The organism is Stenotrophomonas sp. TWI169 (assembly GCF_039674705.1).
Taxonomy (GTDB): Bacteria; Pseudomonadota; Gammaproteobacteria; order Xanthomonadales; family Xanthomonadaceae; genus Stenotrophomonas; species Stenotrophomonas maltophilia_P.
On sequence record NZ_JBDJOB010000006.1, the window covers coordinates 1 to 55,382 of the forward strand.

At 66.9% G+C, this 55,382-nt stretch carries 53 protein-coding genes, 5 tRNA genes and 1 pseudogene (1 of these 59 running past the window's edge); 28 read left to right on the forward strand and 31 right to left on the reverse strand.

The genetic code is table 11. The annotated features are described in order from the left end of the window. Window positions 1-384 precede the first annotated feature (384 nt). On the forward strand, window positions 385-2,277 hold the full coding sequence (gene htpG / locus ABE543_RS06230; protein ID WP_053517309.1) for a molecular chaperone HtpG: 1,893 nt from the start codon (window positions 385-387) through the stop codon (window positions 2,275-2,277). Between the two features lie 70 nt (window positions 2,278-2,347). Here the strand turns inward: htpG and ABE543_RS06235 are convergent, their stop codons facing one another. Next, on the reverse strand, window positions 2,348-2,647 hold the full coding sequence (locus ABE543_RS06235) for a hypothetical protein (protein WP_193395520.1): 300 nt from the start codon (window positions 2,645-2,647) through the stop codon (window positions 2,348-2,350). 129 nt (window positions 2,648-2,776) lie between these two features. On the opposite strand from ABE543_RS06235, the gene ftsY reads away from it, so the two are divergent. Genes ftsY through ABE543_RS06250 form a run of 3 tightly spaced genes read left to right on the forward strand, consistent with a single transcriptional unit; the run spans window position 2,777 to window position 5,458 of the window. Next, window positions 2,777-4,078 carry a signal recognition particle-docking protein FtsY gene (gene ftsY / locus ABE543_RS06240; RefSeq protein WP_065181286.1) on the forward strand — a complete coding sequence of 434 codons (1,302 nt, stop codon included), beginning with the start codon at window positions 2,777-2,779 and terminating at the stop codon, window positions 4,076-4,078. Further along, window positions 4,071-5,183, forward strand: coding sequence for an A/G-specific adenine glycosylase (gene mutY / locus ABE543_RS06245; protein WP_346475446.1), 1,113 nt, complete (start codon window positions 4,071-4,073; stop codon window positions 5,181-5,183). The genes ftsY and mutY overlap by 8 nt, the downstream gene beginning before the upstream one ends. A 5-nt stretch (window positions 5,184-5,188) precedes the next feature. Beyond that, window positions 5,189-5,458 carry an oxidative damage protection protein gene (locus tag ABE543_RS06250; protein WP_065174958.1) on the forward strand — a complete coding sequence of 90 codons (270 nt, stop codon included), beginning with the start codon at window positions 5,189-5,191 and terminating at the stop codon, window positions 5,456-5,458. 18 nt (window positions 5,459-5,476) lie between these two features. Here ABE543_RS06250 and ABE543_RS06255 read toward each other — a convergent pair whose 3' ends face one another. From ABE543_RS06255 to ABE543_RS06300, 10 genes are all read right to left on the reverse strand, one after another. Then, entirely contained in the window at window positions 5,477-5,926 is a 450-nt protein-coding gene (locus ABE543_RS06255) for a DUF6491 family protein (protein WP_053517332.1), read from the reverse strand. Between the two features lie 107 nt (window positions 5,927-6,033). After that, on the reverse strand, window positions 6,034-6,852 hold the full coding sequence (locus ABE543_RS06260; protein ID WP_346475447.1) for an ATP-binding cassette domain-containing protein: 819 nt from the start codon (window positions 6,850-6,852) through the stop codon (window positions 6,034-6,036). Further along, window positions 6,845-8,086: a lipoprotein-releasing ABC transporter permease subunit gene (locus ABE543_RS06265; RefSeq protein ID WP_065174956.1), complete on the reverse strand. Its 1,242-nt coding sequence runs from the start codon at window positions 8,084-8,086 to the stop codon at window positions 6,845-6,847. Before ABE543_RS06265 ends, ABE543_RS06260 begins: the two co-directional genes overlap by 8 nt. Before the next feature lie 23 nt (window positions 8,087-8,109). Further along, on the reverse strand, window positions 8,110-8,559 hold the full coding sequence (locus ABE543_RS06270) for a hypothetical protein (protein WP_081279720.1): 450 nt from the start codon (window positions 8,557-8,559) through the stop codon (window positions 8,110-8,112). Next, a complete protein-coding gene (locus ABE543_RS06275) occupies window positions 8,510-8,758 on the reverse strand; it encodes a succinate dehydrogenase assembly factor 2 (protein WP_053517299.1) in 249 nt (82 codons plus the stop codon). Before ABE543_RS06275 ends, ABE543_RS06270 begins: the two co-directional genes overlap by 50 nt. Window positions 8,759-8,848: 90 nt before the next feature. Next, window positions 8,849-9,634, reverse strand: a complete 786-nt coding sequence (locus ABE543_RS06280; protein WP_053517298.1) for a succinate dehydrogenase iron-sulfur subunit — start codon at window positions 9,632-9,634, stop codon at window positions 8,849-8,851. Between the two features lie 67 nt (window positions 9,635-9,701). Further along, window positions 9,702-11,492 carry a succinate dehydrogenase flavoprotein subunit gene (sdhA, locus tag ABE543_RS06285; protein ID WP_111185438.1) on the reverse strand — a complete coding sequence of 597 codons (1,791 nt, stop codon included), beginning with the start codon at window positions 11,490-11,492 and terminating at the stop codon, window positions 9,702-9,704. Between the two features lie 31 nt (window positions 11,493-11,523). Continuing rightward, window positions 11,524-11,910 (reverse strand): succinate dehydrogenase, hydrophobic membrane anchor protein, encoded by a 387-nt coding sequence (sdhD, locus tag ABE543_RS06290; RefSeq protein WP_053517295.1) that lies wholly within the window; start codon window positions 11,908-11,910, stop codon window positions 11,524-11,526. Continuing rightward, a complete protein-coding gene (gene sdhC / locus ABE543_RS06295) occupies window positions 11,907-12,299 on the reverse strand; it encodes a succinate dehydrogenase, cytochrome b556 subunit (protein ID WP_346475448.1) in 393 nt (130 codons plus the stop codon). The genes sdhD and sdhC overlap by 4 nt, the downstream gene beginning before the upstream one ends. Window positions 12,300-12,355: 56 nt before the next feature. Then, entirely contained in the window at window positions 12,356-12,526 is a 171-nt protein-coding gene (locus ABE543_RS06300; protein WP_074901279.1) for a DUF1674 domain-containing protein, read from the reverse strand. 39 nt (window positions 12,527-12,565) lie between these two features. On the opposite strand from ABE543_RS06300, the gene ABE543_RS06305 reads away from it, so the two are divergent. After that, a complete protein-coding gene (locus ABE543_RS06305; RefSeq protein WP_253118841.1) occupies window positions 12,566-13,438 on the forward strand; it encodes a folate-binding protein in 873 nt (290 codons plus the stop codon). A 69-nt stretch (window positions 13,439-13,507) separates the two neighbouring features. Here the strand turns inward: ABE543_RS06305 and ugpC are convergent, their stop codons facing one another. Then, window positions 13,508-14,590, reverse strand: a complete 1,083-nt coding sequence (gene ugpC, locus ABE543_RS06310; protein WP_065174953.1) for a sn-glycerol-3-phosphate ABC transporter ATP-binding protein UgpC — start codon at window positions 14,588-14,590, stop codon at window positions 13,508-13,510. Window positions 14,591-14,944: 354 nt separating this feature from the next. Here ugpC and zwf point away from each other — a divergent pair, with 354 nt between their 5' ends. From zwf to eda, 5 genes are all read left to right on the forward strand, one after another. Further along, window positions 14,945-16,381: a glucose-6-phosphate dehydrogenase gene (gene zwf, locus ABE543_RS06315; protein ID WP_065174952.1), complete on the forward strand. Its 1,437-nt coding sequence runs from the start codon at window positions 14,945-14,947 to the stop codon at window positions 16,379-16,381. Continuing rightward, entirely contained in the window at window positions 16,378-17,385 is a 1,008-nt protein-coding gene (gene glk / locus ABE543_RS06320; protein ID WP_053517290.1) for a glucokinase, read from the forward strand. Before zwf ends, glk begins: the two co-directional genes overlap by 4 nt. Beyond that, window positions 17,382-18,104 (forward strand): 6-phosphogluconolactonase, encoded by a 723-nt coding sequence (gene pgl, locus ABE543_RS06325; RefSeq protein ID WP_053517289.1) that lies wholly within the window; start codon window positions 17,382-17,384, stop codon window positions 18,102-18,104. The genes glk and pgl overlap by 4 nt, the downstream gene beginning before the upstream one ends. Window positions 18,105-18,162: 58 nt before the next feature. Further along, window positions 18,163-20,079, forward strand: coding sequence for a phosphogluconate dehydratase (gene edd / locus ABE543_RS06330; protein ID WP_346475449.1), 1,917 nt, complete (start codon window positions 18,163-18,165; stop codon window positions 20,077-20,079). A gap of 129 nt (window positions 20,080-20,208) precedes the next feature. After that, window positions 20,209-20,868 carry a bifunctional 4-hydroxy-2-oxoglutarate aldolase/2-dehydro-3-deoxy-phosphogluconate aldolase gene (gene eda / locus ABE543_RS06335; protein WP_065181278.1) on the forward strand — a complete coding sequence of 220 codons (660 nt, stop codon included), beginning with the start codon at window positions 20,209-20,211 and terminating at the stop codon, window positions 20,866-20,868. Between the two features lie 107 nt (window positions 20,869-20,975). On the opposite strand, the gene ABE543_RS06340 is transcribed toward eda, so the two are convergent. The 3 genes from ABE543_RS06340 to ispG form a co-directional block, all read right to left on the reverse strand. After that, entirely contained in the window at window positions 20,976-21,623 is a 648-nt protein-coding gene (locus ABE543_RS06340; RefSeq protein ID WP_065174949.1) for a response regulator, read from the reverse strand. Between the two features lie 201 nt (window positions 21,624-21,824). Further along, entirely contained in the window at window positions 21,825-22,574 is a 750-nt protein-coding gene (locus ABE543_RS06345) for a phosphatase PAP2 family protein (protein ID WP_053517284.1), read from the reverse strand. Then, the gene (gene ispG, locus ABE543_RS06350) at window positions 22,555-23,820 is read right to left on the reverse strand and encodes a flavodoxin-dependent (E)-4-hydroxy-3-methylbut-2-enyl-diphosphate synthase (RefSeq protein ID WP_053517283.1); all 1,266 of its coding nucleotides are present in this window, start codon (window positions 23,818-23,820) and stop codon (window positions 22,555-22,557) included. The genes ABE543_RS06345 and ispG overlap by 20 nt, the downstream gene beginning before the upstream one ends. Window positions 23,821-23,934: 114 nt before the next feature. Here ispG and ABE543_RS06355 point away from each other — a divergent pair, with 114 nt between their 5' ends. Next, window positions 23,935-25,161, forward strand: a complete 1,227-nt coding sequence (locus ABE543_RS06355; RefSeq protein ID WP_065174948.1) for an ATP-binding protein — start codon at window positions 23,935-23,937, stop codon at window positions 25,159-25,161. Next, window positions 25,158-25,727 (forward strand): response regulator transcription factor, encoded by a 570-nt coding sequence (locus ABE543_RS06360; RefSeq protein ID WP_053517280.1) that lies wholly within the window; start codon window positions 25,158-25,160, stop codon window positions 25,725-25,727. Before ABE543_RS06355 ends, ABE543_RS06360 begins: the two co-directional genes overlap by 4 nt. 46 nt (window positions 25,728-25,773) lie before the next feature. On the opposite strand, the gene pgi is transcribed toward ABE543_RS06360, so the two are convergent. From pgi to pcnB, 6 genes are all read right to left on the reverse strand, one after another. Beyond that, window positions 25,774-27,288 (reverse strand): glucose-6-phosphate isomerase, encoded by a 1,515-nt coding sequence (gene pgi, locus ABE543_RS06365; RefSeq protein WP_065181276.1) that lies wholly within the window; start codon window positions 27,286-27,288, stop codon window positions 25,774-25,776. Continuing rightward, on the reverse strand, window positions 27,285-27,665 hold the full coding sequence (panD, locus tag ABE543_RS06370; RefSeq protein WP_053517331.1) for an aspartate 1-decarboxylase: 381 nt from the start codon (window positions 27,663-27,665) through the stop codon (window positions 27,285-27,287). The genes pgi and panD overlap by 4 nt, the downstream gene beginning before the upstream one ends. A 119-nt stretch (window positions 27,666-27,784) precedes the next feature. Continuing rightward, on the reverse strand, window positions 27,785-28,624 hold the full coding sequence (panC, locus tag ABE543_RS06375; protein ID WP_074901264.1) for a pantoate--beta-alanine ligase: 840 nt from the start codon (window positions 28,622-28,624) through the stop codon (window positions 27,785-27,787). After that, window positions 28,621-29,436 carry a 3-methyl-2-oxobutanoate hydroxymethyltransferase gene (gene panB, locus ABE543_RS06380; protein WP_053517276.1) on the reverse strand — a complete coding sequence of 272 codons (816 nt, stop codon included), beginning with the start codon at window positions 29,434-29,436 and terminating at the stop codon, window positions 28,621-28,623. Before panB ends, panC begins: the two co-directional genes overlap by 4 nt. A gap of 34 nt (window positions 29,437-29,470) precedes the next feature. Beyond that, the gene (folK, locus tag ABE543_RS06385; RefSeq protein ID WP_053517275.1) at window positions 29,471-29,956 is read right to left on the reverse strand and encodes a 2-amino-4-hydroxy-6-hydroxymethyldihydropteridine diphosphokinase; all 486 of its coding nucleotides are present in this window, start codon (window positions 29,954-29,956) and stop codon (window positions 29,471-29,473) included. Between the two features lie 3 nt (window positions 29,957-29,959). Continuing rightward, window positions 29,960-31,339, reverse strand: coding sequence for a polynucleotide adenylyltransferase PcnB (gene pcnB, locus ABE543_RS06390; protein WP_065181273.1), 1,380 nt, complete (start codon window positions 31,337-31,339; stop codon window positions 29,960-29,962). Between the two features lie 52 nt (window positions 31,340-31,391). Here pcnB and ABE543_RS06395 point away from each other — a divergent pair. Further along, window positions 31,392-31,466: transfer RNA gene (locus tag ABE543_RS06395), tRNA-Glu, on the forward strand. A 173-nt stretch (window positions 31,467-31,639) separates the two neighbouring features. Here ABE543_RS06395 and ABE543_RS06400 read toward each other — a convergent pair. Next, window positions 31,640-33,061, reverse strand: a complete 1,422-nt coding sequence (locus ABE543_RS06400; RefSeq protein WP_053517272.1) for a sugar porter family MFS transporter — start codon at window positions 33,059-33,061, stop codon at window positions 31,640-31,642. A gap of 192 nt (window positions 33,062-33,253) precedes the next feature. Here ABE543_RS06400 and fdxA point away from each other — a divergent pair, with 192 nt between their 5' ends. Beyond that, entirely contained in the window at window positions 33,254-33,577 is a 324-nt protein-coding gene (gene fdxA, locus ABE543_RS06405) for a ferredoxin FdxA (protein ID WP_049411316.1), read from the forward strand. A gap of 123 nt (window positions 33,578-33,700) precedes the next feature. Here fdxA and ABE543_RS06410 read toward each other — a convergent pair whose 3' ends face one another. Next, entirely contained in the window at window positions 33,701-34,219 is a 519-nt protein-coding gene (locus tag ABE543_RS06410; RefSeq protein WP_065174942.1) for a hypothetical protein, read from the reverse strand. 32 nt (window positions 34,220-34,251) lie between these two features. Further along, entirely contained in the window at window positions 34,252-35,145 is an 894-nt protein-coding gene (gene dapA / locus ABE543_RS06415; protein WP_053517270.1) for a 4-hydroxy-tetrahydrodipicolinate synthase, read from the reverse strand. Window positions 35,146-35,309: 164 nt separating this feature from the next. Here dapA and ABE543_RS06420 point away from each other — a divergent pair, with 164 nt between their 5' ends. The 10 genes and pseudogenes from ABE543_RS06420 (at window position 35,310) to ABE543_RS06465 (ending at window position 41,238) form a co-directional block, all read left to right on the forward strand. Next, window positions 35,310-35,870, forward strand: a complete 561-nt coding sequence (locus ABE543_RS06420; protein ID WP_025879444.1) for a glycine cleavage system protein R — start codon at window positions 35,310-35,312, stop codon at window positions 35,868-35,870. A gap of 81 nt (window positions 35,871-35,951) precedes the next feature. Beyond that, complete coding sequence (locus tag ABE543_RS06425) at window positions 35,952-36,431, forward strand: peroxiredoxin (RefSeq protein WP_065174941.1); 480 nt, start codon at window positions 35,952-35,954, stop codon at window positions 36,429-36,431. Window positions 36,432-36,512: 81 nt separating this feature from the next. Beyond that, entirely contained in the window at window positions 36,513-37,913 is a 1,401-nt protein-coding gene (locus tag ABE543_RS06430) for a PhoH family protein (protein WP_065181271.1), read from the forward strand. Next, on the forward strand, window positions 37,910-38,416 hold the full coding sequence (locus ABE543_RS06435) for a hypothetical protein (RefSeq protein WP_053517266.1): 507 nt from the start codon (window positions 37,910-37,912) through the stop codon (window positions 38,414-38,416). The genes ABE543_RS06430 and ABE543_RS06435 overlap by 4 nt, the downstream gene beginning before the upstream one ends. 11 nt (window positions 38,417-38,427) lie before the next feature. Then, entirely contained in the window at window positions 38,428-39,096 is a 669-nt protein-coding gene (locus tag ABE543_RS06440) for a YoaK family protein (RefSeq protein ID WP_053517265.1), read from the forward strand. Between the two features lie 97 nt (window positions 39,097-39,193). Next, window positions 39,194-40,003, forward strand: coding sequence for a bifunctional hydroxymethylpyrimidine kinase/phosphomethylpyrimidine kinase (gene thiD / locus ABE543_RS06445; protein WP_053517263.1), 810 nt, complete (start codon window positions 39,194-39,196; stop codon window positions 40,001-40,003). Then, window positions 40,000-40,927 (forward strand): annotated as a pseudogene (locus ABE543_RS06450) (alpha/beta fold hydrolase). The gene thiD and the pseudogene ABE543_RS06450 overlap by 4 nt, the downstream one beginning before the upstream one ends. Continuing rightward, window positions 40,918-40,994: transfer RNA gene (locus ABE543_RS06455), tRNA-Arg, on the forward strand. The pseudogene ABE543_RS06450 and the gene ABE543_RS06455 overlap by 10 nt, the downstream one beginning before the upstream one ends. 58 nt (window positions 40,995-41,052) lie before the next feature. Next, window positions 41,053-41,129 (forward strand) — tRNA-Arg (locus ABE543_RS06460). 32 nt (window positions 41,130-41,161) lie between these two features. Next, window positions 41,162-41,238 (forward strand) — tRNA-Arg (locus ABE543_RS06465). A gap of 475 nt (window positions 41,239-41,713) precedes the next feature. Here the strand turns inward: ABE543_RS06465 and ABE543_RS06470 are convergent. Then, the gene (locus ABE543_RS06470; protein ID WP_053520376.1) at window positions 41,714-42,634 is read right to left on the reverse strand and encodes a LysR family transcriptional regulator; all 921 of its coding nucleotides are present in this window, start codon (window positions 42,632-42,634) and stop codon (window positions 41,714-41,716) included. A gap of 139 nt (window positions 42,635-42,773) precedes the next feature. Here ABE543_RS06470 and ABE543_RS06475 point away from each other — a divergent pair, with 139 nt between their 5' ends. After that, a complete protein-coding gene (locus ABE543_RS06475) occupies window positions 42,774-43,475 on the forward strand; it encodes a pirin family protein (protein WP_053520377.1) in 702 nt (233 codons plus the stop codon). A gap of 370 nt (window positions 43,476-43,845) precedes the next feature. Then, window positions 43,846-44,985 carry an MFS transporter gene (locus tag ABE543_RS06480; RefSeq protein WP_065181266.1) on the forward strand — a complete coding sequence of 380 codons (1,140 nt, stop codon included), beginning with the start codon at window positions 43,846-43,848 and terminating at the stop codon, window positions 44,983-44,985. A 7-nt stretch (window positions 44,986-44,992) separates the two neighbouring features. Here ABE543_RS06480 and ABE543_RS06485 read toward each other — a convergent pair whose 3' ends face one another. After that, complete coding sequence (locus tag ABE543_RS06485) at window positions 44,993-46,138, reverse strand: alpha/beta fold hydrolase (RefSeq protein ID WP_346475450.1); 1,146 nt, start codon at window positions 46,136-46,138, stop codon at window positions 44,993-44,995. Window positions 46,139-46,363: 225 nt separating this feature from the next. Between ABE543_RS06485 and ABE543_RS06490 the strand changes: the two genes are divergently transcribed. Further along, window positions 46,364-48,742 (forward strand): TonB-dependent receptor, encoded by a 2,379-nt coding sequence (locus ABE543_RS06490; RefSeq protein WP_346475451.1) that lies wholly within the window; start codon window positions 46,364-46,366, stop codon window positions 48,740-48,742. A gap of 8 nt (window positions 48,743-48,750) precedes the next feature. Continuing rightward, window positions 48,751-50,859 carry a phospholipase C, phosphocholine-specific gene (locus ABE543_RS06495; protein ID WP_346475452.1) on the forward strand — a complete coding sequence of 703 codons (2,109 nt, stop codon included), beginning with the start codon at window positions 48,751-48,753 and terminating at the stop codon, window positions 50,857-50,859. A gap of 66 nt (window positions 50,860-50,925) precedes the next feature. Here ABE543_RS06495 and ABE543_RS06500 read toward each other — a convergent pair whose 3' ends face one another. From ABE543_RS06500 to recX, 5 genes are all read right to left on the reverse strand, one after another. Beyond that, window positions 50,926-51,846 (reverse strand): hypothetical protein, encoded by a 921-nt coding sequence (locus tag ABE543_RS06500; protein WP_346475453.1) that lies wholly within the window; start codon window positions 51,844-51,846, stop codon window positions 50,926-50,928. Window positions 51,847-52,025: 179 nt separating this feature from the next. Further along, window positions 52,026-52,118: transfer RNA gene (locus ABE543_RS06505), tRNA-Ser, on the reverse strand. Between the two features lie 77 nt (window positions 52,119-52,195). Continuing rightward, the gene (gene csrA / locus ABE543_RS06510; protein ID WP_053520007.1) at window positions 52,196-52,399 is read right to left on the reverse strand and encodes a carbon storage regulator CsrA; all 204 of its coding nucleotides are present in this window, start codon (window positions 52,397-52,399) and stop codon (window positions 52,196-52,198) included. Window positions 52,400-52,546: 147 nt separating this feature from the next. Continuing rightward, window positions 52,547-55,195, reverse strand: a complete 2,649-nt coding sequence (gene alaS / locus ABE543_RS06515; RefSeq protein ID WP_197600435.1) for an alanine--tRNA ligase — start codon at window positions 55,193-55,195, stop codon at window positions 52,547-52,549. A 109-nt stretch (window positions 55,196-55,304) separates the two neighbouring features. Further along, window positions 55,305-55,382, reverse strand: partial view of a recombination regulator RecX gene (recX, locus tag ABE543_RS06520; protein WP_111186069.1) — the final stretch only. Its footprint extends 417 nt past the window's final position; the window shows 78 of its 495 coding nt (coding positions 418-495); the start codon falls outside the window, past its right edge — the gene reads right to left on this strand; the stop codon is at window positions 55,305-55,307.

Here is a 55,382-nt window from a genome sequence, read left to right on the forward strand (position 1 = left end):
TCGTAACGGCTCTTGGTTTCAGATCCGTTTTCCTGTGGAAAACGGATCTGACCCTGGCTTGGATCTCGAGATCTGAGAGATTTCATCCACGCACGGCGTGGATCTACTGGCCACCGGCCAACTGTCGAAGGCGGGGCACTGTGGGTTCGCGGGGTGTGAGCCGCATGGATGCGGCGACCAAGCCTCCATGGACGGATTCACGGCGCCCCCGCGAACCCACAGTGCCCCGCCATCCCACGGAGTGCCCGCTCTTGCTTTGGCTCTGGCCTCTGCGGGTGCAGGGCGCCGCCCTGCCCGACCAACCCCCTTGATTTCGGGACAATCACCCCTACCCCTTGGCGAGGCCGCACGCGCTGGCGCGGCATTGCACACGGAGCCCTATCGATGACCGAGACGACCCAGACCGAAACCCTTGGCTTCCAGACCGAAGTCAAGCAGCTGCTGCAGTTGATGATCCACTCGCTGTACTCCAACAAGGAGATCTTCCTGCGCGAGCTGGTGTCCAATGCCGCCGACGCGGCCGACAAGCTGCGCTTCGAGGCGCTGACCCAGCCGTCCCTGCTGGAAGACGACAGCGACCTGCGCGTGCGCGTCAGTTTCGACCCGGCCGCCCACACCATCACCATCGAGGACAACGGCATCGGCATGAGCCGCGCCGAGGCCATCGCCCACCTCGGCACCATTGCCAAGTCCGGCACCGGCGACTTCCTGCGCCAGCTGTCCGGCGACCAGAAGAAGGACTCGCAGCTGATCGGCCAGTTCGGTGTCGGCTTCTACAGCGCGTTCATCGTCGCCGACGAAGTCGAAGTCACCTCGCGGCGGGCCGGCCTGGCCAGCAGCGAAGGCGTGCGCTGGACCTCGCGCGGCGAAGGCGACTTCGATGTCGCGACCCTCGACAAGCCCGAGCGCGGCACCCGCATCGTGCTGCACCTGAAGGACGGCGAACACGACTTTGCCGATGGCTGGCGCCTGCGCAGCATCCTCAAGAAGTACTCCGACCACATCGGCCTGCCGATCCAGATGCCGAAGGAAGGGGGTGAAGAGGGCGCGGCGGTCGAATGGGAAACCGTCAACCGTGCCAGCGCGCTGTGGACCCGTCCGCGCACCGAGATCAGCGACGCCGAGTACAGCGAGTTCTACAAGCACGTGGCACACGACCACAGCGATCCGCTGGCGTGGAGCCACAACAAGGTCGAAGGCAAGCTGGAGTACACCTCGCTGCTGTACGTGCCGGGCCGTGCACCGTTCGATCTGTATCACCGCGATGCGCCCAAGGGCCTGAAGCTGTATGTCCAGCGGGTGTTCGTGATGGACCAGGCCGAGCAGTTCCTGCCGCTGTACCTGCGCTTCATCAAGGGCGTGGTCGATTCCAACGACCTGTCGCTGAACGTCTCGCGCGAGATCCTGCAGTCCGGCCCGGTCATCGATTCGATGAAGGCCGCGCTGACCAAGCGCTCGCTGGACATGCTGGAGAAGCTGGCAACCGACAAGCCCGAGCAGTACGCCACGTTCTGGAAGGAATTCGGCCAGGTGCTGAAGGAAGGACCGGCCGAGGACTACAACAACCGCGAGAAGGTGGCCGGCCTGCTGCGCTTCGCCTCCACCCGTGGCGAGGGCGATGCCCAGACCGTCTCGCTGGCCGACTACATCGGTCGCATGGCCGAAGGCCAGGACAAGATCTACTACCTGACCGGCGAGAGCTACAGCCAGGTCCGCAACAGCCCGCACCTGGAAGTGTTCCGCAAGAAGGGCGTGGAAGTGCTGCTGCTGACCGACCGCATCGACGAATGGCTGATGGGTTACCTGACCGACTTCGACGGCAAGGGCTTTGTCGACATCGCCCGTGGCGACCTCGACCTCGGCGCGCTGGAGACCGAGTCGGACAAGCAGGAACAGGAAGCGGCGGCCAAGGACAAGCAGGCCCTGATCGAGCGGCTGAAGGCGGTGCTTGGCGACGACGTGGCCGAAGTCCGCGTGTCGCACCGGCTGACCGATTCGCCAGCGGTGCTGGCCATCGGCGAACAGGATCTGGGGCTGCAGATGCGCCAGATCCTGGAAGCCAGCGGCCAGAAGGTGCCTGACAGCAAGCCGGTGCTGGAGATCAATCCGGGGCACCCGTTGATCGCCAAGCTCGATGGCGAGGCCGATGGTGATCGTTTCGATGATCTCGGCCGCGTGCTGTTCGACCAGGCCGCGCTCGCGGCCGGCGACAGCCTGAAGGACCCGGGCGCCTACGTTGCGCGCCTGAACAAGCTGCTGCTGGAACTGTCGGCCTGACACGCTGGGTGGTCGCCGGGCATGGCCCGGCGCTGCCAGGCGCTGGCTGTCATCTGCCAGGCCGGGCTGCTCAGGCCCGGCGATCCAGCAGCGACCCCAGCATCTGGTCCTGGCGGCGGACCAGCGAAGCGTTGGCGGCGAAGGCCACCACCTCCGCGTTTGCCGCCAGCAGATCAGCCAGCGGCGCGGCGGGATCGGCGCCGGCAGCGGTCACCCGGGTCTGCACCCCACCCTGCTCCACCGCCGCGCGCTGCACCTGCAGGCGCGGCGCATCGGCTGTCGCCAAGTTGGCCACGTTGTGCGCGGCCACCTGCACGCCTTGTGCTGCGGCCCGCATGCCGCTCCAGGCCGTTGCCATCACGTTGTCCATGGCGGTCTCCGGGCCGCCCGGTGCAGCCCTCCGAAGCCATTAGCGGCTGCCCGGCCGCGACCTTGAGTCCACATCGGGCAGACGGGCCCGGGTGGTAGCATACCCCTCTGATTTCAGCGCCTTTTGCCAATGCTCAGTTTTTTCCGCCGCAAGAAGCCCCAGGACGCCGCCACACCGGACGCGCCCAAGACCCAGCACTACTCGGCTGAAGAGCTGGCGGCGGCATTCCCGTCGGCCGCGCCCGTCGAGGACACCACGGTCGTAGCCGACGCCCCGCCAGCCGTGGCTCCGGCTGAGGCGGTGCCCGTCCCGGCGCCGCCCGCCGCTGCCCCGGCGTCCCCGCCGGCGCCGGCAGCGACCGAACGCGTCCTGGCACCGGAAGACTTCGAGGCCGAGGCACGTGCCGCCGCCGCCGTGCTCGCCCCGCTGGCTCCGGTGATCCCCGCACAGCAGCCCTCCGCACCGGCCGCCGACCTGCCGGTGCTGGTGGATGCCGCACCAGCCCCGGCGGGCAAGTCCGGCTGGCGCGAACGCCTGCGCAACAGCGTCATCGCGCGCAGCTTTGGCGGCCTGTTCTCGCGCAATCCCAAGCTCGACGATGACCTGCTGGACGAACTGGAAACCGCGCTGATCACCGCCGATGTCGGCGTCGGTGCGACCACCGAGCTGGTCGAAGGCCTGCGCAGACGCATGAAGGCACGTGAGTTCGCCGATGCCAACGCACTGCTGGGCGCACTGCGTGCCGACCTGATCGCGATCCTGCAGCCGGTCGCCAGGCCACTGGTGATCGATCGCAACGCCAGGCCCTTCGTGGTGCTGACCGTTGGCGTCAACGGTGTCGGCAAGACCACCACCATCGGCAAGCTGGCCAAGCGCTTCAAGGACGACGGGCACAGCCTGATGCTGGCCGCCGGCGATACCTTCCGTGCCGCTGCCGTGGCGCAGCTGCAGGCCTGGGGCGAGCGCAACGGCGTGGCCGTGGTGGCCCAGGGCCAGAATGCCGACGCCGCCTCGGTGGCCTACGACGCGCTGCAGGCCGGCAAGGCGCGCGGCACGTCGGTGCTGATTGCCGATACCGCCGGCCGCCTGCATACCCAGTCCGGCCTGATGAACGAGCTGGGCAAGATCCGTCGTGTGCTCGGCAAGATCGATCCCGCTGCGCCGCACGAGGTGCTGATGGTGATCGACGGCACCACCGGCCAGAACGCGCTGTCGCAGCTGCGCCAGTTCAACGCCGCGGTGAACGTGACCGGCCTGGTGGTGACCAAGCTGGACGGCACCGCAAAGGGCGGCGTGGTGTTCGCACTGGCCCGCGAGTTCGGCATTCCGATCCGTTTCGCCGGCATCGGTGAACGCCCTGAAGATCTGCGTGAATTCGATCCGGAAGCCTTCGTCGACGCGCTGCTGCCCGAAGCGCTTGGCAGTGCCTGAGGCCACCGTCGTGCCTGCGGGCGACCCGTTCGTCGCTCGCCTGCTGCACTGGTTCGACGACCACGGCCGCCACGACCTGCCCTGGCAGCATCCGCGCAGCCCCTATCGGGTCTGGTTGTCGGAGATCATGCTGCAGCAGACCCAGGTGGCCACGGTCATCCCCTACTTCCAGCGGTTCCTGCAGCATTTCCCGACCCTGCCCGCGCTGGCCGCGGCCAGCAACGATGCAGTGATGGCGCAGTGGGCCGGGCTGGGCTACTACGCCCGTGCGCGCAACCTGCATGCGGCGGCCCAGCGGTGCGTGGAACTGCATGACGGCGAACTGCCGCGTGATTTCGACGCGCTGCATGCGCTGCCCGGCATCGGCCGCAGCACCGCAGGCGCGATCCTCAGCCAGGCCTGGAACGACCGGTTTCCGATCCTCGACGGCAACGTCAAGCGCGTGCTCAGCCGGTATCACGGCATCGAAGGCTTCCCCGGCCTGCCAGCCATCGAAAAGCAGTTGTGGGCCATCGCCGAAGCGCACGCGGCCCAGGTGCCGGATGGCCGGATGGCCGACTACACGCAGGCGCAGATGGACCTCGGTGCCACCGTGTGCAGCCGCGCCAGGCCCGCCTGCGTGATCTGCCCGCAGCAGCAGGACTGCGTGGCGCGCCGCGAAGGCCGGACCGCCGAGCTGCCCACGCCGAAGCCAGGCAAGGCCCTGCCCGAACGCGAAGCCGTGGCCCTGCTGCTGCGCGATGCCCAGCAGCGCGTGCTGCTGCAGAAGCGACCGGAGACCGGCATCTGGGCGCAACTGTGGACCCTGCCGCAGGCCGACGCCGGTGAAGCGCTGCAGGACTGGTTCGATGCACACGTGGACGGCTCGCTGGAAGATGCCGACGAGCTGCCGGTGCTGCAGCACACCTTCAGCCACTACAGGCTGCACCTGCAGATCCTGTCGCGACAGGTACGCGGCCTGCGCGTGGAAGAATCCTCGCTGCGCTGGGTCACCGCCGACGAACTGCCGGCGCTGGGCTTGCCGGCTCCCATCCGCAAGCTGCTCGATGGCACTGCGATCAAACCGCCACGACGCAGATCCAAGAAACCCCGCAACCATGAGTGAGTGCCATGCCCCGAACCGTCTTCTGCCAGTACGAACAACGCGATGCCGAGGGCCTGGACTTCGTGCCCTATCCGGGCGAACTGGGCCAGCGCATCTTCAACCACATCGGCAAACAGGCCTGGGCGGCATGGCTGGCGCACCAGACCATGCTGATCAACGAGAACCGCCTGTCACCGCGCGACCCGAAGCATCGCGCGTTCCTGGAAGGGGAACTGGTCAAGTTCCTGTTCGAGAAGGACGCGGAGAAGCCCGCCGGCTTCATCCCGGAAGCCTGATCCGGAGATGGCGCCGGCCTAGTTCGCCGGCTCCTCGCGCTCCTGCACCTGCGCCTGCCGCAGCTCCTGTTCCGAAGCACGCAGCGCCTTCACGTCAAGCTTGCGGATGCTGCTGATGAAGCACGGCAGGCGCGGGCCTCCGGTCGGGTCCCGGACCAGCACCTTGTCGAAGCGGGCCGACACGCGGTTCATGCGGCTGGTCAGGCCAATGGCGGTCGCAAACGACAGATCCTGGCAGGGGCCGTTCAATTCCAGCAGGTAGGCCTCGCTGGGCCGGGTCCATACCGCCAGTGCACTGTCGCCCAGTTCGGTCCAGCCGTTGAGGCTGCCGAAGAACTGCATGTCATTCTGCGGTGCGCCGGCGTGCGCCCGGTACAGGTCCAGCCGCTCGGCACTGCTCAGGCGGCCGGTGGTCGCACACGCGGCCAGGGCAAGGCAGAGCCCTGCGATCACAAGCGGGGTCTTCATGTCGATCTCCACGGGGAACCGGGGGCCATCATGCGCCTGCCCGGGTATGGGCGGCGAGAATCCCGGCGCCACCGTTCAGGCGCCGGGAGGTGCACGTTGCCGGCCGCTCAGACGTCGGCGTGGGCCAGCTCGTGCAGGCGCCATTCGCGCAGCTCCAGCACCCGGTCCAGGCGCCGCGCCAGACCGCGGTCGTGGGTGACCAGCACCAGGCTGGTATGGCGGGCACGATTGAGTTCGAGCATCAGGTCGAACACGGTGCCGGCCGTGCGATCGTCCAGGTTTCCGGTCGGCTCGTCGCCCAGCACGCAGGCCGGATGATTCACCAGCGCGCGCGCCACCGCCGCACGCTGGCGCTCGCCACCGGAAAGCTCGCCCGGTTTGTGGTCCAGGCGATGGCCCAGCCCGACCGACTCCAGCAGCAAGGTTGCGCGCGCGGCCGCCTCCTCCACTTCAGGACGACCACGGACGAAGGCGGTGGCCCCGTTGACGATGCTGGCCAGCGCCGTCCCCACCACGCCCAGGCCGGCGAACATCGCCCGCTGTGACATCGGCGAATGCGAGCGGGACAGCAGCAGCGGCATCATCACGTTTTCCAGCGCGGTGAATTCCGGCAGCAGGTGATGGAACTGGTAGACAAAGCCCAGCGCCTGGTTGCGCAGCAGGCCACGTGCGGTATCCGACAGAGCCGACATCCGTTGACCGGCCACGTACACCTCGCCGGCACTGGGTACGTCCAGTCCCCCCAGCAGGTGCAGCAGCGTGCTCTTGCCGGCACCGGACGCGCCGATGATGGCCACGGTTTCACCCGCGGTGACGGTCAGGTTCAGGCCGTCGAATACCGGGGTCTGCATGCGCCCTTCGGCATAGATCTTGCCGAGGTGCTCGGCGCGGATCACTTCCTGGCCGCGGTCAAAGGCTTCATTCATAGCGCAGGGCCTCCGCCGGCTGGGTGCGTGCCGCCCGCCAGGCGGGATACAGGGTGGCCAGGAAGCTCATCAGCAGTGCGACCACGGTGATCACCACCACGTCGCCGGTCTGCATGTCCGTCGGCAGGCCGGTGATGTAGTACACGTCTTCCGGCAGCAGCTTGACGTTGAACACGCGCTCGATGGCGCCAAGGATGCGTTCCAGGTTGAAGGTCAGGGTGATGCCGCCGATCAGTCCGGCCAGCGTGCCGAAGATGCCGATCAACGAGCCCTGCACCATGAACACCTGCATCACCCCGGCCGGGGTCAGGCCGAGCGTGCGCAGGATGGCGATGTCCGCCTGCTTGTCGGTGACCAGCATCACCTGCGAGGACACCAGATTGAACGCGCCCATGGCGATGATCAGCGACAGCAGGATGCCCATCACCACTTTCTCCATGCGCAGCGAGTGGTAGAGATTGGCGTTCTGCTGGGTCCAGTCACTTACGCGATAGGCGCCGCCAAGGTTCTGCGCAAGGTCCACGCCGACTTCCAGCGAGCGGTCCATGTCGTGCAGTTTCAGGCGCACGCCGGTCGCGCCATCGGCGCGCAGTACGCGCTCGAGATCCTTCATGTTGGCGAAGCCGACGCCGCGGTCGACCTCGTTGTAGCCGGCCTCGAAAATACCGCTGACGGTGAAGCGCTTCATCCGCGGAACGGCGCCTGCAGGTGTGCCCTGCACTTCGGCGAAGGTCACCAGCACCTGGTCGCCGACATCGACGCCCAGCCAGATCGCCAGTTCCTTGCCCAGCAGCAGATTGAAGCTGCCGGGTTTCAGGCTGTCGTAGCTGCCCTTGACCACCTTCTGGTCGATCACCGACACCTTCGGCTCCAGTGCCGGGTCGATGCCCTGGATGATCGCACCCTGCACGCGCGGGCCGCTGATCATCGACTGGATCTCGATATAGGGTGCGGCGCCCGCCACGCGCGGGTCCTTGTTGGCCACGTCCACCACGCGCATCCAGTCCGGCATGGGCTCGCCGTCGCGACTGATGGTGGTATGCGCCGTCATCTGGAGCAGGCGGCTGCGGATTTCCTTCTGGAAGCCGCTCATCACCGCCAGGGTGGTGATCAGCACCGTAACGCCGAGCGCGATGCCCAGGATCGATGCCATCGAAATGAAGGAGATGAAGCCGTTGCGGCGCTTGGCGCGCAGGTAGCGCAGGCCGATGGCCACGGGAATGGGTTTGAACATGCGGGCACGCCGGACGATTCAGCCTATGGTGCCATCGACCGGGCTCGACGGGAAACGGCGCGTGCGGCGACGGCCAGTCGCAGTTCACGTCGCTGCCGGGCATCGAGTACATCCGGCCAGAACAGCAGCCGCCGTTGCCGCCGCCCCTGGCGCCCATGCAGCAACAGCCACGGGCCGCGGATCACCAGCTGTGGAGCGTCCAGCGCCTGCCCCGCCACCTGCAGCGGAGCGGGCAACGCCGGCAGGCACACCCTCACCTTCGGCCGGCGCAGGCGCCAGAAGAGCTCGGCCAGGCCCAGCGCCCAGACCAGCAGTACCACGGGAACAAGGGCGTCTCGGGGCAGATCCGAAGCGCGCAGCAGCCAGGGGGCGGCGAGCAGTACCGCCAGCTGGGCACCCGCCTGCAGCCGTGAAGGGCGCCACTCAAGGCTTGAGGGCGCGGATCCTGTCCATGAGCGGGATGGCGTGCGCATGCGGGCAGACCTCGTAGCCCATGAACCAGCGCCACAATTTATCGTCCTCACAGTCGAGCAGGAACAGGAAAACCTCGCGCTCTTCGGTCGGCGCAGCGCTCCATTCGCGGTCGAGGTAACGTTCGAACAGCTGGTCCAGCTCGCGCATGCCACGCCGGCAGCGCCAGCGCAGCTTCTTCAGCAGGGTTTCTTCATCCATTGCAGGCCTCCAGATACAGCGAAGCCACGCATGGCGTGGCTCGGCTGGGGTGCGTGCGGCCGCCGACGATGCGGCCGCATGCGGGATGGATCAGGCGCGACGCTCCATCATGAGCTTCTTGATCTCGGCAATCGCCAGCGCCGGGTTCAGGCCCTTCGGGCAGGTGCGGGCGCAGTTCATGATGGTGTGGCAGCGGTACAGCTTGAACGGATCTTCCAGATCGTCCAGGCGCGCACCGGTGTCCTCATCGCGCGAGTCGATGATCCAGCGGTAGGCCTGCAGCAGGATCGCCGGACCCAGGTAACGCTCGCCGTTCCACCAGTAGCTCGGGCAGCTGGTCGAGCAGCAGGCGCACAGGATGCACTCGTACAGGCCATCGAGCTTCTTGCGGTCTTCCGGCGACTGCAGGCGCTCGCGATCCGGCGGCGCCGGGGTCTGCGTGCGGATCCACGGCTTGATCGAGGCGTACTGCGCGTAGAAGTGGGTCAGATCCGGCACCAGATCCTTGACCACGTTCATGTGCGGCAGCGGGTAGATCGGCACTTCCTTCTTGCCGCAGTCCGCGATGGCGCGGGTGCAGGCCAGCGTGTTGGTGCCGTCGATGTTCATCGCGCACGAACCGCAGATGCCTTCGCGGCAGGAGCGACGGAAGGTCAGGGTCGGGTCGATCTCGTTCTTGATCTTGATCAGCGCGTCCAGGACCATCGGGCCGCAGGCGTCCAGATCGACCTCATAGGTATCGGTGCGCGGATTGCTGTCGTCATCCGGACTCCAGCGGTAGATCTTGAAGGTACGCACGTTCTTGCCGCCGTTCTTGACGGGGAAGTGCTGGCCCTTCGTGATCTTGGAATTCTTGGGGAGTGAAAACTCGGCCATGGCTGCTCTCGTTGGCTCAGGCGGCCCGCGCCCTCAAGGCGCGGATTGCATGGTAGGCGGGGTCGGATCAGTACACGCGCGGCTTCGGCGGCACCACGGACACGTCATCGGTCAACGTGTACATGTGCACCGGACGGTAGTCGAAGCTGCACTTGCCCTTCTCGTCGACGCTGACCAGGGTGTGCTTCTGCCAGTTGACGTCGTCGCGGTCCGGGAAGTCCTCGTGCGCATGCGCGCCGCGGCTTTCCTTGCGCTGTTCGGCCGAGTTGATCGTCGCCACCGCGTTGAGCAGCAGGTTGTTCAGCTCGTAGGTCTCGATCAGGTCCGAGTTCCACACCAGCGAACGGTCCGAGACCTTCACGTCCTGGAACGAATCGAAGATCTTGTCCATCTTCTCGCAGCCTTCCTTCAGCGTCTGGCTGGTGCGGAAGACGGCCGCGTCGGCCTGCATGGTGCGCTGCATGCGGTCGCGGATGACCGAGGTCGGGGTGTCGCCGTTGGCGTGGCGCAGCTTGTCCAGCAGGCCCAGCGCCTTGTCGCAGGCATCGGACGGCAGCGGCTTGTGCGCCGCGCCCGGCTTGATGGTCTCGGCACAGCGGTTGGCCACCGCGCGGCCGAACACCACCAGATCCAGCAGCGAGTTGGAGCCCAGGCGGTTGGCGCCGTGCACGGACACGCAGGCGGCTTCGCCGATGGCGTACAGGCCCGGCACCACGGCATCGGGGTTGTCGCCGACCTTGCGCACCACTTCACCGTGGTAGTTGGTCGGGATGCCACCCATGTTGTAGTGCACGGTCGGGATGACCGGGATCGGCTGCTTGTGCACGTCGACGCCGGCGAAGATGCGGGCGCTCTCGGCGATGCCCGGCAGCTTGTCATCGATCACGCCCGGGCCCAGGTGGGTCAGGTCGAGCAGGATGTGATCCTTGTGCTCGCCGACACCGCGGCCTTCGCGGATCTCGATGGTCATCGAACGGCTGACCACGTCGCGCGATGCCAGATCCTTGTAATGCGGTGCATAGCGCTCCATGAAGCGCTCGCCGCTGCTGTTGCGCAGGATGCCACCTTCACCGCGGACACCCTCGGTGATCAGGCAGCCGGCGCCGTAGATGCCGGTCGGGTGGAACTGCACGAACTCCATGTCCTGCATGGCGATGCCGGCACGCATGGCCAGGCCGCCACCGTCGCCGGTGCAGGTATGCGCGGAAGTTGCGCTGAAATAGGCTCGGCCGTAGCCGCCGGTGGCCAGTACCACGCCCTGGGCGCGGAACAGGTGCAGCGTGCCGTCGGACATGTCCAGGGCCAGCACGCCGCGGCAGACGCCTTCGTCGTCGAAGATCAGGTCGAGCGCGAAGTACTCGATCATGAAGCGCGCGTCGTGCTTCAGCGACTGCTGGTACAGCGTATGCAGCATCGCGTGGCCGGTACGGTCGGCCGCCGCGCAGGTGCGCTGCGCCGCCGGGCCTTCGCCGTACTTGGTGGTCATGCCACCGAACGGGCGCTGGTAGATCTTGCCTTCGGCGGTACGCGAGAACGGCACGCCGTAGTGCTCGAGCTCGATGATGGCCGGAATGGCCTCACGGCACATGTATTCGATGGCGTCCTGGTCGCCCAGCCAGTCCGACCCCTTGATGGTGTCGAAGAAGTGGTAACGCCAGTCGTCCTCACCCATGTTGCCGAGCGCGGCGGAGATACCGCCCTGGGCGGCGACGGTGTGCGAACGGGTCGGGAAGACCTTGGTCAGGCACACGGTCTGCAGGCCCTTGGCGGCCAGGCCGAACGTGGCACGCAGGCCGGCGCCGCCGGCGCCCACCACGACCATGTCGTACTTGTGTTCGGTGATCTTGTAAGCGGACATCTAGTCTGGATTCCTGTGTAGGTGCCTGGGCTCAGGCAACGCCGAGGGCGATGCGGCCCACCGCGAACACACTGACGATCATGCCGAGCACGGCGACGAACTTCACCGCGGTCTGCAGCACCAGGGCCAGCAGCGATTCGTGGATGTAATCTTCCAGCACGACCTGCATGCCGAGCTGTGCGTGCCAGAACATGGCGATCAGCAGGCCGATCAGCGGCACCGCGTTCCACGGCTTGGCGATGGCAGCAGTGGCGGTCGCGTAGTCGGAACCCAGCAGGCCCAGCACGAAGACCAGGAACCAGATCCCCAGCACCACCAGGGCGGCGGCGGTCAGGCGCTGGTGCACGAAGTGCTCGGTGCCGGTCTTGGCCGAACCCAGGCCACGCACGTTCTTCAGCGGAGTACGGAACTTGCTCACGCGGCACCTCCAAACATCACGTAGGCCCACACCAGCAGGGTGATCACCAGGCTGCCGATGACCGACAGCCAGCTGCTGCGGATGAAGGCGGGGATGCTGAAGCCGATGGCGAAGTCCTGCACCACATGGCGGAGGCCATTGCACAGGTGATAGGCGAACGACCATGTCCACGCGAACAGGAACACGCGGCCATACCAGGCCCCGGCATGGCCGGTGAAGCAGTTCCACGAATCGGGCCCCATCATCAGGGCCAGCAGGCCCGCAGCGATGATGAGGGCACCAACAGACAGAAAGACGCCAGTGGCTCGATGCAGGATCGAGGTGGCCATCTGAATCTGCCAGCGATACACCTGAAGGTGCGGGGAAAGTGGGCGTTGTCTGGTCGCCATTCGCTGGGCTCGTTGTCTCGGCTGGGCGGCACGCGGCCGCGTTGGCTCAATGCTGATCAGAAATCGATGCAGCGTCCGTTTTTCTCCCAATCGCCATACCGCACCGGATCGAGTCCGCCGCGGCCGCCGAATTCCTCTGCCTTTTCCTGTTCCACGGGCACGGGTGCCGCAGGGACCAGCGGGGCTTCAGTTTCGTCGTCGGGAGTGGGGGTTGTTTGGCCTATCATGGTCGGTCTCGCAACGCACAAATTTTAGACCTCGTTCACGTGCCTGACAACCTGCCCCCTGCTTTCGTCGGATATCCACGCCTTCCGGGCCACCAGCTGGTGAGCCTGCAGGGCGTGGACGCAGCTGCCTTCGCCCATGCCCAGTTCAGCAGCGATGTCCTCGCTCTGCCCCAGCAGCACTGGCAGTGGAGCGCCTGGCTGAGTGCCAAGGGCCGCACCCTGGCGGTGTTCCAGCTGCTCCGGCTGGCTGAGGATCACGTGATGCTGGTGTTCGCCGATGGCGACGCGGATGCGACTGCGTCGCAACTGCAGCGTTTCGTGTTCCGCCGCAAGGTCAAGGTGCAGCTGCGCGACGATCTGGCCGTGGCCGGCGCGTTCACCGCACCGGAAGCGGCTACCGGCGCAGCGATCGCCGCCAATGCAGGCGGTTGGGAGCTGGACCTGGGCAGCGACGCGCTGCCGCGCGCGCTGCGCATCGGTGCCGCTGACACCTTCCCGGCCGGTGGGCCGGACGACGACGTGGCCTTTGCATTGGCCTGGCGCCAGGCTGACCTGCGGTATGGCCTGCCCCGGCTGGAGCAGAGCCAGCGCGAGGTGTGGACCCCGCAGCAGTTGGGGCTGGACCGTCTGAACGGCTACAGCGTGAAGAAAGGCTGCTACCCGGGCCAGGAAATCGTCGCCCGCACCCACTTCCTCGGCAAGGCCAAGCGCGCGGTGCAGCTGCTGCACACCCATGCGCCGGCGCAGGCCGGTGACGGCGTGCAGCAGGACGGCGCGGCACTGGGCACGATCGCCAGCGTGGCCGGCGATCTCGCGCTGGCGGTGCTGCCGCTTGAAACGAGCGACGCTGCGCTGCAGGTCGGCGATGCGCCCGCGCAGCGGATTCCACTGCTGGATGGCCTGGCGCGCTGAGGCTGCGCCCCATCCACGCAGGGCGGGGATCTGCCGATGACGCCGGGCATGGCCCGGCGCCACCAAGTCTTACAGGCGCTCGCCGGTTTCCGCGTTGAAGAAGTGCAGGCCCTGCGGATGGATCGAAACGCGGATGTCCTCGCCCACGGCCGGCAGCGCCTGCGGCGCCACCCGCATGGTCAGTGCATGCTGGCCGCTGCTGAGGTTGACGAAGATCTCGTTGCCGACCGGCTCGATGCCCTCGATGCGCGCAGTGAACGCATGCGCGTCATCTCCCGTCGCCGGCTGCAGGTGCTCCGGGCGCACGCCGACGTTGATCGGCTTCTGCAGCCACGCGGGGTCGATCGTGGCCTGGCCCAGCGGCGCGCGCCACTCACCCTCGACCACCGTCACGCCGCCCGCATCGCCCTGCAACGTCCCGCGCAGCACGTTCATCGCCGGGCTGCCGAGGAAACCGGCCACGAACAGGTTGGCCGGGCGGTCATACAGCGCCATCGGCGTATCGATCTGCTGGATGATGCCGTCCTTGAGCACCACGATGCGCTGGCCCAGCGTCATCGCTTCGACCTGGTCGTGCGTGACATAGATCATGGTCGTACCCAGCTTGCGGTGCAGCTGCGCGATCTCGGTACGCACGCTGTGGCGCAGCTTGGCATCGAGATTGGACAGCGGCTCGTCGAGCAGGAACACCGCAGGTTCGCGCACCAGCGCGCGCCCCAGCGCAACACGCTGGCGCTGGCCACCTGACATCGCCTTGGGCAGCTTGTCCATCATCTCGGTCAAGCCAAGCGTCTGCGCCGCTTCGGCAATCCGCCTGTCGATGGTGGCCTTGTCGTGGCCACGCAGCTTCAGGCCGAACGCCAGGTTCTCGGCCACGGTCATGTGCGGGTAAAGCGCATAACTCTGGAACACCATGGCGATGTCGCGATCCTTCGGTGCCACATCGTTGACCACGCGGTCACCGATGCTCAGCGTGCCACCGCTGATCTCCTCCAGGCCTGCCACCATCCGCAGCAGGGTCGACTTACCACAGCCGGAAGGACCGACCAGCACCATCAGTTCGCCATCGGCGACCTCGAAAGTGGCGTCCTTCACCGCAACCTGGCCGTTGTCGTAGACCTTGCGCACACCCTGCAACTGCACTTTTGCCATATCACCTGATCCGGTCTGCCCGACGCCGGGCTGTCTTTTGGGACTGCCTCGGCCCTCCCGATGGCAGCAATGATTGCGCGACTGCCGCATGACGGCGAGCACTGCAATCGAATACAGTTGCCCATTCTGCCATGTAAACGTTTTCACGTGGCACTATCCGATGGTCGGTGCGCACCGACCTGCGTCGGCGGACAATGGAACGTTCGCCGGTGCGGTGGTTTCGCATGGAACGGCCTGCCGGTATCCCCAGCAGATCGCGTTCCGCGAACCTCGGACAGGCAGTTGCGCGGATGTCCCCCGAACCCAGCCATGAAGCGATTGACAACGATGTCACCCGGATCTGAAACTCGAGCGATGCACGACACCCTCTTCCTGTTCGGTGCCACAGGTGATCTGGCCCAGCGCTACCTGTTCCCTTCGCTGCTGCGCCTGCTTGGCGATGGTCTGCTGCCGGAGGATTTCCGCATCCGTGCGCTGGCCCTGTCCGGCCATGACACCGAGGCCTTCCATGACATCCTGCGTCCGCGCCTGCAGCAGGCCATGCCGATGGCCTCGCAGGACGACATCGCCGCGCTGCTGCGCCGCATCGACTACCGCTCGGTGGACCTGCGCGATGTCGACTCGGTCGCCGCCGCCGTCTCAGACCTGGTGGACCGCCGGTGCGTGAGCTACCTGGCCATTCCGCCGGGCCTGTACATCTCCACCTGCGAAGGCCTGGCCAAGGGGGGCGCCCTCGCCGCACCGGCCCGGCTGATGCTGGAGAAGCCGATCGGCAGCGACAGCGAAAGTGCCGAGGAAATCATCAGCACCATCGGCCAGTGGATCGACGAAGACCGCGTGTTCCGCCTGGATCACTATCTGGGCAAGGCTGCGGTGCAGAACCTGATCGCCCTGCGCTTCGGCAACACCCTGCTGGAGGCGGTGTGGAACCGCAACTACATCGAGTCGGTGCACATCCTGGTCGCAGAGAGCGAAGGCGTGGACGGCCGCGACGCGTACTACGCACGCTCCGGCGCCCTGCGTGACATGGTGCAGAGCCATATCCTGCAGCTGCTGTGCCTGGTGGCGATGGAACCGCCGGCGTCGCTCGAAGCCGACCGCATCCGCGACGAGAAGGTCAAGGTGCTGCGCGCCCTGCGCCCCCTCGACGCCCAGCATGCCGCCCGCGACAGCGTGCGCGGCCGCTATACCGCCGGCACCATCAACGGCCAGCCGGCACAGGCCTATCAGCCGCCGGAAGGCAGCGACGTGGAAACCTTCGCCGGCGTCACCGCGCACATCGACAACTGGCGCTGGTCCGGCGTTCCCTTCCATCTGGTCACCGGCAAGCGCCTGCCCGAGCGCACCACCCGCGTGGTGGTGACCCTCAAGCCGGTCACCCATTGGCTGTTCGAGCGCCCGCAGCGCGCGCAGGCCGCACCCAATCGCCTGGTGTTCCAGCTGCAGCCGCAGGAAAACATCGAGCTGGGCCTGATGAGCAGCCTGGCCGGTCCGGAATGGGGCGCGCTGGAACTGCATCCGCTGGAACTGGAGCTGTCGGTGCCGACGGGACTGCACCGCCGCATCGCTTACGAGCGCCTTTTCCTGGACGCCTTCAACGGCAACCATGCGCTGTTCGTGCGCGACGACGAAGTGCGCGCCGCCTGGGCGTGGATCGACAGCGTCGCCGATGCCTGGAAGGCAGCCGGCCTGCCGCTCCAGCCTTACCCTGCTGGCCAGTGGGGTCCGGCGGATGCCAGCGACTTCCTGCCACAGGGCGTGGATGCGCCGGACACCGGAGCTTCGGCATGAGTGGCAGCTCGCAGCCGGTTCTGGTCGCCGACATCGGCGGCACCAATGCCCGCTTCGCACTGGCCGACACTTCGCTGGATGCGCCCCTGCAGAAGGACAGCATCCGCGAGTTCGCAGTCGCCGAGTTCCCGTCGCTGGGCGATGCCGCCCGCCACTACCTTGAGCAGGCCGGGGCCAGCGCGCGCCGCGGCGTGTTTGCCGTGGCCGGCCGCGTCGATGGCGACGAGGCACGCATCACCAACCATCCGTGGGTGATCTCGCGCAGCCGCACCGCAGCGATGCTCGGCTTCGACGAGCTGCACCTGATCAACGACTTCGCCGCACAGGCGATGGCCGTCGCCCTGCTGCAACCGCAGGATGTGGTGCAGATCGGCGGTGCGCACTGGACGCCGGCCGCGCCGGGCCAGCCACGCAACTACGGAGTGATCGGCCCTGGCACGGGCCTCGGCGTCGGTGGCCTGGTGGTGCGCCACGGCCGCAGCTACCCGCTGGAAACCGAAGGCGGTCACGTCAGCTTCCCGCCGGGCACGCCGGAAGAAGTGCGGATCCTGGAGATCCTGTCCGAGCAGTTCGGCCGCGTGTCCAACGAGCGTCTCATCTGCGGTCCCGGCCTGGTCAACATCCATCGTGCGGTCTGTGAGATGGCCGGTGTCGACCCGGGCCATCTGCAGCCGGCCGACGTCACCGCCCGTGCCGCGCTCGGCGATCCGCAGGCGATGCGCACCGTGGATGTGTTCTGCGCAGTGTTCGGCGCCATCGCCGGCGACCTGGTGCTGATCCAGGGTGCCTGGGATGGCGTGTTCCTGACCGGCGGCCTGGTGCCCAAAATGCTGGATTCGCTGCAGCACTCCGGCTTCCGCCAGCGCTTCGAGCACAAGGGCCGGTTTTCCTCGATCATGGCGCGGGTGCCTTCGCTGGCGATCATGCACCCCTGCCCCGGCCTGCTGGGCGCTGCCGCCTATGCAGCCGATGCCGAACGTGACGCTCCGGGAGTTGCCGCATGAGCCCTGTCTTCCAGGACGACCGCATCGATTTTGTCAGTCACGGCGATGCCGATGGCTGGATCGAAGCGGTGGCCACCGAAATGGCACAGACCATCAACCGTGACATCAACGAAGTCGGCCGCGCACGCATCCTGCTGTCCGGTGGCACCACGCCGGCGCCGGTGTACCAGGCGCTGGCAGAAATGGAAGTGCACTGGGACCGCGTGGAAGTGAGCCTGGCCGATGAGCGCTGGCTGTCGCCGCAGGATCGCGACAGCAATGCCTGGCTGGTACGCGAGCACCTGCTCAAGCGCGCCGAAGGTGCACATTTCGACCCGCTGGTGCGCATCGGCAAGCCGCTTCCGGAATGCGTGTACACCGCCAATCTGCAGGCACAGCACAGCCAGCCGCCCAGCCTGGTCGCGCTCGGCATGGGCAATGATGGCCACACGGCCTCGTTGTTCCCCGGCTCGAAGGACCTGGCCCGCGCGCTGGAAAGCCCCCTGCCCTATGCCGCACTGGATGCGACCGGCTGCCCGGGCGCCAACCAGTGGCCGCTGCGGATCACGCTGACCCCGCACGGCCTGCGCCAGTGCCGCCAGCGCCTGCTGCTGCTGCGCGGCAAGCAGAAGCTGCAGGTGCTGCGGCAGGCGCTGGACAGCAACAATGCCCAGCAGTACCCGATCCTCAACGCAATCCACCTGGAAGGCGCGCGCCTGCGCGTCCACTGGGCAGATTGATGTCGGTGGCGGCATATCGCCGCCGCCCACTTCTCGCCACCTCGAACGCCGGTAGCCAATGAGCCTCCATCCGCAACTGCAAACCATCACCGACCGCGTCATCCGTCGCAGCGCTGCCTCGCGCGCGGCCTACCTGGCCGCTGTCGACGCCGCCCTGCGCGAAGGCCCCTTCCGCAGCCGCCTGAGCTGCGGCAATCTCGCCCATGGTTTCGCTGCCTGCGGCGGCACTGACAAGAGCCGCCTGCGCGGCGGGGTGACGCCGAACCTGGGCATCATCACCGCCTATAACGACATGTTGTCGGCCCACCAGCCGTTCGAGACCTATCCGGAGCAGATCCGCGGGATCGCCCGTGAATTGGGCGCCACCGCGCAGGTGGCCGGCGGTGTGCCGGCGATGTGCGACGGCGTCACCCAGGGCCGCGGCGGCATGGAACTGTCGCTGTTCTCGCGCGATGTGATCGCGCAGGCCACCGCGATCGGCCTCAGCCATGACATGTTCGATACCACGGTCTACCTTGGCGTGTGCGACAAGATCGTGCCCGGCCTGCTGATCGGCGCGCTCGCGTTCGGCCACCTGCCGGCGGTGTTCATTCCGGCCGGCCCGATGACGCCGGGCATTCCGAACAAGCAGAAGGCCGAGGTGCGCGAACGCTATGCGGCCGGCGAAGCCACCCGCGAAGAACTGCTGGAGGCCGAGTCGGCCTCCTACCATGGCGCAGGCACCTGCACCTTCTACGGTACCGCCAACTCCAACCAGGTACTGCTGGAAGCGATGGGCGTGCAGCTGCCAGGCGCATCCTTCGTCAACCCGGGCACTGCGCTGCGCGATGCGCTCACCCGCGAGGCCACCGAGCGTGCGCTGGAGATCACCGCGCTGGGCGAGGATTTCCGTCCGCTCGGCCGGATCATCGACGAGCGCGCGATCATCAACGCCGTCATCGCCCTGATGGCCACCGGCGGCTCGACCAACCACACCATCCACTGGATCGCGGTCGCGCGTGCCGCCGGCATCGTGCTGACCTGGGACGACTTCGACGAGCTGTCGCAGCTGATTCCCCTGCTGGCCCGCGTCTATCCGAACGGCGACGCCGACGTGAACCGCTTCGCGGCGGCCGGCGGCCCGGCTTTCGTGTTCGGAGAATTGATCAGGGCCGGGCTGATGCACGGCGACCTGGTCAGTGTGGCGCGCGGCGGCATGGCCGATTACGCCCGCGAACCGCAGCTGCGTGACGGCACCCTGGTCTATCTGCCCGGGCTGGAGCGCAGTGCCGACGAGGAGGTGGTGCGCGGCGTCGACGCTCCGTTCGAGAGCCAGGGTGGCCTGCGCCTGCTGCGCGGCAACCTGGGCCGGTCGTTGATCAAACTGTCGGCGGTGAAGCCGCAATACCGTTCGATCGAAGCACCGGCCGTTGTCGTTGATGCGCCCCAGGTGCTCAACAAGCTGCATGCTGCCGGGCTGCTTCCCCAGGATTTCGTGGCGGTGGTGCGCTACCAGGGCCCGCGCGCGAACGGCATGCCGGAGCTGCATTCGCTGGCGCCACTGCTGGGCCTTCTGCAGAACCAGGGCCGACGCGTTGCGCTGGTCACCGATGGCCGGTTGTCCGGGGCATCGGGCAAGATCCCGGCAGCGATCCATGTCACGCCGGAAGCCGCGCGTGGGGGTCCGCTGGCGAAAGTCCGCGAAGGCGACATCATCCGCCTGGATGGCGAGGCGGGCACGCTGGACGTCCTGGTGGACGCTGCGGAATGGGCAGCACGCACTCAGGCCCCGAACACCGCGCCCGCGGCGAATGATCTGGGCCGCAACCTGTTCGCGATCAACCGTCGTGTGGTCGGGCCGGCCGATCAGGGCGCCATTTCGATTTCGTGCGGGCCGGCAGCGGCCGATGGCGGGCCGTGGGATTACGACGCCGAGTACGAACTGGGACACGATGCGGCGGCTGCGGCAGCGCCGCATGAGGCGAAGGACGCCTGAGGGTTGAAGAGCGCTGCGGGTGTGTTGCGGCGGCGAGTGTGCTGGTGGCGGCGTCACACTTTCCGGCGCATCAACGCCGCGAAGTGATCACTGAAAATCAAATTCGGAAGCAAAGGCAGAAGCAGAGCTATGGGTATCGAACAACATCAGCTGAAGGCGGCGGAGCTGTTGCATGCGGCGGGCATCCTGCCGGTGGTGACGATTCATACGCTGGACCAGGCCCGTGCGGTGAGTGCGGCGCTGCTGGAAGGCGGTCTGCCGGCGATCGAGCTGACGTTGCGCACGCCGGTGGCGATGGAGGCGCTGGCCATGCTCAAGCGCGAACTGCCGGACGTGGTGGTGGGTGCCGGTACGGTGCTGACCGTTGAGCAGATGCAGCAGTCGATTGATGCCGGCGCGGACTTCCTGGTGACCCCGGGTACGCCGCCCGCGCTGGCCGATGCGCTGGCCGCTGCACCGCTGCCGGTGGTGCCCGGTGCGGCGACGCCGACCGAGCTGCTGTCGCTGCATGCGCGCGGATTCCGGGTGTGCAAGCTGTTCCCGGCCACGGCGGTCGGCGGCCTGGCGATGATCAAGGGCGTGGCCGGTCCAATTGCCGATCTGAAGCTGTGCCCGACCGGCGGCATCACGGAAAACACCGCCGCCGAGTACCTCGAGCAGAAGAACGTCGTCTGCATCGGTGGCTCATGGATGGTGCCCGGCAACTGGATTGCGGACGGCGACTGGGACAAGGTGCGCGCCAGCGCCGCGCAGGCGGCGGCCATCGTCAAGCGCGTGCGCGGCACCTGAGCGCCCGATGGGTGAGCGCGGGGCCGACGCTTGGCCCCGCGACCGCGGGCCGGAATTGGAAGACAGATTCCGGGCGCGCGACGCACCTCAGCCGTTGGCTGAAACCCTCACAGCGGCCGTGCCGGATCCACCAGCCCGTACTGGCTGGCCATGCGCGCCAGCGCGATGTTGTCATGGATACCCATCTTCTCGAACAGGCGTGCCTTGTGCGTGTTGACGGTCTTGGCGCTGAGGCTGAGGCGGCGCGCGATGTCTTCCTGGCGCAATCCCTGGGTCAGCAGCAGCGCCACTTCCAGCTCGCGCGGAGACAGGGTGTCGAACGGCGAACCATTCCCCTCCACCGTCGACAGCGCCAGATTCTGCGCGATGCTGGTGCCCAGGTAGCGGCGCCCGCCTGCCACGTCGCGCACCGCGCGCAGCAGTTCCTGGGCGTCGCAGCCCTTGCCGATGTACCCGGCCGCGCCGGCTTCCAGCAGCCGCTTCGGCAGCGGGCCATCCTCCAGGACGGACACGATCACCACGCGCGTGCTGCGATGGCCGCGCACGATGCGCTCGGTCACTTCCATGCCGCTGACACCCGGCAGGTGCAGGTCGCACAGCACCACGTCCGGCTGCAGCTGGCGGATCTCGCGCAGCGCGTCCTCGCCGGTCTCGGCCTCGCCCACCACCTCGATGTCGGTCTCACCCGACAGGATCATCTTCATCCCGGTGCGGACCAGTGCGTGGTCGTCCACCAGGTAGACTCGAATCGTCATTCACGTACCTCTTCGAATGCGGCCATTGCGGGTCAAGCTAGGCAGGGTGCCGAACCCTCGCAAGCGCGGTCGAAGTGCATACCGGGCAAGAGTGCCGGGTTGATCACAGTCTCACGCATTGTGCTTACCCCCTGTCTTGCAGAACCCACTGCAACGAAACAGCTCATCTATCACGTAGATGCCCGCGAAGAGCCATCCACGTCACTCCCCCTGTGTTGATGCTTCGCTGGCCGTCGATGGCGGCGAATCGCGGCGTCGCCAGGGATGCCGACGACTGAACATGACCAGGTAGCACCCTACCACCCAAACCAGTGCTGCACACCATCCGGCCAGGATATCCGACGGGTAATGGACCCCGAGATAGACCCGGGACACGCTGACCAGCAAGCTGAACGCAGGGGCCAGCACCAGCACCGGCCAGCGCCAGCGGGTATTCCAGGCCAGAAGTACCAGGGTTGCCGCCAGGGTCATCGACCCCATGGCGTGGCCGCTGGGGAAACTGAACGTCGATTCCGGTGCGATGGACTCCCACAGGCTGGGGCGGTCCCGCTGGAAGAACCGCTTGCTGCCCATGTTCAACAGTGCCGATCCGAGGAAACTGACGGCCACGAAGGTGGCCTCGCGCCAGCGGCGGTAGCCCAGCAGTGCCGCGACGATCAGCACATCGGCGGGAATCAGGAACCACTCGTAACCCAGCCGGGACAGCAGCACGAAGAACCGGTCCAGCCACGGCGAATGCAGGCCGTGCATCTGCCACAGCAGCGGCGCGTCGAAATGGAACGATTCAAACTCATGCACCTCGTCGGCCAGCGCGACGAAGCCGGCCAGCGGCAACAGCACGCCGGCGAACAGCAGGACCAGGCGCCACGCATTGCGCGCCATCCAGTGACGGAAGCCGGAGGCCGGCTCCGGCGCGGCAAGGATCGCGGGCTTATCCTGCGCTTCGGACATAGGTTCGTTCGACGTAGTCGTCGATCAGGGCGACGAATTCCTGGGCGATGTTCTCGCCACGCAGGGTCACCTTCTTCTCGCCATCGACGAACACCGGCGCCGACGGCGCCTCCCCGGTTCCCGGCAGCGAGATGCCGATGTTGGCGTGCCGCGATTCTCCCGGGCCGTTGACCACGCAGCCCATCACCGCCAGGGTCATGTTTTCCGCCCCCGGGTGCTGCACTTTCCACAGCGGCATCTTCTCGCGCACGTGGTTCTGCACCACCTTGGCCAGCTCCTGGAAGAACTCGGAGGTGGTGCGGCCGCATCCCGGGCAGGCCGTCACCAGCGGCGTGAACGCGCGCTGGCCGGTGGTCTGCAGCAGCTCCTGGGCGACGATCACTTCCTGCGTCCGCGACTGGCCCGGCTCGGGCGTCAGCGAGATGCGGATGGTGTCGCCGATACCTTCCTGCAGCAGCACGCTCAGCGCCGCTGCCGACGCAACGATGCCCTTGCTGCCGATGCCGGCTTCGGTCAGGCCCAGATGCAGCGCGAACTCCGAACGCTGTGCCAGGTCACGGTAGACCGCGATCAGCTCCTGCACGCCGCTGACCTTGGCCGACAGCACGATGCGGTCGCGCGGCAGGCCCAGCTCCACGGCCTGTTCGGCCGAATCCAGCGCTGACCGGATCAGTGCCTCGCGCAGGACACGTCCGGCGTCCCAGGGCTGCTCGCGCTCGTTGTTCTCATCCATCAGCCTGGCCGCCAGCGCCTGGTCCAGCGAGCCCCAGTTGGCGCCGATGCGCACCGGCTTGTTGTAGCGGATGGCGAACTCGATCAACTGCGCGAACTGCAGGTCCTTCTTCTTGCCGAAGCCCACATTGCCCGGATTGATGCGGTACTTGGCCAGTGCTTCGGCACACGCCGGTTCGGCGGTCAGCAACTGATGGCCGTTGTAGTGGAAATCACCGATCAGCGGCACGTCGATGCCCATCATCGCCAGCTTGTCGACGATGCGCGGGATCGCGGCCGCGGCCTCGACGGTGTTGACGGTCAAGCGCACCATTTCCGAACCGGCGCGCCAGAGCTCGGCGACCTGCTTCACGCTGGAGGCCACGTCGGAGGTGTCGGTATTCGTCATCGACTGCACCACCACCGGCCTGCCGCCGCCGACGGTGACTCCGCCGATCTGGACGGCGTGGGTCTGGCGACGGGACCAGGCGGTGGGCTCGGAAGGCGGGGTCGGGCGGGTAACGGCGTCGTGCATGCGGGCATTCTAGCGCCCGCCTCCGGTTTCCGGGTGACTCGCATTCAGCCGCCGGCACGGCTGCGGCCGATTGTCGCAGGCACACCCGCCCGCGAACGCATACGATGGGCGCGAATGACCGGTCCCGACGCCCCGTTTCTCCGCACCCTGTGCAGCCTGCGATGGCTGGCCGTGGCCGGCCAGGCCGCCACCATCCTGGTCGCCACCTGGGTGCTGGGCCTGCCGCTGCCGCCACTGCCGCTGTGGGCCGGCGTCGCCGTGCTCGCGCTGTTCAATGTCTACACCCAGCTGCGGCCGGAAGGGGCCGATACCGCGCCACTGACAGCCTTCGGCCACATCCTGGTGGACGTGATCATCCTGACCTGGATGATCAGCTGGAGCGGCGGCATGGCCAATCCGTTCAGCTCCCTGTTCCTGATCCTGATTGCGTTGGCCGCCTTCGCCCTGCCCCTGCGCTGGGCGTTGGCGGTGGCCCTGGCCTGCCTGCTCGGCTACGCCGCCAGCGGACTGTTCGGCCAGCCGCTGCCGGACGGCTACTTCCGTGCGCAGGACCTGAACCGCTGGGGCGTGGTCGCCAATTTCCTGATCTCCGCCACCGTCGTGCTGACGTTCTCCACGCGCCTGGCCCTGGCCCTGCGGCAACGGGAACTGGAGCTCTCGGCACTGCGTGAACGCTTCGCCCGCAACGAGGGCATTGTCGCCCTGGCCACCCACGCCGCCTCGGTGGCGCATGAACTGAACACGCCGCTGGCGACCATGACCCTGCTGGCCGACGACGTTGCCGAGCGCAGCGAGGAGCCGGAAGTACGCGAGGACATGGAAACCCTGCGCGAACTGCTCGTGCAGTGCCGCGAACGGGTGCTGGCACTGGCCGCGCCGGCATCGGCCGACATGCCCGGACGCAGCCGCTCCAGCGCCCAGCAGGTGCTGGAACAATGGCGGCTGGTGCGGCCGACCATCGACCTGCACCGCAACGACGATGCGCCGCTGCGGCTGCCGCTGGACCCCGGCGTGGGCCACCTGCTGATGGTCCTGCTCAACAACGCGGCCGATGCCGGAGAGCAGGCCGGGCGCCCGCGCGTGGACCTGAGCCTGCGCATCGACGGCGACGACCTGATCGGCGAAGTCCGCGACTACGGCCACGGCTTCGATGCCCGTGCCGCCGTGCTGCCGGGCACGCTGTTCGGCAGCAGCAAGAGCGAGGGCATGGGCGTCGGCCTGGCCCTGTCCCATGCCACCATCGAACGCCTCGACGGCGAGATGTGGATGCGCCCGGCCCAGGGGGCCGGCAGTCGCGTCGGCTTCCGCCTGCCGCTGGCCCCACGCGAGGACACCCCATGAGCCTGCACCACTCCACCCAGGGCCTGCTGGTCGACGACGACGAGCTGTACCTGCGTACCCTGCAGCGCAGCCTGGCGCGCAAGGGACTGGAAACGCAGACCGCGCAGGACGCGGCCACTGCTCTGATGCTGGCCCGCCAGCATCCACCGGCTTTCGCGCTGATCGACCTCAAGCTCGGCAGTGATTCCGGCCTGGCCCTGATCCAGCCCCTGCGTGCCCTGCGTGCGGACATGCGGATCCTGCTGGTCACCGGTTATGCCAGCATCGCCACAGCCGTGGAAGCCATCAAGCTGGGCGCAGACGATTATCTGCCCAAGCCGGCAACGGTACCGATGATCCTGCGCGCGCTGGGCGAAGAGGACGACGGCCCGGCCGACGACGGCGAGATGGAAGTCCCCGACGCGATGACGCCGATCAGTCGCCTGCAGTGGGAACACATCCAGCAGGCGATGCACGAGACGGGCGGCAACGTGTCCGCTGCCGCCCGCCTGCTCGGCATGCACCGACGGTCGCTGCAGCGCAAACTGGCCAAGCGGCCAAGCCCGGAACGCGATCCGAGCCGTTGAGCCCGGCCCCCCGGGCCAATGCCCGGCGACACATCCCCGACCTGGCTCAGCCCTTCAGCTGCGCCAGGATCTCGCGGGTCATCGGGTCGGCGATCGCCACGCCCTCGCCCTGCAATGCCGGCAGCAACTGGTTGGCCAGCTGCTTGCCCAGCTCGACCCCGAACTGGTCGAAGGCGTTGATGTTCCAGATCACCGACTGCACGTACACCGCGTGCTCGTACATGGCGATCAGCGCACCCAGCGCCTGCGGCGTCAGTGCATCGAGCAGGATCAGCGTACTCGGACGACCGCCCGGGTAGTCGCGGTGCGGATCGTCGCTGCCCTGACCGTTGGCCAGCGCTTCGGTCTGCGCCAGCAGGTTGGCCAGCAGCGCCTGATGATTGACGGTATAGGGATCGTCGTTGTGCACACAGCCGATGAAGTCAGCCGGGACGATGCTGGTGCCCTGGTGCAGCGCCTGGAAGAAGCTGTGCTGCACATCGGTGCCCGCACCGCCCCACCACACCGGCACGGTATCGGTGGTCACCGGCTGGCCATCACGCTGCACGCGCTTGCCCAGGCTTTCCATCACCAGCTGCTGCAGATAGGCCGGCAGCAACGCCAGGCGCTGGTCGTAGGTCATCACCGCATGGGTGGCGCAGCCCAGCAGGTTGCGGTTCCAGATGTCGGTCAGGCCATGCAGCACCGGCAGATTGCGCTCCAGCGGTGCATCCAGTGCGTGCGCGTCCATCTGCGCCGCACCCTCCAGCAGCTGTTCGAAACGCTCGAAGCCGATCGCCAGCGCAATCGGGAAGCCGACCGCCGACCACAGCGAGTAACGGCCACCGACCCAGTCCCACATCGGCAGCACGCGCTCTGCGGCGATGGCGAAGGCCTTCGCTGCGCGCTCGGGATTGGCGCTGACGGCATACAGGCGTTCACTGCCACCCAGCCAGTCGTGCAGGATCTGGCCGTTGAGCAGGGTTTCCTGGGTGCCGAAGGTCTTGGAGATCAGGATGCCGGCGGTGCGCGCCGGGTCAAGCGTGGCCAGCGTGCGCTGCATGGCCGCGCCGTCCACGTTCGATACGAAATGCACGCGCAGGCGCGCGCCGCTGACCGGGCGCAGCGCATCGGCGACCAGCCGCGGGCCAAGATCGGATCCCCCGATGCCGACGCTCACCACGTCGGTCACGCCGCTGTCTTCCAGCGCACGCACGAGGACTCCCATGCGCTGACGGATTTCGCGTGCAGTGGCATGGGCATCGGCGGCCACCGGCGCGTCGACCACGTCACCACGCAGCGCCGTGTGCAGCGCCGCGCGGCCTTCGGTCAGGTTGACCTGCTCGCCGCGCATCAGGCGGTTGATGGCGCCCCCGACATCGCGTTCTGCTGCCAGCGCCAGCAGCGCCTGCAGCGCCGCGGCGTCGTACTTCTGCCGGGCAAAGTTCACGTACAACGGACCGACCCGCAGCGCCAGCTCCTGCACACGGCCAGGTTCGGCGGCGAGCAGGCTGGGGATGCTTGCGCCCTTCAGGCGCTGGGCGTGGGAATGCAGCGAGTCGAATCCGTTGTTCGTTGTCATGCGGCCTGGGTCGGGATCGTGTCGTTGGTGTGGGTGATCTGGTTGCTGCCATCCACGTACACCAGCTTCGGCTTGAAGCTGTCCGCTTCCTGCTCGGTCATGCTGGCGAAGGCGGCGATGATGATGATGTCGCCGACCTGCACGTGGCGCGCGGCGCCACCATTGAGCGAGACGATGCCGCTGCCGGCTTCGGCGCGGATCGCATAGGTCGAGAAGCGCGCACCGTTGGTCACGTCCCAGATGTGGACCTGCTCGAACTCGCGGATACCGGTGGCAGCCAGCAGGTTGTCATCGATGGCGATCGAGCCTTCGTAGTTCAGCTCGGAGTGGGTGACGGTGGCGCGGTGGATCTTGGTCTTGAGCAGGGACAGGTGCATGGCACGGTACAACGCAGAGGAAAGCGTGGATTCTAGCACCCGCGCAACGCGGGGCATCACGACCGGCAAACCGTTCAGGTAGCGCCGGGCCATGCCCGGCGGCGCCATCACAGCGGAACTCAGAACTCCAGGTTGTCGATCAGCCGGGTCGTGCCCAGCCGCGCGGCGATCAGCGCCACCCGGCCGCCACCCTCGAATGCCGGCTCGGCCAGCTCGGGCGTGCGCAGCACGGCGTAGTCGACCTGGAAACCAGCCGCCTGCAGCGCGGCGGTGGCATCGGCCTCGATGCGCTCGCGCGGCTGGCCAGCCACATAGCCTTCGCGCATGGCCAGCAGGGTCCGATGAAGGGTCGTCGCGACGGGGCGCTGTTCCGGGCTCAGATACTGGTTGCGCGAACTCTTGGCCAGCCCATCGTCATCACGGACGATCTCCGCACCGACGATCTGGACCGGGAACGACAGCTCGGCCACCATCTGGCGGATCACCGCCAGTTGCTGGTAGTCCTTGCGGCCGAACACAGCCACGTCCGGCTGCACCTGCAGGAACAGGCGGGCGACCACCGTGCAGACGCCGTCGAAATGGCCCGGACGGCTGGCACCTTCCAGCACCTCGCTGATGCCGGGCGCGTGCATGCGCGTGGTCTTGTCCACGCCCAGCGGATACATCGCCTCGACGCTCGGCAGCCACACCGCATCGCAGCCGACCTGCTCCAGCCCCGCGACATCGGCCTCGGGCGTGCGCGGATACCGGCTGAAATCCTCGTTGGGCCCGAACTGGGTCGGATTGACGAAGATGCTGGCCACCACCCTGTCGGCGTACTGGCGGGCCAGGCTCACCAGCGCGTGATGGCCACCGTGCAGGTTGCCCATGGTCGGCACCAGCGCGACGCGCAGGCCTTCGCGCTTCCACTGGGCGATCTGCCCGCGCAACGCGCCGAGCTCATTGAAGGTCTGGATCATTGGGCGTAAGCGTGCTGTTCGTCGGGGAAGCTGCCGTCACGCACGGCGTCGGCGTAGGCGCGGGTGGCTCCAGCCACCGAGCCCCCTTCGGCAAGGAAATCCTTGACGAATTTCGGTCGGCGATGGCCGCTGTCCAGGCCCAGGAAGTCATGCAGGACCAGCACCTGGCCATCGCACTGCGGACCGGCACCGATGCCGATGGTGGGCACCGGCACTGCAGCGGTGACCTCGGCCGCGACCGGGGTCGGCACGCATTCCAGCACGATGATGCTGGCGCCCGCGTCGGCCACGGCCCTGGCGTCCTCCACCAGCTGCCGGGCCGCATCGCCACGGCCCTGGATCTTGAACCCGCCCAGGCGCAGCACCGACTGCGGGGTCAGGCCCAGATGCGAGCAGACCGGAATCTCGCGTTCGACCAGGTAACGGACGATATCGACCTTGAAGCCGGCCCCCTCGATCTTGACCATCTCCGCGCCTGCCTGCAGCAGCTGCAGCGACGCATCGAGGGCGCGTTCCGGGGTTGCATCGGCACCGAACGGCAGATCGGCAACCAGCAGCGCGCGCTGCAGCACGCGGGCCACGGCGCGGGTGTGATAGACCATGTCGGCCACGGTCACCGGCAGGGTGGAATCGTGCCCCTGCACGACCATGCCCAGCGAATCGCCGATCAGGATCAGGTCGACGCCGTTGGCGTCGAAGGTGCGGGCGAAGCCAGCGTCGTAGGCGGTCAACATGACCAGCTTCTGGCCATTCCGCTTGGCCTCGGCCAAGGCGGGAACGGTCCAGGGCTTGCTGTCTGCGTGGGTGCTCATGTGCTGATAACCGGGGGAGATAACCCGGGCATTATCACCCTATCGGCGCAATCCCGCAGGCATCCACCCGCATCACTGCATCCCGCACGCGACCATGGCCGGGAATGGCCAGATCCGGCGCGATCTCGGCCAGCGGCACCAACACGAAGGCACGCTCGTGCAGGTAGGGATGCGGCACCTGCAGACCCGGTTCATCCAGTACCTGCGCGCCATACAGCAGCAGGTCCAGATCCAGTGCCCGCGGTCCCCAGTGCACGGCTGGATCGCGCACGCGACCGAAATGCCGCTCCAGCTCCAGCATCGCCCGCAGCAATCCGGAGGCCGGCAGGCGCGTTTCCACCGACGCCACCGCGTTGACGAACGGCGGCTGATCCTCGTTGCCCCAGGCCGGCGTGGCATACAGGCGCGACGCCTGGCAGCGCCGCGTGTCAGGAAGCGCGTCCAGTGCGGCAATCGCCGCACGGACGGTCGCGGCCGCGTCGCCAAGATTGGCGCCCAGGCCGATCCAGGCCAGCGTCATGGCTTACTCGCCAGCGCTGCCGGCCGTGGCACCGGAGCGCCGACGGCGGCGCCGGCGCTTGCGCGGTGCGCCCTCTTCCTCGTCGCCCGGTTCGGCATGCATCGCATCCAGCGCGGATTCCAGCTCGCGGCCCGGTTGCACCTGCGCCTCACGCCAGAACGCCACATCTGCCTCGTGTTCGGCCGACGCGACCTGGCGCAGCGTCAGGAAATCGAACGCTGCACGGAAGCGCGGGTGGGTGAGCGTGCGGAACACGCGCTTGCGCTGGCGCGAGCCGAAACGCGACTGCAACAGCCAGATCTCCTGCATCGGCAGCGAGAAACGGCGCGGCAGCGCGATGGTGCTCAGCTGCTGCACCGTCACGCGGTCGGCAGCACGACGCTGCGCTTCTTCCGGCGCCACGCCCTGCTTGAGCAGGGTGGCCTGCGCCCGGCAGAACGCCGGCCACAGCAGCAGCGCGAACAGGAACGCGGGCGAGACAGGCTCATCGTTGGCCACGCGTGCATCGGTATTGGCCAGGCCCTCGACCAGCATGCGGCGCAGTGCACCGGTGCGGTTCGCCTTCAGCGCCCTGCCACTTTCAGGGAACAGGACGTCGAGCAGGCCGTAGCGCTCCAGGCCTTCGAAACTGGCAACACCGTGGCCGGACAGGAACAGCTTCAGCACTTCCTCGAACAGCCGCGCGGGCGCGGCTTCGTTCAGCAGGCCTGCCAGGTGCGGGATCGGCGCGGCGGTGCCCTCTTCGATCTGGAAGCCGAGCTTGGCCGCCAGGCGCACCGCGCGCAGCATGCGCACCGGGTCCTCGCGATAGCGCTGTTCGGGGTCGCCGATCAGCTTCATCAGGCGCGCCTGGACGTCTTCGAAACCGCCGACGTAGTCGCGCACCGAGAAATCCTCGATCGCGTAGTACAGGGCATTGCAGGTGAAGTCGCGGCGCACCGCGTCGTCTTCGATGCTGCCGTACACGTTGTCGCGCACGAGCATGCCGTTTTCCATTTCGCGGTCGCCGCTGCCGTCATCGACGTTGGCGCGGAAGGTGGCGACTTCGATGATCTCGCGGCCGAACACCACATGGGCGAGGCGGAATCGGCGGCCGATCAGGCGGCAGTTGCGGAACAGCTGTTTGACCTGTTCGGGCGTGGCATCGGTGGCCACGTCGAAATCCTTGGGTTGGCCATTGACCAGCAGGTCGCGCACCGCGCCGCCGACAAGGTAGGCGCCGAAGCCGGCATCGCGCAGGCGATAAAGCACGCGCAGGGCGTTCGGGCTGATGTCCTTGCGGGAAATGGTGTGCTGGTCGCGCGGGATGACGCGCAGGCTGAACGGTGATGGAGCAGGAGAAATGATGTTGGCGCTTCCGGTTGAAGTTTCGGGATTGCCCAATGGCATCGAGGTGCATATACTAGCGCTCCTGCCTCGGCAGCGACACATATACGCTCCCTTCGTCTAGTGGTTAGGACGTGGCCCTCTCAAGGCTAAAACAGGGGTTCGAGTCCCCTAGGGAGCGCCAGTCGCCACAGCAGGAACCGAAAAAGCCCGCCTCGTGCGGGCTTTTCTGTTTCTTGGGGTTTGCCTGTTGCGTCGAGCGGGTCGCCTCGGGGGCGAGCCGCCCCTGCCTGTCCTGGAGCGGCTGGCCTGCCGCCGCCACGGAACAGGAAGGCGCTGGAAACCAGGGCGGCGCCATCAGCCTTCCATCTGCTCCAGCTCCTTGCCCTTGGTCTCGCGGACGTAGCGGACGACGAAGAAGATCGAGAGGATCGCTGCAACCGTGTAGATGCCATAGGCACCGGCCAGGCCGATACCCGCCAGCAGCAGCGGGAAGGTCACGGTGATGGCGAAGTTCGACGTCCACTGCGCCGCACCGGCCACCGCGAGCGCCGGGCCGCGGATCTGGTTCGGGAACATCTCGCCCAGCATGACCCACATCACCGGGCCCCAGGACATGTTGAAGAACACCACATAGACGTTGGCCGCCACCAGCGCCAGCCGGCCCATGCCATCGGACAGGTGCAGGCGCCCTTCGACCAGGCTGCCGCTGGCGAATGCCACCACCATCAGCACCAGGGCAACCGACATGCCGACCGAACCGACCCACAACAGCGGCTTGCGCCCGATCCGATCGATCAGCATCACCGTCAACAGGCAGGCGCCGATGCTCAGCGCACCGGAAAGAACGTTGATCAGCAGCGCATCGCTTTCCGAGAAGCCGACGGCCTGCCACAGGACCGCACCGTAGTAGAACACCACGTTGATGCCGACCAGCTGCTGGAACATCGCCAGGCCGATGCCCACCCAGATGATCGGGCGAAGCCTGCCGGTGCCCTTGTCCAGCAGGTCGCCGAAGCGCGGCTTGTGCTGGTCCTGGTCCAGGCTGGCCTCGATCTCCGCCTGTTTGGCGGCCGCCGCGGCGTCGCCGTACAGCCGCGACAGAACCGCCCTGGCCTGCGCCTGGCGCCCCTTCACCACCAGGAAGCGCGGGCTTTCCGGAATCACCAGCAGCAGCAACAGGAACAGCGCCGACGGCAGCGCCTGCATCCAGAACATCCAGCGCCAGGCCTCCTGCCCGAACCACAGGGGCTCGGTGGAGGTGCCTGCCGCACGGGCCAGCAGGTAGTTGCTGAGGAAAGCGGCGAACAGGCCGCAGATGATCGCCATCTGCTGCACCGTCGCCAGGCGGCCCCGGTAGCGTGCGGAAGCGACCTCGGCGATGTAGGCCGGCGACATCACGCTGGCCGCACCGACGGCGAAGCCGCCCAGCACGCGAGCGGTCACGAACAGCCAGGAGGCGTGCGCGGCGCCCGCACCCAGCGCCGACAGCAGGAACAGCACCGCCGCCACGATCAGCACGCCGCGTCGGCCCAGGCGGTCGCCCAGCCAGCCGGCGAGAAACGCGCCGATCGCGCAGCCCAGCAGCATCGAGGCAACCTCGAAGCCCAGGGCCGCCTCGCTGGAGTTGAAGGCCTGCCGCAGGCCATCAACCGTGCCGTTGATTACGCCACTGTCGAATCCGAACAGGAAGCCTCCCAAGGTGGCCACGCAGCTGATCAGGACGATGAACGCGGTGTTCTCTCCACCATCGGCGGCGGCAGGCTGAGCTGGGGACATGGGCATTCCAGGAGGGAGGACAGTCCGGCTGCCACAGCAGCCAGCAGCGCGCAGCCTCGCACAGGCGCCGCCCCATCGCCAATGGGCCGTGCCCTCGAGCCCGGCAGATCCCCCTTTTCAGGCCCGCGCCGACACCGGGGGGCAACCTGTTCTAGAATTGGCGGGTTCAGGAATCGATCCACCCCCAAGCCCATGCCCTTTGTCGTCACCGAAAACTGCATCAAGTGCAAGCACACCGATTGCGTGGAAGTGTGCCCCGTGGATTGCTTCCACGAAGGCCCGAACTTCCTGGTGATCGACCCGGATGAGTGCATCGACTGCACCCTCTGCGAGCCGGAGTGCCCGGTCAACGCGATCTTCCCCGAGGACGATGTCCCCGCCGGACAGGAGGGCTTCGTCGCCCTCAATGCCGAACTGGCCAAGGCCTGGCCGGTACTGACCGTGCGCAAGGACCCGCCGGCGGACGCCGGTGAGTGGGATGGCAAACCGGACAAACTGAAGCTGCTCGAGCGCTGAGGCGCCAGCACCCGCCGCCATGAAAAAAGGGCGCCATGGGCGCCCTTTTCCTGTTCCGGCAATGCCAGACACTGCCCGGCCGAACCCGGGCGCGTGGCCCGGTCCGCAGCTGCCGGCGGTTCCTTACTTCGCCAGCGCGGCCTTCAGTGCGGCAATCAGCTTCACCGGGGCCTCGGCGGTCGCCGGCAGACCACGCGGATCGACCGCAGAGACATAAGCGCCGGCATCGACGGCCACCACGCGCACCAGGAAGTTACTGCCTTCATAGGCCACGTCGTAGGAGCCCAGCAGCTGGGCGCGGCTGGCGATGGTCACGCCCTGCACGCCTTCCAGCGCGGTGCCGACCTTGGCGAACGCCTCGTCCTTGCTGCCCGGAATGGTGAAACCGGTATTGCCCACGGCCGGGGCAGCCGGAGCGGCCACAGCAGCCGGGGCGGTGGTCGAGGCCAGCCTCGGTACCTGGTTCTCGCCCGACGCGGACGGCAGGTTCAGGTCCGGCGGCACTTCCAGCGGACGCATCTCCGGGGCCAGGGCGTAGTCGCCCTTGGCACCGCGCTTGAAGCAGCCGGTGGTGGTCACGACCGTGGTGAGGGCGATGAGCGCGAAGGACAGCACGCGGACGGCGGAAACGGATTGACGCATGTGGATCTCCTGGATCAGACCAAGACGGAAGGTCAGTGGCTGGAAAGGGCTTCAAGCGCGGCGATGTCGCCGGCCAGATGATCGGCTGCCGGATGATGCGCTGCCGACAGTGGCAGCAGCGGCAGGCGCAGGTCGTGGCCGATGCCGATGCGGCGCAGCAGCGCCTTGACCGGAATCGGGTTGGATTCGATACCGCAGAAATCGTGGTACGGCTGCAGGCGCGCGTCCCAGGATGCGGTGGCGTCATGGTCGTGGGCGGCAGCCAGCTCGCACATCCGGCGGTACGCACCAGGCAGCGCGTTGGAGCCGACCGAGATCAGCCCGTCGATACCGGCCTGGATCGAGCGCGCAGCCGTGCCGTCGTCGCCACTGAGCACGGCGAACCTGGAACTGCGCAGCGCCAGCAGGGCCTTCACGCGCCCGATGTCGCCGACGGCCTCCTTGATGCCGACAATGTTCGGATGATCCGCCAGCTCGGCCACGGTCTCCGGCAGCATGTCGCATCCGGTGCGCCCGGGTACGTTGTACAGCACCACGGGCAACCCGCCGTGGTCGGCCACGGCCCGGTAGTGCGCGATCAGCCCGGCCTGTGTCGGACGCACGTAAGGCGGTGTCACCACCAGAGCGTGACTGGCCCCCTGCGCGGCAGCGCGACGGGTCTGTTCAATGGTCTTGGCGGTGCCGGACAGGCCGGTACCGGCCAGGACCGGAATGCGTCCGCCGATGCGTTCGACCGCACTGGCCAGCAGCTGGTCGTACTCGGCATCGGACAGCGTCGCCGCTTCGCCGGTCGAGCCGGCGACGACAACGCCATGGACGCCACCTTCCAGTTGCAGATGCAGCAGGCGCTGCCAACCGTCGGGATCGAGGGCACCGTCGGCCCGGAACGGGGTCGCCAGCGCGGTGATGAGGCCGGAAAGGGACAAGGACGTGCTGCTCTTGGCTGGGAAGGGAAAACGCCCGCCACGAAAGGGCGGGGGCGACTTGAATGTTACTTGCGGCGCGAAAGCACGGGCAAGTATGCTGCACTCCGGTGGATCCCCGCCTCTGGCGGGCATTCAGACTCACGCATGCATTACCCGGAATCGCCTTGACCGACACCACCCCGCGCCCCGCGCCGAGCGAAAACCACCTCCTGATCAACGCCTATACGACGCATCCGGAGTCCCCACTGCTGTCCGTCACCCGACGCATTGCCGACAGCGGCTGCAATCTGGTGGACGCGCGCCTGGCCACGGTTGGCCGCGACGTATCGGTCACCGCGCTGGCCACCGGGTCGTGGGACTCGGTCGCCAAGCTGGAAGCGATGCTGACCCGGCTCGAGCGCGAGGAAGGCCTGAAACTGGTCTGGTACCGCACCGAGGCCAAGCAGGCCCAGTCCAATCTGCTGCCGTACATCGTCGAAGTGATCGCCGCTGACAAGCCGGGCATCCTGTTCCAGCTGGCCGACTTCTTCGACCGCCAGGGCATCACCATCGAGACCCTGCAGAGCACGCGCTATCGCGCCATGCAGACCGGTGCGGAAATGTTCAGCGCGCAGGTCACCATCGGCGTGCCGGCCAACATGCACATCGCCGCCCTGCGCGATGATTTCCTCGAATTCTGCGACCACCTGAACCTGGACGCGATCATGGATCCGATGAAGTTCTGATTTTTCGCGCGTTCGTCACGGGCGCGCGGCGTTTCATGCAACTGTCGTAGAAATACCCCAGGCTCCGGAACCAAGGACCTCATGAACAACGGCGATACCCTGGACCGCACCACCCTCTCGCTCCCGCTGGCCCTGTCAGGCGGCGAACACACCACCCTCGGCGACCTCGCGGGCCAATGGCTGGTGCTGTACTTCTACCCCAAGGACAGCACCCCGGGGTGCACCACCGAAGGCATCGACTTCAACGCGCTGCTGCCGGAGTTCCGCAAGGCCGGCGCCACCGTACTCGGCGTCTCCCGTGACTCGGTGAAATCACACGACAACTTCTGTGCCAAACAGGGCTTCGCGTTCCCGCTGGTCAGCGATGGCGACGAAGCGCTGTGCAACGCCTTCGATGTGATCCGGATGAAGAACATGTACGGCAAGCAGGTACGTGGCATCGAGCGCAGCACCTTCCTGATTTCTCCCGACAGCCGCATCGCGCAGTCCTGGCGCAAGGTCAAGGTCGCCGGCCATGCCGACGCCGTGCTTGCCGAACTGAAGGCCGCCCAATCCAAGTGATTCCCATCGCCCACTTTGTCCGCCATCACCCTGCCCCGCAGGTCGTGGTGGTTTTTCCCTGTCCGTAACCAGGAATCGACGATGACCCGAGGCAAGCGCATCTACGTGCTGGATACCAACGTGCTGATGCACGATCCGACCGCGCTGTTCAAATTCGAGGAGCATGACGTCTACCTGCCGATGCAGGTGATCGAGGAGCTGGACAACGGCAAGAAGGGCACGTCCGAGGCAAGCCGCAACGCCCGCCAGGTGAGCCGTTTCCTCAACGAGCTGGTGCAGGCCTCCGGCCTGGACAATCTGGCTGACGGCATTCCGCTGCAGCGACCACAGGGCCTGCAGCTGCGCGGCAAGCACAGTGCCGGCAAGCTGCGTTTCCAGACCAGTCATTTCGACGCCGGCAAGAGCTTCGGCCAGGTCATCCCGGACAATGCCATCCTCGGTGCCATCCTGGCGCTGAAGGAGCAGACCCCGGAGATCCCGGTGGTGTTCGTCTCCAAGGACATCAACCTGCGGATCAAGGCGGCCATCGCCGGCATCGTTTCGGAAGATTACGAAAACGACCGCGCACTGGACGATTTCAGCCTGCTCTACACCGGCGCCACCGAGCTGCCGGAGGATTTCTGGAAGCTCCATGGCGACGACCTGCGCAGCTGGAGCGACAAGGGCCGCACCCATTACGAGATCCTGGCCAGGGACGACGAGGAGTGGTACCCGAACCAGTACGTCTACCTGCCGGGCGAGGACGAGGTGGAGCTTCGCGTCAGCCGCGTGGTCGGCGATGGCAAGGTGGTGCTGTCGCTGGTTGATGATTTCCGCCACGGCAGCCATGCCGTGTGGGGCATCAGCGCGCGCAACCGCGAACAGAACTTCGCGCTCAATGCACTGATGGATCCGGAGATCGACTTCGTCACCCTGCTCGGCACCGCCGGCACCGGCAAGACCCTGCTGGCACTGGCCGCGGGGCTGGCACAGACGATGGACCAGCAGCGCTACCGCGAGATCATCATGACCCGGGCCACCGTCAGCGTCGGCGAGGACATCGGCTTCCTGCCGGGCACCGAGGAAGAGAAGATGACACCGTGGATGGGCGCGCTGACCGACAACCTGGAAGTGCTCACGCACAACCAGGAAGGCGGAACCTGGGGACGCCAGGCAACCAACGATCTGCTGGCCAGCCGCATCAAGATCCGCTCGATGAACTTCATGCGCGGCCGCACCTTCCTGTCGCGCTATCTGATCCTGGACGAGGCACAGAACCTCACCCCGAAGCAGATGAAGACGCTGATCACCCGTGCCGGTCCCGGCACCAAGATCGTCTGCCTGGGCAACGTCGAGCAGATCGACACCCCGTACCTGACCGAGACGACGTCCGGCCTGACCTACGCGGTGGATCGCTTCAAGAACTGGCCGCACAGTGCGCACATCACCCTGCGCCGTGGCGAACGCTCGCGGCTGGCCGATTACGCTTCGGAGGTGCTGTGAACCGTTCTGCCCGCCTGCTGCTGCCGACGGCTGCGATCACCCTCGCAGCCGTCCTTGGTGCCTGCACCACCACCCGCGGGCCGGCCAGCGTGCCGACCGCCGAACGCACCGGCCAGTCGTGGGTGGTCACCCGGCCGATCGTCGCCGCGCAGGTGCTCGACACCTGCTCGCGGCACAGCCCGGGCCGGGATGCCGGCCGCGTCACCGGCTACTGGGCCCCCAGCCGGCAACAGGTGGACCAGCTGGAAGCCGCACTGCCTTCGCTGCAGGCGCAGGTGCCCGACGTACTGGACTTCGACCGCCAGTACGTCGGCATCGAAAGCGCCGGCAAGCGCCTGATCTACATCAATGCGTTCCGCCTGCCTGACGACAGCGGCATCAAGCCGGCGCGCGAGGCCATCCGCGTCTGCGATGGTGGCAAGCAGTTCTGGGGCGCGGTGTTCGACCCGGCCACCGGTGCGTTCAGCGAGCTGCAGTTCAACGGCGGTCTCGGCGGTCCCTGAGGGTCGCGCCGATGGGCATACGCCTTCCCACCTGGGTCTGGATCGGTGCCGTAGCGCTGTCGTGCGTGGCCGGCATGGTCAACGTGGTCGGCTTTCTGGGTTTCGAGCATCAGGCCGTCAGCCACATGACCGGTAGTACCAGCCAGCTCGGCATGGCACTGGCGCAGGGCGACTGGCGCGCGGTCGGGCACCTGTGGGGCCTGCTGATCGCTTTTTCGCTGGGTGCGATGCTCAGCGGGCTGCTGATCCAGGACAGCGCACTGCAGCTCGGCCGGCGCTATGGCGTCGCTCTGGCACTGGAATCGGCGCTGTTGCTGGCCGCCATTCCCTTGTTCAAGCAGCAGCAGATCTGGGGCGCGTTGTCGGCAGCGATGGCCTGCGGGTTGCAGAACGCGATGGCCACCACCTTCAGCGGCGCGGTGATACGGACCACCCACCTCAGCGGCATGTTCACCGATCTTGGCATCGGCCTGGGCCATCTGTTGCGCGGGCTGCCGCTGCAGGTGCGGCGGCTGACGCTCAGCGGACTGATCATCAGCGGCTTCCTGGCCGGTGGCGTGATGGGTGCGTGGCTGTTCCTGCGCTGGCAGTACGATGCCCTGCTTGCCCCCGCGCTGCTGACCGGCGCGACCGGGCTGGTCTATGTGCTGTACCAGCAATGGGTACGCTGGCGGTACTGAGCGTCGCCGCACGCACGCGCAGCATGAGGCGTCCGCCCCTGCCGGCAGCCCGTAGCCGGCACTACCCCCATCCCGGTGACCACGGCACAATCGCCGCATGAGCCCGACCACTCCCGTTTCCGCCCTTACCATCGCCGGCTCCGACTCCGGCGGAGGCGCCGGCATCCAGGCCGACCTGAAGGCCTTCGCCGCACACCGCGTGCATGGCCTCTCCGCGATCGCCGCATTGACCGCGCAGAACACCCGCGGTGTCACCGCCGTGCATGTGCCGCCAATCGAATTCCTGCGCGCGCAGCTCGACGCGTGCTTCGATGATTTCGACATCCACGCGGTGAAGCTGGGCATGCTGGCCAATGCCGAGGTGATCCACGCCGTGGCCGATGCGCTGCAGCGTCACCGGCCCGCACATGTGGTGCTGGATCCGGTGATGGTCGCCACCAGTGGTGCGCGCCTGCTGGAAGACAGCGCGCTGCAGGCAATGCGCGAGCGTCTGCTTCCGCTGGCCACGCTGGTCACTCCCAACACACCGGAGGCAGAACTGCTGGTGGGCCGCACGATCGGCGATGGAGACGACGCCGAGCGGGCTGCGTCGGCACTGCTGGATCTCGGGGCCGGCGCGGTGCTGCTCAAGGGCGGCCACCTGCACGAGGGCAACCGGGTGATCGATCGCTACTTCGATGGCGTCAGCAGCGAGGAATTCAGTCACGCGCGCCTGCCGCTGGATGCGCACGGCACCGGCTGCACACTGGCCTCGGCCATCGCCGCGCAACTGTGCAATGGCCTGAGCCTGGCCAACGCCTGCGAAGCATCGATCGACTACGTGGCACGCGGGCTGCAACTGGGCTACATGCCGGGGCGCAGCGATGTGCGCGTGCTGGATCATTTCGGCGCAGCGCCCCACGCATGAGCCTGCCATCACGGACACTGGCCGTGGAATGCGGCGACGGCCATCGCTTCGAGGTGATGGCCTGCGTACCCGAGCAGCCGCTGGCGCGGCTGCTATGGCTCCCCGCACTGGGCGTGGCCGCGCGCCACTACCTGCCACTGGCACAGGCCCTGGCTGCGAAAGGCATCGCGGTCTACCTGCACGAGTGGCGTGGCAACGGCAGCAGTTCACTGCGCCCTTCGCGCACGCAGGACTGGGGCTATCGTGAAGTGCTCGAGCAGGACCTGCCTGCCAGCCAGGCTTTGCTCGCCAACGCCGATGCCGGCGAAGGCGTGCTGCCCTGGATCATCGGTGGGCACAGCCTGGGTGGGCAGCTGGCCTGCGTGCATGCAGGACGGCAACCGCAGCACTTCGAGCACCTGTGGCTGGCCGCCAGTGGCACGCCGTTCTGGCGTACGTTTCCGCCTCCGCGCGGATGGCTTCTGCCGCTGGTGTACCGCTTCCTGCCCTGGATCGCCCGCCGCCAGGGCGTGCTGCACGGCCGGCGCCTGGGCTTTGGGGGCACCGAAGCACGCGGCCTGATTGCCGACTGGTCGCGGGTGGGCCTGAGCAACCATTACGCAGCCGCGGGCATGACCGAGGATCTCGATGCGCAGATGGCACGCGTGCATGGCAGCGCGCAGGCCGTGGTGATGGAACACGACTGGCTGGCACCGACCGGTTCGATGCAGGCGTTGCTGGATAAACTGCCGAATGTGGCATCACACCTGCATGTGCTGTCCGACGGGGAACTGGGCACGCGTGCCGACCACTTCGCGTGGATGAAGGCGCCACAGGCGGTCGCCCACCAATTTTTCATTCAGCTGGATGAAAATCTTCACAAAAACGGTTGACGGTACGCGCCGACATCCGCATAATTCCGCTCCTGTCGCAGGGCGCCCGTAGCTCAGTTGGATAGAGTACCTGGCTACGAACCAGGCGGTCGGGAGTTCGAATCTCTCCGGGCGCACCACTCGACAGGTTTCCGGCATCCGCCGCTGGAAATGAAGTAAAATTTGATTGTGTACCGCGCGCCCGTAGCTCAGTTGGATAGAGTACCTGGCTACGAACCAGGCGGTCGGGAGTTCGAATCTCTCCGGGCGCACCATACACGATCAACACAACAGGTTTATGTAATTGGCGCCCGTAGCTCAGTTGGATAGAGTACCTGGCTACGAACCAGGCGGTCGGGAGTTCGAATCTCTCCGGGCGCACCATTACACCGAAACAGCAGGCCTCGGCCTGCTGTTTTTTTATGTGTGTTCTTCGGCAGGGCTGCGCCCTGCACCCGCCGAAGCCAAAGCCGGAGCAACAGCAACAGCGCGCATTCCGACACCGCCCCACCTTCGACAGGTTCACGCGGCTGTTGGTAGGTGTCGACCTTGGTCGACACATCTGTCAGATATCGAGTGAATTCATCCATGCATGGCGTGGATCTACCGTGTCGACCAAGGTCGACACCTACCAGAGCAGTACGCCGTTCCGACAGATAGCGGAAAACTGTCGAAGGCGGGGTGGGTCCGGTTGCGGGAGTGTCCGCGGCATGGATGCCGCGGCCAAGCCCCCAGGGACGGGTTTACGGCGTCTCCCGCAACCGGACCCACCCCGTCCTGCCCCGGCAAGCCCGCTTCAGCTGTTGCTGTTGCCGTGTTCCCGCCCGTAGCGGGTGCAGGGCGCAGCCCTGTCGCACACCTACCCCCCGGCCATTGCCTGCCACCACTGCGACAGCAGCTCCGGCCTGCGCAGGCGCTCGCGCCACCAGCGCAATGCCGCGCCATCCTCACCGGTCCGCCAGGCCAACCAGAAGGTCTCCTCCGGCTTGTGTTCCTCGACCTCACGGATCACCAGTTCGCCTCGTGCCACGGCCGCGCGCGCGCACGGCTCGGGCAGAAAGCCGAAGCCCACGCCCTCGCATTGCAGTTTCAGCTTGCTGGCCATGTCGGGCACTGTCAGCATCTCCTGCCCCATCAGCAGGCCAACCGTACGGGGCAGCAGGCGCCGCGCCGAATCGGACACCGCGATCGCACAGTGCTCGACCAGCTGCTCACGTCCCAGCACGCCCGGCACTGCCGCCAAGGGATGATCCGGGGCAACCGCGAACACGAACTCGACCGTACCCAACGGCTCGACCACGTAGCCACCACCGCTCGGCCCCTCGCCCGGCGCGCCCACCAGCAGATCGGCACGCCGGTCCAGCAGCGCCTCCCAGGTGCCGGACAGCGCCTCGCCGATCAAGCGCAGGCGGGTCGGCGCCTCAGCGCCGCGAAATGCGGCGATGTCCGGACCCAGCAGCCAGGTGGGAAACACCGAATCCACTGCCAGGGTCAGTTCGGTTTCCCAGCCGGAGGCCACCCGGCGCACCCGCAGTTCCAGTTCGCGGGCCGCACGGAGCAGATGCCGGCCCTCATCCAGCAGCGCGCGACCGGCCTCGGTCGGCTCCGCACGCGGGCCCACCCGGTCGAACAGCTGCACGCCAAGATCCTCTTCCAGCTTGGCCACGGTGTAGGAAATGGTGGACGGCACCTTGTGCAGGGCCTTGCCGGCACCCGCAAACGAACCGCGGCGATCGATGGCGTCCAGGATCTGCAGGGCTTCGAGGCTGAGCTTGAGCATTCGAATTTTTCGATGATGGCTTTCAAAACTATCCGTTTTTCAAAGCACCGGCGCAAGCGGATACTTCTCTCCAACAGGGAAACACGGCGATCAATGCCCTGCCCCGCCCCATCGAAAACATCGAACAAGGAGATATCCCATGCTGCAGATCCGCAAGAGTGCTACCCGTGGCCTGGCCGAACATGGCTGGCTGTCCTCGCGCCACACCTTCTCGTTCGCCAACTACTACGATCCGCGCTATGTCAGCTTCGGTCCGCTGCGGGTGATCAACGAGGACAAGGTGATCGGCGGCCAGGGCTTCGGCACCCACAGCCACAGCAACATGGAGATCGTCTCCTACGTGCTGGGCGGCGCACTGGAACACAAGGACTCGATGGGCACCGGTTCGGTACTGCGCTACGGCGATGTGCAGCGCATGAGCGCCGGCAGCGGCGTCAGCCACAGCGAGTTCAACCACTCGGCCACCGAACCCGTGCATTTCCTGCAGATCTGGATCTTCCCGGACACGGAGAACATCACCCCGTCGTATGAGGAAACCCACTTCACGCCGGACAGCAAGCGCAACCAGCTGCGCCTGATCGCCTCGCCCGACGGTGCAGATGGTTCGCTGCGCATCCACCAGGATGCCCGCATCTTCGCCACCCTGCTCGACGGCAGCCACAAGCTGCACCACGCCCTGGGCAGCGGACGCGGTGCCTATGTGCAGGTCGCCCGTGGCCAGCTGCAGGTCAACGGCATCACCCTGGAAGCCGGTGATGCGCTGCAGATCAGCGACGAAGCGCAGCTGACGCTGGAGAACGGCAACGACGCCGAAGTGCTGGTGTTCGACCTGCCGCTGTGAAGTCACGCCCGCGGTGCCGACCGGTATCGCGGGCGACCTTTGGCCCTCAACCGCCGACGGCGGCGCAGGCCTCCAGAATCAACGCAGTCACCTCGGCCGGTCTCGACGCCAGCGAAGCATGGCTCGCATCCAGTTGCAGAAGACGCCGGGGCTGGATCCGATCGGCCATCATCTGCGGGTTCTGAACAGAAGCTCTCGTGGGGTCTGTCCATACGCGGCCACAGATCACCGTCGCGGTGCGGGGCGGGGTTCGATGCCGCCTCGCCCTTGGCGCGCTGCAATCGTATGCATGTCGGCCCCCCTCCGTTGGCACTTGCCGAACGGCCGTGAAATCGCTTCCATGACGGTTCACTGGAGCTTCCTACCGCGCATGACGCCATCTTCCCCACGTGCCCAGCAGCACGCCACCCGCGCCGCCTTCTTCATTCCCGGTTTCGCCACCGCCGCGTGGGCACCGATGGTGCCCTTCGCCAAGGCCCAGGCAGGGCTGTCCGACGCCGGTCTGGGCGCCGTGCTGCTGTGCCTCGGGCTGGGCTCACTGCTGGCCATGCCGCTGGCCGGTGCGCTGACCGGTCGCTTCGGCTGCCGTCGGCTGCTGGTGGTCACCTGTGCACTCGTGCTGCTGGCACTGCCGCTGCTGGCGGTGCCGCCTTCGCCCTTCGTGCTCGGTGCGGCCCTGTTCGTGTTCGGCGCGGGCGTGGGTGCGATGGACTGCACGATGAACATGCAGGCAGTGGCCGTCGAACGCGAAGCCGGCCGGGTGATGATGTCCGGCTTCCACGCCTTCTACAGCATCGGTGGCTTTGTCGGCGCCGGCTGCATGACCGGTCTGCTGATCCTGGGCACACCGCTCTGGCTGGCCGCGCTGCTCGCGGCGGCGGCACTGCTGCTGGTAGCTGTGCTGTCGGCACCGCACTGGCGTCCGCAACGGATCCTGCACGAAGGCCCCTTGCTGGCACTGCCACATGGCGTGGTGCTGTTCATCGGCGTGCTGGCATTCGTGGTGTTTCTCGCCGAAGGCTCGATGCTGGACTGGAGCGCCGTGTTCCTGGCCGAGGTACGGCAGGTGCCTCGCGACCAGGCCGGCGCGGGCTTCGCGGTGTTCACTCTGGCGATGACAGCCATGCGCCTGTTCGGCGATGGCATCGTCGAGCGTCTCGGCCGCACCCGCACCCTTGTCATCGGCGGCATCACCGCTGCGGCCGGCTTTGCCGTGGCCACCCTGGTGCCATCGTTGCCGGTTGCCCTTGCGGGCCATGCGCTGGTCGGCCTGGGCTGCGCCAACATCGTGCCGGCACTGTTCTCGATGGCTGGACAGCAGCGCGCGATGCCCGAGAACATCGCCATCACGGCTGTCACCACACTGGGCTATGCCGGCATTCTCGCCGGCCCGGCCGCGATCGGCGCACTGGCCCATGCCAGCAGCCTGGGCTTCGCGTTCCTCTGCGTGGCGGCACTGCTGATCGGTGTCGCGCTGTCGGCGCCCGCACTGGCGCGCCGGCTGTCCTGACGATGCATCAACCGCGTGCCGGCTCCGCTGCCGGCACATCGTGCACCAGCCACTCGGCCTGTGCCGGCAGCTGCGGCGCCGGGCAGGTGGACGGGGGGTGCCGTTCGTCGCGCGCCATCCAGTCGTCGACCACACCGGCCAACAGATCCAGCCGCAGCGGCAGGGTGATATGGTCCTCGCCGCGCATCTCGATGTAGTGCGCCCGCGGGTTGGCCTGCGCGAGTTCGCGCGCCTGGCTCACAGGAATGTGCTGGTCGCCCTGCCCGTGCAGCAGCAGCACGCAGGCGCGCGTGTCGGCCAGCGCGCGAGCCACATCCACATGGTCAAGATCGACATCGATGCGGCGGCTGGCCGCAGCAATCACCTGGTCGATGTCCTGTCCGCCATAACGCCACCGCGCATATGAGGCCACGGCCTGTGCCTTCCACCCTTCCGGCTGCAGCGCCATCAGGTGCGGAATCATCGTGCGGATGGCTACGCCGGCATTGGCGAACGACTCCATCGCGACGACGCCGGCAACCTGGTCACCGAGCTTTTCAGCGGTGAACACCGCCGTCGCCGCGCCATAGGACACGCCGAACAGATACAGGGGCCCGGTGACTTCGCCGCGTGCGCGCAGCTCAGCGATCACATCGACCACGTCGTCCGATTCGTAGGTGCCATAGCCGGAGGGTCCAGCCCCGGACTGACCGTGGTTGCGCAGGTCGAGCGTGACCACGCGATAGCCCGATCCGGCCAGCTGCAATGACCACGGCAGCATCGAATCGCCGTTCATCATCCAGCCGTGCAGGAGCACCACGGTGCCACGCGGCGCCTGTGCCCGGAACGGCTGCGGCACCGACAGGCTGAGTCCGGTGTCCAGCGGCAGGCCATTCTCATGCCGCTGCGGCAGATAGCGATAGCGGGCGCCGTAGTTGCCCGGATCGAACACGCGCCAGAAGATCGGCACGCCATCACGGCCCGGCGCGAAACCATGGCGATTGGGAATCCCGGCAATGGCCGCAGCGATGCGCGGCTGGTCAAGCAGCGTCGACACGCCGCCCGGCGCGACCAGGCGGTCGGCGAGCGAGGTGGATGCGGCATTCATCGAGGAAGAGCATGCAGCCAGCCACAGGCCGGCGCACGCCAGCAACAGCAGCAGCGGGCGCTTCATGGGCGATCAAGGAAGAAATGCGACAGCGTGGCAGCCTAGCGGGCACCGCGCTTGCCATCTATCGCGGTTCGATGACGGCTTGATGACAGCGCAGCATCGATTCAGCTTGGTGCAGGGCGCCTCCCGCGCCGCGGGTGCAATGAAGGCTGCATCTGCACGTCACCGTCACGTCACTGCCGCTGCCGACACTCCGGGGCTTCCCCCACTCGTTAAGGTCTGGTTTCGATGCCAACGCATGCGCGTATTCCCCGTATCTCGCTGCTTGCCCTGCTGATCGCGCCCGCACTGGACGCCCTCGCCGAAGCACCGCAGGGAGAGGGTGACACGACACGTCGCAGCGACGCCCGCACGCTGGACCAGGTCCAGGTGATCGGCCAGGCAACCAGTTACGCCAAGACTGCGGTGCGCACGGAAACACTGAACCGGCAGCTGGTGATGAGCAGCGTCAACGACGCGCTCAACGAAGTGCCCGGCGTGGTCGTCAGCGAGGCCGATGCCACCGGTTCGTCGGTGTGGGGCACGCAGATCAGCATGCGCGGCTTCGTCACCAACCGCGATACGCAGCAGATCGGCACCACCATCGATGGCCTGCCCAATGGTGGCTCGGGCTACGGCGGTGGCTCCCTGGCCAATCGCTACATCGACACCCTGGACCTGGAAACGGTGGAGGTCAGCCAGGGCACGGCTGACATCTCCTCGCGCTCGAACGAGGCGCTGGGCGGCACCCAGAACTTCCTCACCGGCGATCCGCTGCAGGACAGCCGGCTGCGCTTCGTCGTCGGTGCCGGTGACAATGAAGCGCGCAAGTACTACGTGCGCTATGACACCGGCGTGCTTGGCGGCCACACCCGTGCCTGGGTCAGTGCATCCTCGGCGCGCGTGCACGATTGGATCGACGGCAGCGGCCGCACCCGCAACGACCATATCGCCGGCAAGTTCGTCACCGAACTGGACCGCTGGACACTCACCGGCTATCTGTCCTACAACGATGCCGACGAACCGGAGTACACCAGCGTTTCGCCACAGGGCTTCGCCACCAATCCGGACCGCGACAACCTGGTCGGCACCCTGACCGGCATTCCCTATCTGGACCAGAACTTCCGTTCCGGTTCCCGTGCCCTGCGCGAGAACACCTTCGGTTACCTGCGCGCGGCCTTTGACGGTGGCAACGGCTTCAAGGCCTCGATGGCGGCCTACGGTCATCGCATGCAGGGTCGCGGCGACTGGCTGCCGCCGTACCTGGCGCAGGTCAGCGACGATGGCAGCGGTCGCCCCGAGTCGGAGTACACCGGCGGCAGCACCGTGTACGGCGGCAGCAACCGGGGCCAGATCTACTTCGTCAATCCGGATGGCAGCGCCGCCCAGCGTCTGGCCACCTGCACGCCGCGGCCGGGCTTCACGGCCGAGTATGATCCGGGCTGCTACGCCGGCAATGTGCTCGGCGCCCAGTCCTACCGCCACACCCACTACGACAACGACCGCATGGGCGTCACTGCCGACGTCGAGTGGCGGCAGACCTTCGGCAGCATCGACAACACGGTCCGCGGTGGCCTGTGGGTGGAAAAGCTGGACCGCTCCGCACGCCGCGACTGGCACCGGCTGCTCAACGTCGGGCAGGACATCGCCTTCGATCACCAGCCGTACTGGGTCCAGTTCGAAGACCGGTACAAGGTCGATGAGCAGATGTACTACATCGAGGACGTGGCCCGCTTCGGCCCCTTCAGCGCGCGCCTGGGCGTGAAGCAGTTCTTCGTGGACCAGTCCCGCCGGCGTGTGATCGGCGCCGCCGAGAACGTCACGTCCGATTCAAAGTCCGATCCGCTGCTGTCCACCGGCTTCACCTGGGCACCCGGTGTTCAGGGCATGGAACTGTTCGCAGGCTTCGCGCAGAACTTCGCGGCCATCCCCTCCGGCGTACTGGGCGAGACCGATCCGCAGCGCTTCCGCAACGTCGAGCCGGAGACCGCCGACAACATCGAACTCGGCATGCGCATCAGCCGCTGGCCGTTGACCGCCTCGGTCACCCTGTACAACATCAAGTTCGACAACCGCATCGTCTACCTGCCGGCCGGTTTCGTCAGCGGCATCGATTACCTGGGCGAGACCGACGGCGTCTACGAGAACTTCGGGGGCGTGGAGAGCAATGGCCTGGAAGCGGCGCTCGGATACGGCTGGGACAACGGCTGGCGGATCAACGCGGCCTATACCTACAACCGCTCGAAGTACCTCGGCAGCGGCGATTCCGCGCGTGACGCCCAGCTGGGCATCGTCGATGGCGCCAAGGTGATCGGCCAGCCCGAGCAGATCCTGGTGGTCTCGGCTGACTGGCAGGGTGAGAACTGGAACTTCGGCCTGTCAGGTCGCTATCTGGGAACGCGCTACCTCGATGCCGCCAACGCCAGCAGCCTCCCCTCGGCCACGGTGTTCAATGCCAACATCGGCTTTGATCTGCAGGGCCTGTCGCCACGCCTGAAGGGCATGGGTGCGAACCTGGTGGTGAGCAATCTCACCGACAAGCGGTATCTTGCAGGTGTCGACGGCCGCGACAGCGCCTTCATCGGCGCTCCGCGCACCGTCGGCATCTCCTTCCGCGTGGACCTGTGAGTAAACCCGTGACCGATATCGGCCGTCGCCGACTGCTGCAGGCCGGCCTTGCCGCCGGCCTTTCACCGCTGCTGCCGAGCATCGCCCGGGCCGCCGCGATCGCCCCCGATGCACGCACCCGCAGCCTGCAGGACCTGCAGCACATCGTGGTGTTCATGCAGGAGAACCGCTCGTTCGATCACTACTTCGGCACCCTGCCGGGCGTGCGCGGATTCGGTGATCGTTTCGTGGCCCCCGCCGCCCCCCTGGCGGGCGGTGGCGCTGCGCGCACCCTGTGGCTGCAACCCGATGCCAGCGGCAGCCGCGCGATCGCACCGTTCCCGCTGGATACCGCCGCGCACTTCGGCTACATGCGCGTCGAAGGCACGCCGCACACCTGGCCTGACGCGCAGCGTGCCTGGGACAATGGGCGCATGGGGCAGTGGCCCAAGGCCAAGCAGAATCACTCCATGGGCTACTTCCAGCGCAGCGACCTGCCCTTCCAGTTCGCACTCGCCGATGCCTTCACCGTCTGCGATGCCTATCACTGCGCGATCCAGGCCGGCACCAACCCGAACCGGGTGTTCCTGTGGACCGGCCACAACGATCCCTTTGCCCGCGCCGGCGGCCCGGTGATCGCCAACTCCCACGACAACTTCCCGGAGCACGGCGGCCATCCGGCGTCCTACCAGTGGGCCAGCTACGTCGAGCAGCTGCAGCAGGCGGGGGTGTCCTGGCAGATCTACCAGGACATGGCCGACAACTTCACCGACAACCCGCTGGCCGGATTCGAGACCTTCCGGCAGGCGTACCGCGCTGCACCGGGCCACGATCCGCAGCTTCGCGCCCGCGGGGTCAGCACGCGCGGGCTGGCACAGCTGCGCCAGGATGTGGTGGACGGCCAGTTGCCACAGGTCAGCTTCATCATCGCCGACGCTGCCGGCAGCGAACATCCCGGCCCCTCCAGCCCGGCGCAGGGCGCGGCCTACACCGCGCGCGTGCTCGACGCGCTGACCGCCGACCCGGAGGTCTGGAGCCGTACCGCCCTGCTGTTGATGTTCGACGAGAACGACGGCTTCTTCGACCACGTGCCGCCGCCCGCCCCGCCTTCACCGCTGGAGGATGGCTGGGCCGGCGCATCGTCGGTCGGCACCGAAGGCGAATACCATCGGCATCCTGCGCCTGGCGACGAGAAGTACGACGCCGCCGAGCTGCGTGGCCGCCCCTATGGACTGGGCCCGCGCGTGCCGTTGTACGTGATCTCGCCCTGGAGCCGGGGCGGCTGGGTCGATTCGCAGGTGTATGACCACACCTCGGTACTGCGTCTGATCGAACGCCGCTTCGGTGTGCCCGCACCGGGCATCTCACCGTGGCGGCGCGCGGTCTGTGGCGATCTGACCCACGCGTTCGATTTCGCCCAGCGCGATACCCGCCCCTTCGTGCAAGCGTTGCCTGACGTCGATGCGGTGGCCGCGCGCGCGGCGGCCCTGCCGGGCCGGACCGTGCCTGCCCTGCCGGAGGGGTTGCACCCTGCACGCCAGGAAGCCGGGGTAAGACCGGCACGCGCCCTGCCCTATCGGCCGCAGGCCCGGATCACCGCATTGGCCGCCGGAAGCATCGATCTGCAGCTGGCCTGCGAAGGAGCGGCAGCGGTACTGCATGTCTACGACCGGCTGCGCCTGGACGCGATTCCGAGGCGTTACACGCTGGTGCCGGGCACGCCCGTGCAGGCGCGCTGGCCGCTTGCTGCCGATGGCCGCTTCGACCTGTGGCTGCTGGGCCCCAATGGATTCCATCGCCACTTCCGCGGCGATGCCACCTCCCCGATGTTGCTGGCGGAGATGGAGCGCGCCGATGGCCAGCTTCGCCTGCGTCTGCGTAATCCAGGCGATGAGCCCTGCCGGGTCCGCGTGCAGGGAGGCGCCTATGCCGGGCACATGCCGGACCAGACGCTGGACATTGCCGCGCGCTCGGAAACATCACTGGCCTGGGATGCAGCCCCCACCGCAGGGTGGTACGACCTGCATGTCAGCGCAGGAAGCGGTGCGCTGCGCCTGGCAGGGCGTGTAGAGGATGGCCGCCCCGGCACCAGCGATCCGGCGATGGGCAGTGAACCCTTGCGGTTCCAGCACGATTGAGGTCGAGGACGAAATCCGGCAGGCCGCGTCCTGCCCCATAGAAACCGACGGAATCGGGACTGCGCGTCATTGATCTGCGATGCAGCAGTCCGCGTACACCTGCGTCGCCCGCTCGCGCGCAGCCTCGCGCTGTGCAGGGCTCAACTTCGCCTGCAACTCCTGCAGGCTCCTCGCCGGCATATGTGCCGGATTTGCCTTGGCAGCGGCCAAGGCATATGCATAGGCATTCACGCCATCGTAGGCGGTGATTCTTCCCTTGTCGTACGCGCTGGACAGGTGACTGACCGCATCGAGGCTTCCCGTTGCCGCAGCATCATGGAGATGGCGCATCGCACTCTCCCGCCATCTGACCAGGGATTCCGGATTCGCAAGCCACTCCGACGGAGGGCCGATGACGGTCTCGGGATCGGCCGCGTAAAGCAGCTTGGCTTCGATTGAACCCTGCGAGGCGGCCCTGGCAAGCCATGCTCCATGATAGAAGGCAGGCGCAGCTACCAGGGACGCACACTCGCCCAGACGACGCTCATCATTGACCAACGAGGCAGGATCCGGCGTCATGCCTGCATTACGAAGGAAATCGAATGACGCGACCGGATCATGCTTGATCAGGTTCCTGCACTCGCGCACCGTCAACTCCATCAGATAGCTCGCATCCGCATCACCGGCGTCGGAACGCTGCTTCATCACCCTCATGTACTCAAGCGCATCGCCCGGCGGCCGCCGCTCACGGTTGCCGGCAATCTCGTATGCCTTCGGACCTACCCGGCGGAAGACCTGGGGATTCGGCGGCTGCGGACCCGTTCGCGCAGCGGCACGATGCTGCTTTGAGGGCACGGGTGCGACGTCAGCGCGGCCTTGCGTGTGAGGCGCGTGCGCCGCAATCGCCTGCGGCATGGAATCCGCGCGGCCCCACAGGACATAACCGCCGGTCAACACGACAACTGCCACGCCGCCCACGATCAGAGCGCGCTTCAATGAAATCTGCATCCGCACTTCCCGTCCCATCGATCGCCGATCCGTCGGCGTACCGGCTCAGCACATCAGAACCTGCAATCCAAGTCCAGCAATCAGCGCAGACTCTATTCCTGCAGGTGATGGGCAACGTGCTGCACGGGAGAATTCCGGCCACAAAAAAGCCCCTGTCTCCAGGGGCTTTTCTGAGTATCTGGCGGAGTGAGAGGGATTCGAACCCTCGATAGAGCTTTTGACCCTATACTCCCTTAGCAGGGGAGCCCCTTCGGCCACTCGGGCATCACTCCGGGGATTTCACCGCGGGGGTGCGTCGCACCTCAGCGGGGCGTGAATCATAACGTTAATCACGCGCGAAGGTAAAGCCTTATTCCGCAGAATTTTCACCACCGGCGCTGCCGGCTTCGTCACCACGCTGGATGCGCTGGTAGATCTCTTCGCGATGCACAGCGACGTCCTTCGGCGCAGTGATGCCGATACGTACCTGGTTACCCTTGACGCCGAGCACGGTGACGCTCACCGAGTCACCGATCATCAAGGTTTCGCCGACGCGGCGAGTCAGGATCAACATTTTTGTAAGTCTCCATGGAACCGTGTGGAAGGGTATCCCCCACCGGCTTGACGCTTCGTCAAGAAGCGCTACCACGACAAAGGGAAAAGATTCGCAATGGTACCGTCAGCCGTCCCGCTCCTACAAGAAGGGGGACGGTAGGCTTCATCACAGGCGGGGGCTGACCCATTCGACGACGGCAGCCAGTGCAGTGGCAAGGGCGGGCCCGTCCTCGCCACCACCCTGGGCGAGGTCCGGGCGTCCGCCGCCCTTGCCCCCGATCTGACCGGCGATATGCGACAACAGTTCCCCGGCCTTGACCCGGCCCGTTGCACTGCCGTTCACGCCGGCGACCAGGGCGGCCTTGCCGTCCTGGGCACCTGCCAGCACGATCACCGCGTCTCCCAGCTGCTGCTTCAGGCGGTCCACGGCATCGCGCAGCGCCTTGGCGTCGAAGCCCTCCAGGCGGGCCGCCAGTACCTTCACGCCCGCGACCTCGACCGCCTGGCTGGAAAGGTCGGCGGTCGCACCCGCGGCAACCTTGGCCTTCACCGCTTCCAGTTCACGTTCCAGCTGCTTCTGGCGCTGGCCAAGCGCCCGGATCTTCTCGACCACGTCGGCAGCACTGCCACCCAGCAGCTCGGCCGCCTCGGACAACCGCGCCTCTTCGGCATCGACGTAATCCAGGGCGCCCTGACCGGTGACCGCTTCGATGCGACGCACGCCCGCGGAGACACCGCCTTCCGAGGTGATCTTGAACAGGCCGATATCACCGGTGCGCTTGACGTGGGTGCCACCACACAGTTCGGTGGAATAGTCGCCCATTTTCAGTACCCGGACCTGTTCGCCGTACTTCTCTCCGAACAGTGCCATTGCGCCGAAATCGAGTGCTTCCTGCATGCCCATGGAGTGCACTTCGGCAACATTGTTGGCACGCACCTGCTGATTGACCTTGCGCTCGATCACGGCCAGTTCTTCGGCACTGATCGGCTGGAAATGCGAGAAATCGAAACGCAGGCGGTCCGGCGCCACCAGCGAGCCCTTCTGCTGCACGTGCGTACCCAGCACTTCGCGCAGGGCCGCGTGCAGCAGGTGGGTGGCCGAGTGGTTGAGGATGGTGGCGCCGCGGCGCTCACCGTCGACCTCGCCAGCCAGCACATCGCCCACCTTCAGGTCGCCTTCGGTCAGGGTACCGACATGGCCGTGGAACTGGCCCGCGAACTTCTGGGTGTCTTCCACCGCCAGGCGCACGCCGTTGCCGGTCATTACGCCGGTATCGCCGACCTGGCCGCCGGACTCGGCATAGAACGGCGTCTGGTTGGTGATGACGATGACGGCATCGCCGGCACTGGCCGACTGCACCGGACGCCCCTCCTTGAGCAGCGCCAGCACGGTCAGGTCACCGGCCTGCAGGCGGTCGTAGCCCAGGAACACGGTCGGGGTGAGCGTCGCCACCAGCTCGGCCGGCAGGGTCACGCCACCGCCGAACTTGCCCGCGGCACGCGCGGTCTCGCGCTGCTGTTCCATTGCCGCATCGAACCCGGCGATATCGACCGTCAGGTCACGCTCGCGGGCGATGTCCTGGGTCAGGTCCAGGGGGAAGCCATAGGTGTCGTAAAGGCGGAAGGCGTCACCTCCCGGGATCACGCCATTGCCGGCCCTCGCCGCAACGTCTTCGAAGATTTTCATGCCGGCGTCGAGCGTCTCGGCGAACCGCTCCTCCTCAGCCTGCAGCGCGCGGGTCACGGTGTCCGCTGCCGCCGGCAGCTCCGGATAGGCCTCGCCCATCTGTGCAACCAGCGTCGGCACCAGCTTGCTGAAGAACGGCTGGCGCACACCCAGCATCCAACCATGACGCAGGGCGCGGCGGATGATACGGCGCAGCACATAGCCCCGTCCTTCGTTGGAAGGCAGGACGCCATCGACGATCAGGAACGAGCAGGCGCGGATGTGGTCGGCAATCACGCGCAGCGACTTGTTCTCCAGGTCGGAGGTACCGGTCAGCTCGGCGGCCTTGCGGATCAGAGCCTGGAACAGGTCGATCTCGTAGTTCGTGTGGACATGCTGCAGGATCGCCGCAAGACGTTCCAGGCCCATGCCGGTGTCCACGCACGGCGCCGGCAGCGGCACCAGAGTGCCGTCCGGCTGGCGGTCGAACTGCATGAACACCAGATTCCAGATCTCGATGAAGCGGTCGCCATCCTCATCCGGCGACCCCGGAGGACCGCCGGCAATGTGGTCGCCGTGGTCGTAGAAAATCTCGGTGCACGGACCACACGGGCCGGTGTCGGCCATCTGCCAGAAGTTGTCCGACGCGAACGGCGCGCCCTTGTTGTCGCCGATCCGCACGATGCGCTCTTCCGGCACCCCCACCATGTCGCGCCACAGTTCGTAGGCTTCGTCGTCGGTCTGGTAGACAGTCACCAGCAGGCGATCGGCCGGCAGCTTCCAGACCTGGGTCAGCAGCTCCCACGCCCACGCAATCGCGTCCTTCTTGAAGTAGTCACCAAACGACCAGTTGCCCAGCATTTCAAAGAAAGTGTGATGGCGGGCGGTGTAGCCAACCTGGTCAAGATCGTTGTGCTTGCCACCCGCGCGCAGGCAGCGCTGGACATCGGCCGCGCGCACGTAGCTGCGCTTCTCGGCACCGAGGAACACGTCCTTGAACTGCACCATGCCGGAGTTGGTGAACAGCAGGGTCGGATCGTTGCCAGGCACCAGCGGTGCCGACGGCACGATGGTATGGCCTTTGCCCTTGAAGAATTCAAGGAAATCGCTGCGGATCTGGGAGGTCGTGAATTTGGCGGGTGCGTTCATTGAGGGCTGGCAGTCTGCGGGCCGGCGGACCCGGACCACCGGCCGCCTGGGCCAGGGTCGCGACGGACCGCCGAAAACCTAAAGGGTATCAGGCCCGGCGCCGCCAGTCTCAATCGTCAGGGTCGTAGCGGGTCGCACGGCGGATGCTGTCACCGTCGAAGCCCCGCCGCGCCAGCAGATCCGCCGC

What these genes read in the sequence shown, in the direction of transcription:
- htpG (WP_053517309.1), top strand. Translation starts at nt 385, where the DNA reads ATGACCGAGACGACCCAGACCGAAACCCTTGGCTTCCAGACCGAAGTC.
- ABE543_RS06235 (WP_193395520.1), bottom strand. Translation starts at nt 2,647, where the DNA reads ATGGACAACGTGATGGCAACGGCCTGGAGCGGCATGCGGGCCGCAGCA.
- ftsY (WP_065181286.1), top strand. Translation starts at nt 2,777, where the DNA reads ATGCTCAGTTTTTTCCGCCGCAAGAAGCCCCAGGACGCCGCCACACCG.
- ABE543_RS06250 (WP_065174958.1), top strand. Translation starts at nt 5,189, where the DNA reads ATGCCCCGAACCGTCTTCTGCCAGTACGAACAACGCGATGCCGAGGGC.
- ABE543_RS06255 (WP_053517332.1), bottom strand. Translation starts at nt 5,926, where the DNA reads ATGAAGACCCCGCTTGTGATCGCAGGGCTCTGCCTTGCCCTGGCCGCG.
- ABE543_RS06260 (WP_346475447.1), bottom strand. Translation starts at nt 6,852, where the DNA reads ATGAATGAAGCCTTTGACCGCGGCCAGGAAGTGATCCGCGCCGAGCAC.
- ABE543_RS06265 (WP_065174956.1), bottom strand. Translation starts at nt 8,086, where the DNA reads ATGTTCAAACCCATTCCCGTGGCCATCGGCCTGCGCTACCTGCGCGCC.
- ABE543_RS06270 (WP_081279720.1), bottom strand. Translation starts at nt 8,559, where the DNA reads ATGCGCACGCCATCCCGCTCATGGACAGGATCCGCGCCCTCAAGCCTT.
- ABE543_RS06275 (WP_053517299.1), bottom strand. Translation starts at nt 8,758, where the DNA reads ATGGATGAAGAAACCCTGCTGAAGAAGCTGCGCTGGCGCTGCCGGCGT.
- ABE543_RS06280 (WP_053517298.1), bottom strand. Translation starts at nt 9,634, where the DNA reads ATGGCCGAGTTTTCACTCCCCAAGAATTCCAAGATCACGAAGGGCCAG.
- sdhA (WP_111185438.1), bottom strand. Translation starts at nt 11,492, where the DNA reads ATGTCCGCTTACAAGATCACCGAACACAAGTACGACATGGTCGTGGTG.
- sdhC (WP_346475448.1), bottom strand. Translation starts at nt 12,299, where the DNA reads ATGGCGACCAGACAACGCCCACTTTCCCCGCACCTTCAGGTGTATCGC.
- ABE543_RS06300 (WP_074901279.1), bottom strand. Translation starts at nt 12,526, where the DNA reads ATGATAGGCCAAACAACCCCCACTCCCGACGACGAAACTGAAGCCCCG.
- ugpC (WP_065174953.1), bottom strand. Translation starts at nt 14,590, where the DNA reads ATGGCAAAAGTGCAGTTGCAGGGTGTGCGCAAGGTCTACGACAACGGC.
- zwf (WP_065174952.1), top strand. Translation starts at nt 14,945, where the DNA reads ATGCACGACACCCTCTTCCTGTTCGGTGCCACAGGTGATCTGGCCCAG.
- glk (WP_053517290.1), top strand. Translation starts at nt 16,378, where the DNA reads ATGAGTGGCAGCTCGCAGCCGGTTCTGGTCGCCGACATCGGCGGCACC.
- pgl (WP_053517289.1), top strand. Translation starts at nt 17,382, where the DNA reads ATGAGCCCTGTCTTCCAGGACGACCGCATCGATTTTGTCAGTCACGGC.
- edd (WP_346475449.1), top strand. Translation starts at nt 18,163, where the DNA reads ATGAGCCTCCATCCGCAACTGCAAACCATCACCGACCGCGTCATCCGT.
- eda (WP_065181278.1), top strand. Translation starts at nt 20,209, where the DNA reads ATGGGTATCGAACAACATCAGCTGAAGGCGGCGGAGCTGTTGCATGCG.
- ABE543_RS06340 (WP_065174949.1), bottom strand. Translation starts at nt 21,623, where the DNA reads ATGACGATTCGAGTCTACCTGGTGGACGACCACGCACTGGTCCGCACC.
- ABE543_RS06345 (WP_053517284.1), bottom strand. Translation starts at nt 22,574, where the DNA reads ATGTCCGAAGCGCAGGATAAGCCCGCGATCCTTGCCGCGCCGGAGCCG.
- ispG (WP_053517283.1), bottom strand. Translation starts at nt 23,820, where the DNA reads ATGCACGACGCCGTTACCCGCCCGACCCCGCCTTCCGAGCCCACCGCC.
- ABE543_RS06355 (WP_065174948.1), top strand. Translation starts at nt 23,935, where the DNA reads ATGACCGGTCCCGACGCCCCGTTTCTCCGCACCCTGTGCAGCCTGCGA.
- ABE543_RS06360 (WP_053517280.1), top strand. Translation starts at nt 25,158, where the DNA reads ATGAGCCTGCACCACTCCACCCAGGGCCTGCTGGTCGACGACGACGAG.
- pgi (WP_065181276.1), bottom strand. Translation starts at nt 27,288, where the DNA reads ATGACAACGAACAACGGATTCGACTCGCTGCATTCCCACGCCCAGCGC.
- panD (WP_053517331.1), bottom strand. Translation starts at nt 27,665, where the DNA reads ATGCACCTGTCCCTGCTCAAGACCAAGATCCACCGCGCCACCGTCACC.
- panC (WP_074901264.1), bottom strand. Translation starts at nt 28,624, where the DNA reads ATGATCCAGACCTTCAATGAGCTCGGCGCGTTGCGCGGGCAGATCGCC.
- panB (WP_053517276.1), bottom strand. Translation starts at nt 29,436, where the DNA reads ATGAGCACCCACGCAGACAGCAAGCCCTGGACCGTTCCCGCCTTGGCC.
- folK (WP_053517275.1), bottom strand. Translation starts at nt 29,956, where the DNA reads ATGACGCTGGCCTGGATCGGCCTGGGCGCCAATCTTGGCGACGCGGCC.
- ABE543_RS06400 (WP_053517272.1), bottom strand. Translation starts at nt 33,061, where the DNA reads ATGTCCCCAGCTCAGCCTGCCGCCGCCGATGGTGGAGAGAACACCGCG.
- fdxA (WP_049411316.1), top strand. Translation starts at nt 33,254, where the DNA reads ATGCCCTTTGTCGTCACCGAAAACTGCATCAAGTGCAAGCACACCGAT.
- ABE543_RS06410 (WP_065174942.1), bottom strand. Translation starts at nt 34,219, where the DNA reads ATGCGTCAATCCGTTTCCGCCGTCCGCGTGCTGTCCTTCGCGCTCATC.
- ABE543_RS06425 (WP_065174941.1), top strand. Translation starts at nt 35,952, where the DNA reads ATGAACAACGGCGATACCCTGGACCGCACCACCCTCTCGCTCCCGCTG.
- ABE543_RS06430 (WP_065181271.1), top strand. Translation starts at nt 36,513, where the DNA reads ATGACCCGAGGCAAGCGCATCTACGTGCTGGATACCAACGTGCTGATG.
- ABE543_RS06440 (WP_053517265.1), top strand. Translation starts at nt 38,428, where the DNA reads ATGGGCATACGCCTTCCCACCTGGGTCTGGATCGGTGCCGTAGCGCTG.
- thiD (WP_053517263.1), top strand. Translation starts at nt 39,194, where the DNA reads ATGAGCCCGACCACTCCCGTTTCCGCCCTTACCATCGCCGGCTCCGAC.
- ABE543_RS06470 (WP_053520376.1), bottom strand. Translation starts at nt 42,634, where the DNA reads ATGCTCAAGCTCAGCCTCGAAGCCCTGCAGATCCTGGACGCCATCGAT.
- ABE543_RS06475 (WP_053520377.1), top strand. Translation starts at nt 42,774, where the DNA reads ATGCTGCAGATCCGCAAGAGTGCTACCCGTGGCCTGGCCGAACATGGC.
- ABE543_RS06480 (WP_065181266.1), top strand. Translation starts at nt 43,846, where the DNA reads ATGACGCCATCTTCCCCACGTGCCCAGCAGCACGCCACCCGCGCCGCC.
- ABE543_RS06485 (WP_346475450.1), bottom strand. Translation starts at nt 46,138, where the DNA reads ATGAAGCGCCCGCTGCTGCTGTTGCTGGCGTGCGCCGGCCTGTGGCTG.
- ABE543_RS06490 (WP_346475451.1), top strand. Translation starts at nt 46,364, where the DNA reads ATGCCAACGCATGCGCGTATTCCCCGTATCTCGCTGCTTGCCCTGCTG.
- ABE543_RS06500 (WP_346475453.1), bottom strand. Translation starts at nt 51,846, where the DNA reads ATGCAGATTTCATTGAAGCGCGCTCTGATCGTGGGCGGCGTGGCAGTT.
- csrA (WP_053520007.1), bottom strand. Translation starts at nt 52,399, where the DNA reads ATGTTGATCCTGACTCGCCGCGTCGGCGAAACCTTGATGATCGGTGAC.
- alaS (WP_197600435.1), bottom strand. Translation starts at nt 55,195, where the DNA reads ATGAACGCACCCGCCAAATTCACGACCTCCCAGATCCGCAGCGATTTC.